The 57,671-nt window shown below is 50.7% G+C and carries 52 protein-coding genes and 1 other annotated feature (1 of these 53 running past the window's edge); of the genes, 40 read left to right on the plus strand and 12 right to left on the minus strand.

All coding sequences use genetic code 11. The annotated features are described in order from the left end of the window. Window positions 1-355: 355 nt before the first annotated feature. The gene (locus ACX93W_RS25365) at window positions 356-700 is read right to left on the minus strand and encodes a hypothetical protein (protein WP_459395165.1); all 345 of its coding nucleotides are present in this window, start codon (window positions 698-700) and stop codon (window positions 356-358) included. A gap of 53 nt (window positions 701-753) precedes the next feature. On the opposite strand from ACX93W_RS25365, the gene ACX93W_RS25370 reads away from it, so the two are divergent. The 4 genes from ACX93W_RS25370 to ACX93W_RS25385 all read left to right on the plus strand — a co-directional run bounded on the left by ACX93W_RS25370 (window position 754) and on the right by ACX93W_RS25385 (window position 4,887). Beyond that, window positions 754-1,128: a GntR family transcriptional regulator gene (locus ACX93W_RS25370; protein WP_459395166.1), complete on the plus strand. Its 375-nt coding sequence runs from the start codon at window positions 754-756 to the stop codon at window positions 1,126-1,128. Further along, window positions 1,118-1,999 carry an ATP-binding cassette domain-containing protein gene (locus tag ACX93W_RS25375; RefSeq protein WP_459395167.1) on the plus strand — a complete coding sequence of 294 codons (882 nt, stop codon included), beginning with the start codon at window positions 1,118-1,120 and terminating at the stop codon, window positions 1,997-1,999. The genes ACX93W_RS25370 and ACX93W_RS25375 overlap by 11 nt, the downstream gene beginning before the upstream one ends. Beyond that, complete coding sequence (locus tag ACX93W_RS25380) at window positions 1,996-2,724, plus strand: hypothetical protein (protein ID WP_459395168.1); 729 nt, start codon at window positions 1,996-1,998, stop codon at window positions 2,722-2,724. The genes ACX93W_RS25375 and ACX93W_RS25380 overlap by 4 nt, the downstream gene beginning before the upstream one ends. Window positions 2,725-2,973: 249 nt before the next feature. Next, window positions 2,974-4,887: an ATP-binding protein gene (locus tag ACX93W_RS25385; RefSeq protein WP_459395169.1), complete on the plus strand. Its 1,914-nt coding sequence runs from the start codon at window positions 2,974-2,976 to the stop codon at window positions 4,885-4,887. Between the two features lie 135 nt (window positions 4,888-5,022). On the opposite strand, the gene ACX93W_RS25390 is transcribed toward ACX93W_RS25385, so the two are convergent. Together ACX93W_RS25390 and ACX93W_RS25395 are read right to left on the minus strand one after the other, a co-directional pair. After that, entirely contained in the window at window positions 5,023-5,259 is a 237-nt protein-coding gene (locus ACX93W_RS25390; RefSeq protein WP_459395170.1) for an NHLP leader peptide family RiPP precursor, read from the minus strand. Window positions 5,260-5,366: 107 nt separating this feature from the next. Continuing rightward, on the minus strand, window positions 5,367-6,353 hold the full coding sequence (locus tag ACX93W_RS25395) for a hypothetical protein (RefSeq protein WP_459395171.1): 987 nt from the start codon (window positions 6,351-6,353) through the stop codon (window positions 5,367-5,369). A gap of 346 nt (window positions 6,354-6,699) precedes the next feature. Here ACX93W_RS25395 and ACX93W_RS25400 point away from each other — a divergent pair, with 346 nt between their 5' ends. From ACX93W_RS25400 to ACX93W_RS25415, 4 genes are all read left to right on the plus strand, one after another. After that, on the plus strand, window positions 6,700-7,269 hold the full coding sequence (locus ACX93W_RS25400) for a hypothetical protein (protein WP_459395172.1): 570 nt from the start codon (window positions 6,700-6,702) through the stop codon (window positions 7,267-7,269). A gap of 133 nt (window positions 7,270-7,402) precedes the next feature. Next, window positions 7,403-7,780 carry a LapA family protein gene (locus tag ACX93W_RS25405; protein WP_459395173.1) on the plus strand — a complete coding sequence of 126 codons (378 nt, stop codon included), beginning with the start codon at window positions 7,403-7,405 and terminating at the stop codon, window positions 7,778-7,780. Window positions 7,781-7,791: 11 nt separating this feature from the next. Next, the gene (locus ACX93W_RS25410; protein WP_459395174.1) at window positions 7,792-8,751 is read left to right on the plus strand and encodes a TRM11 family SAM-dependent methyltransferase; all 960 of its coding nucleotides are present in this window, start codon (window positions 7,792-7,794) and stop codon (window positions 8,749-8,751) included. A gap of 14 nt (window positions 8,752-8,765) precedes the next feature. After that, entirely contained in the window at window positions 8,766-8,981 is a 216-nt protein-coding gene (locus tag ACX93W_RS25415) for a hypothetical protein (RefSeq protein ID WP_459395175.1), read from the plus strand. Between the two features lie 66 nt (window positions 8,982-9,047). Here ACX93W_RS25415 and ACX93W_RS25420 read toward each other — a convergent pair whose 3' ends face one another. Next, window positions 9,048-9,362, minus strand: a complete 315-nt coding sequence (locus tag ACX93W_RS25420) for an ArsR/SmtB family transcription factor (RefSeq protein ID WP_459395176.1) — start codon at window positions 9,360-9,362, stop codon at window positions 9,048-9,050. A gap of 202 nt (window positions 9,363-9,564) precedes the next feature. Between ACX93W_RS25420 and ACX93W_RS25425 the strand changes: the two genes are divergently transcribed. From ACX93W_RS25425 to ACX93W_RS25465, 9 genes are all read left to right on the plus strand, one after another. Continuing rightward, window positions 9,565-10,968, plus strand: a complete 1,404-nt coding sequence (locus ACX93W_RS25425) for an MFS transporter (RefSeq protein ID WP_459395177.1) — start codon at window positions 9,565-9,567, stop codon at window positions 10,966-10,968. 166 nt (window positions 10,969-11,134) lie between these two features. Further along, window positions 11,135-11,827 carry a hypothetical protein gene (locus tag ACX93W_RS25430; protein WP_459395178.1) on the plus strand — a complete coding sequence of 231 codons (693 nt, stop codon included), beginning with the start codon at window positions 11,135-11,137 and terminating at the stop codon, window positions 11,825-11,827. Window positions 11,828-11,925: 98 nt separating this feature from the next. Further along, a complete protein-coding gene (gene trhA, locus ACX93W_RS25435) occupies window positions 11,926-12,570 on the plus strand; it encodes a PAQR family membrane homeostasis protein TrhA (RefSeq protein ID WP_459395179.1) in 645 nt (214 codons plus the stop codon). A gap of 206 nt (window positions 12,571-12,776) precedes the next feature. Then, window positions 12,777-13,739 (plus strand): ABC transporter permease, encoded by a 963-nt coding sequence (locus tag ACX93W_RS25440; RefSeq protein ID WP_459395180.1) that lies wholly within the window; start codon window positions 12,777-12,779, stop codon window positions 13,737-13,739. Window positions 13,740-13,757: 18 nt separating this feature from the next. Beyond that, window positions 13,758-14,648, plus strand: a complete 891-nt coding sequence (locus tag ACX93W_RS25445; RefSeq protein WP_459395181.1) for a carbohydrate ABC transporter permease — start codon at window positions 13,758-13,760, stop codon at window positions 14,646-14,648. 163 nt (window positions 14,649-14,811) lie between these two features. Beyond that, a complete protein-coding gene (locus ACX93W_RS25450; protein ID WP_459395182.1) occupies window positions 14,812-16,587 on the plus strand; it encodes an extracellular solute-binding protein in 1,776 nt (591 codons plus the stop codon). 120 nt (window positions 16,588-16,707) lie between these two features. After that, window positions 16,708-18,492: a sensor histidine kinase gene (locus tag ACX93W_RS25455; protein ID WP_459395183.1), complete on the plus strand. Its 1,785-nt coding sequence runs from the start codon at window positions 16,708-16,710 to the stop codon at window positions 18,490-18,492. A 7-nt stretch (window positions 18,493-18,499) separates the two neighbouring features. Further along, window positions 18,500-20,053 (plus strand): response regulator, encoded by a 1,554-nt coding sequence (locus tag ACX93W_RS25460; RefSeq protein ID WP_459395184.1) that lies wholly within the window; start codon window positions 18,500-18,502, stop codon window positions 20,051-20,053. Between the two features lie 12 nt (window positions 20,054-20,065). Continuing rightward, entirely contained in the window at window positions 20,066-21,820 is a 1,755-nt protein-coding gene (locus tag ACX93W_RS25465) for a type 2 periplasmic-binding domain-containing protein (protein ID WP_459395185.1), read from the plus strand. Window positions 21,821-21,969: 149 nt separating this feature from the next. On the opposite strand, the gene ACX93W_RS25470 is transcribed toward ACX93W_RS25465, so the two are convergent. Next, window positions 21,970-22,788: a lipase family protein gene (locus tag ACX93W_RS25470; RefSeq protein WP_459395186.1), complete on the minus strand. Its 819-nt coding sequence runs from the start codon at window positions 22,786-22,788 to the stop codon at window positions 21,970-21,972. A gap of 87 nt (window positions 22,789-22,875) precedes the next feature. Between ACX93W_RS25470 and ACX93W_RS25475 the strand changes: the two genes are divergently transcribed. Next, a complete protein-coding gene (locus ACX93W_RS25475; protein WP_459395187.1) occupies window positions 22,876-23,940 on the plus strand; it encodes a Gfo/Idh/MocA family protein in 1,065 nt (354 codons plus the stop codon). 38 nt (window positions 23,941-23,978) lie between these two features. On the opposite strand, the gene ACX93W_RS25480 is transcribed toward ACX93W_RS25475, so the two are convergent. Then, on the minus strand, window positions 23,979-25,265 hold the full coding sequence (locus ACX93W_RS25480; protein ID WP_459395188.1) for a magnesium transporter CorA family protein: 1,287 nt from the start codon (window positions 25,263-25,265) through the stop codon (window positions 23,979-23,981). A 200-nt stretch (window positions 25,266-25,465) separates the two neighbouring features. On the opposite strand from ACX93W_RS25480, the gene ACX93W_RS25485 reads away from it, so the two are divergent. Then, window positions 25,466-26,026, plus strand: a complete 561-nt coding sequence (locus ACX93W_RS25485; RefSeq protein ID WP_459395189.1) for a hypothetical protein — start codon at window positions 25,466-25,468, stop codon at window positions 26,024-26,026. 71 nt (window positions 26,027-26,097) lie between these two features. Here ACX93W_RS25485 and ACX93W_RS25490 read toward each other — a convergent pair whose 3' ends face one another. From ACX93W_RS25490 to ACX93W_RS25505, 4 genes are all read right to left on the minus strand, one after another. Continuing rightward, window positions 26,098-26,373: a hypothetical protein gene (locus ACX93W_RS25490; RefSeq protein ID WP_459395190.1), complete on the minus strand. Its 276-nt coding sequence runs from the start codon at window positions 26,371-26,373 to the stop codon at window positions 26,098-26,100. Window positions 26,374-26,472: 99 nt separating this feature from the next. Next, window positions 26,473-28,806, minus strand: coding sequence for a CARDB domain-containing protein (locus ACX93W_RS25495; RefSeq protein WP_459395191.1), 2,334 nt, complete (start codon window positions 28,804-28,806; stop codon window positions 26,473-26,475). Between the two features lie 220 nt (window positions 28,807-29,026). Next, complete coding sequence (locus ACX93W_RS25500) at window positions 29,027-30,241, minus strand: NAD(P)/FAD-dependent oxidoreductase (protein WP_459395192.1); 1,215 nt, start codon at window positions 30,239-30,241, stop codon at window positions 29,027-29,029. A 68-nt stretch (window positions 30,242-30,309) separates the two neighbouring features. Then, window positions 30,310-31,176, minus strand: a complete 867-nt coding sequence (locus ACX93W_RS25505) for an AraC family ligand binding domain-containing protein (RefSeq protein ID WP_459395193.1) — start codon at window positions 31,174-31,176, stop codon at window positions 30,310-30,312. Window positions 31,177-31,481: 305 nt separating this feature from the next. On the opposite strand from ACX93W_RS25505, the gene ACX93W_RS25510 reads away from it, so the two are divergent. The 4 genes from ACX93W_RS25510 (at window position 31,482) to ACX93W_RS25525 (ending at window position 36,424) form a co-directional block, all read left to right on the plus strand. Further along, window positions 31,482-32,654, plus strand: a complete 1,173-nt coding sequence (locus tag ACX93W_RS25510; protein ID WP_459395194.1) for a galactokinase — start codon at window positions 31,482-31,484, stop codon at window positions 32,652-32,654. Between the two features lie 472 nt (window positions 32,655-33,126). Further along, window positions 33,127-34,116 carry a UDP-glucose 4-epimerase GalE gene (gene galE / locus ACX93W_RS25515; protein WP_459395195.1) on the plus strand — a complete coding sequence of 330 codons (990 nt, stop codon included), beginning with the start codon at window positions 33,127-33,129 and terminating at the stop codon, window positions 34,114-34,116. 24 nt (window positions 34,117-34,140) lie between these two features. Beyond that, entirely contained in the window at window positions 34,141-35,733 is a 1,593-nt protein-coding gene (locus tag ACX93W_RS25520; protein WP_459395196.1) for a UDP-glucose--hexose-1-phosphate uridylyltransferase, read from the plus strand. 235 nt (window positions 35,734-35,968) lie between these two features. Then, window positions 35,969-36,424 carry a hypothetical protein gene (locus ACX93W_RS25525; protein WP_459395197.1) on the plus strand — a complete coding sequence of 152 codons (456 nt, stop codon included), beginning with the start codon at window positions 35,969-35,971 and terminating at the stop codon, window positions 36,422-36,424. A gap of 212 nt (window positions 36,425-36,636) precedes the next feature. On the opposite strand, the gene ACX93W_RS25530 is transcribed toward ACX93W_RS25525, so the two are convergent. Further along, window positions 36,637-36,864 (minus strand): DUF1128 domain-containing protein, encoded by a 228-nt coding sequence (locus tag ACX93W_RS25530; protein WP_459395198.1) that lies wholly within the window; start codon window positions 36,862-36,864, stop codon window positions 36,637-36,639. Window positions 36,865-37,005: 141 nt separating this feature from the next. Here ACX93W_RS25530 and yyaC point away from each other — a divergent pair, with 141 nt between their 5' ends. The 17 genes from yyaC to ACX93W_RS25615 all read left to right on the plus strand — a co-directional run bounded on the left by yyaC (window position 37,006) and on the right by ACX93W_RS25615 (window position 56,188). Further along, window positions 37,006-37,611 (plus strand): spore protease YyaC, encoded by a 606-nt coding sequence (yyaC, locus tag ACX93W_RS25535; RefSeq protein WP_459395199.1) that lies wholly within the window; start codon window positions 37,006-37,008, stop codon window positions 37,609-37,611. A 76-nt stretch (window positions 37,612-37,687) separates the two neighbouring features. Then, window positions 37,688-38,605, plus strand: coding sequence for an alpha/beta fold hydrolase (locus ACX93W_RS25540; protein ID WP_459395200.1), 918 nt, complete (start codon window positions 37,688-37,690; stop codon window positions 38,603-38,605). Window positions 38,606-38,639: 34 nt separating this feature from the next. Further along, complete coding sequence (locus ACX93W_RS25545) at window positions 38,640-39,311, plus strand: DUF6483 family protein (RefSeq protein WP_459395201.1); 672 nt, start codon at window positions 38,640-38,642, stop codon at window positions 39,309-39,311. After that, a complete protein-coding gene (locus ACX93W_RS25550; RefSeq protein WP_459395202.1) occupies window positions 39,304-40,686 on the plus strand; it encodes a class I SAM-dependent methyltransferase in 1,383 nt (460 codons plus the stop codon). The genes ACX93W_RS25545 and ACX93W_RS25550 overlap by 8 nt, the downstream gene beginning before the upstream one ends. 141 nt (window positions 40,687-40,827) lie before the next feature. Next, window positions 40,828-42,486: a histidine kinase N-terminal 7TM domain-containing diguanylate cyclase gene (locus ACX93W_RS25555; RefSeq protein ID WP_459395227.1), complete on the plus strand. Its 1,659-nt coding sequence runs from the start codon at window positions 40,828-40,830 to the stop codon at window positions 42,484-42,486. A gap of 149 nt (window positions 42,487-42,635) precedes the next feature. Continuing rightward, the gene (locus ACX93W_RS25560) at window positions 42,636-43,718 is read left to right on the plus strand and encodes an HD-GYP domain-containing protein (protein WP_459395203.1); all 1,083 of its coding nucleotides are present in this window, start codon (window positions 42,636-42,638) and stop codon (window positions 43,716-43,718) included. Window positions 43,719-43,905: 187 nt separating this feature from the next. Continuing rightward, window positions 43,906-45,000, plus strand: coding sequence for a thiamine-phosphate kinase (thiL, locus tag ACX93W_RS25565; protein ID WP_459395204.1), 1,095 nt, complete (start codon window positions 43,906-43,908; stop codon window positions 44,998-45,000). Between the two features lie 15 nt (window positions 45,001-45,015). Then, window positions 45,016-45,522 carry a tRNA (adenosine(37)-N6)-threonylcarbamoyltransferase complex ATPase subunit type 1 TsaE gene (tsaE, locus tag ACX93W_RS25570; protein WP_459395205.1) on the plus strand — a complete coding sequence of 169 codons (507 nt, stop codon included), beginning with the start codon at window positions 45,016-45,018 and terminating at the stop codon, window positions 45,520-45,522. Beyond that, the gene (gene tsaB / locus ACX93W_RS25575; protein WP_459395206.1) at window positions 45,503-46,492 is read left to right on the plus strand and encodes a tRNA (adenosine(37)-N6)-threonylcarbamoyltransferase complex dimerization subunit type 1 TsaB; all 990 of its coding nucleotides are present in this window, start codon (window positions 45,503-45,505) and stop codon (window positions 46,490-46,492) included. The genes tsaE and tsaB overlap by 20 nt, the downstream gene beginning before the upstream one ends. Then, window positions 46,489-46,989 carry a ribosomal protein S18-alanine N-acetyltransferase gene (gene rimI / locus ACX93W_RS25580; RefSeq protein WP_459395207.1) on the plus strand — a complete coding sequence of 167 codons (501 nt, stop codon included), beginning with the start codon at window positions 46,489-46,491 and terminating at the stop codon, window positions 46,987-46,989. The genes tsaB and rimI overlap by 4 nt, the downstream gene beginning before the upstream one ends. Before the next feature lie 25 nt (window positions 46,990-47,014). Then, the gene (tsaD, locus tag ACX93W_RS25585) at window positions 47,015-48,073 is read left to right on the plus strand and encodes a tRNA (adenosine(37)-N6)-threonylcarbamoyltransferase complex transferase subunit TsaD (protein WP_459395208.1); all 1,059 of its coding nucleotides are present in this window, start codon (window positions 47,015-47,017) and stop codon (window positions 48,071-48,073) included. Window positions 48,074-48,168: 95 nt separating this feature from the next. Next, window positions 48,169-48,492: a binding site (T-box leader), on the plus strand. Window positions 48,493-48,985: 493 nt separating this feature from the next. Further along, window positions 48,986-50,551, plus strand: coding sequence for a 2-isopropylmalate synthase (locus ACX93W_RS25590; protein ID WP_459395209.1), 1,566 nt, complete (start codon window positions 48,986-48,988; stop codon window positions 50,549-50,551). A 414-nt stretch (window positions 50,552-50,965) separates the two neighbouring features. Next, window positions 50,966-51,709, plus strand: coding sequence for an ABC transporter ATP-binding protein (locus ACX93W_RS25595; protein ID WP_459395210.1), 744 nt, complete (start codon window positions 50,966-50,968; stop codon window positions 51,707-51,709). A 196-nt stretch (window positions 51,710-51,905) separates the two neighbouring features. Beyond that, on the plus strand, window positions 51,906-52,823 hold the full coding sequence (locus ACX93W_RS25600) for a polyprenyl synthetase family protein (RefSeq protein ID WP_459395211.1): 918 nt from the start codon (window positions 51,906-51,908) through the stop codon (window positions 52,821-52,823). A 131-nt stretch (window positions 52,824-52,954) separates the two neighbouring features. After that, window positions 52,955-53,128 (plus strand): hypothetical protein, encoded by a 174-nt coding sequence (locus ACX93W_RS25605; RefSeq protein ID WP_459395212.1) that lies wholly within the window; start codon window positions 52,955-52,957, stop codon window positions 53,126-53,128. Window positions 53,129-53,165: 37 nt separating this feature from the next. Then, the gene (locus ACX93W_RS25610; protein ID WP_459395213.1) at window positions 53,166-55,541 is read left to right on the plus strand and encodes an ATP-binding protein; all 2,376 of its coding nucleotides are present in this window, start codon (window positions 53,166-53,168) and stop codon (window positions 55,539-55,541) included. Continuing rightward, entirely contained in the window at window positions 55,538-56,188 is a 651-nt protein-coding gene (locus ACX93W_RS25615; RefSeq protein WP_459395214.1) for a response regulator transcription factor, read from the plus strand. The genes ACX93W_RS25610 and ACX93W_RS25615 overlap by 4 nt, the downstream gene beginning before the upstream one ends. Window positions 56,189-56,332: 144 nt before the next feature. Here ACX93W_RS25615 and abc-f read toward each other — a convergent pair whose 3' ends face one another. Then, window positions 56,333-57,671, minus strand: partial view of a ribosomal protection-like ABC-F family protein gene (gene abc-f / locus ACX93W_RS25620; protein ID WP_459395215.1) — the 3' portion only. The gene runs 599 nt beyond the window's last position; only the last 1,339 of its 1,938 coding nucleotides appear in the window; its start codon lies off the right edge, out of view; its stop codon occupies window positions 56,333-56,335.

A 57,671-nucleotide genomic window follows, 5' to 3' on the forward strand; every position in this document is an offset into this window, starting at 1 on the left:
CATTCTTCTTTTTGAATCTAAGCCACAAAACGGACTGTAAATATATTGAACAAATGATTAAAAAAGCAATCTCGTAATATTTGTTGCTGGTAACGTCAGGTTATTTGCATGGCTAGTGCTTTTTGGTGATTTTTCTTTTGTAACGGACAGATTTGTCCGTTAAAGCATGGATTAACGTGAAATTTTGGGGTTTTAGGCATGTAACGGACAATTATGTCCGTTACATGGATAGATTTCCGTTTTTTGGTCTGTAACGGACAATTATGTCCGTTACCAGATCATCCTTACCAGATTCAGAAGGCATACAGCTATTGACAAAGCAGAATAGAAGTTATATGGTTAGTTACATAAGTAATTAACCAGTTAACGCAACTAAAAGCAGCAAGCCCAGCAAGCCCAGCAAGCCCAGCAAGCCCAGCAAGCCCAGCAAGCCCAGCAAGCCCAGCAAGCCCAGCAAGCCCAGCAAGCCCAGCAAGCCCAGCAAGCCCAGCAAGCCCAGCAAGCCCGGCAAGCCCAGCAAGCCCAGCAAGCCCGGCAAGCCCAGCAAGCCCAGCAAGCCCAGCAAGCCCAGCAAGCCCAGCAAGCCCAGCAAGCCCAGCAAGCCCAGCAAGCCCAGCAAGCCCGGCAAGCCCAGCAAGCCCGGCAAGCCCAGCAAGCCCGGCAAGCTCAGCAATCCCGGCAAGCCCGGCAAGACCAACAAAACCAGTCAATAGCCGCTTGCGGCAGAGGATATATAAGGAGTGAGGTGATGAGGTGTTCGATGACAAAAGTCCAATCTATTTGCAAATTGCAGACGGAATCAAAAATGACATCGTAAGCGGCGCGCTTAAGGAAGAGGAGCAAGTCATGTCGACGAATCAATATGCTTCCTTTTACCGCATCAATCCCGCAACAGCAGCCAAAGGGTTTCAGTTACTGACCGAGGAAGGAATTATTTACAAGAAAAGAGGGATAGGCATGTTTGTAAGTCCAAACGCGCGGGGGATTTTGCTAAAGCAGCGCAGGGAAGCCTTTTTCGAACAGGTAGTGGATCACATGCTGCGGGAGGCCGAGGTTATCAATATTTCACTCAACGATATCATCGCTTATATGGAACGCAGGAAAGGGGGAGAAGGCCATGATGCTTGATATTGAAGTGAAGGATTTGAGTGTCAAATACGGCTCCTTTACGGCGGTCGACAAGATGTCCTTTACATTGGAAGGAGGGAAGATATATGGCCTGCTGGGACGGAACGGCTCCGGCAAAACCAGCCTGTTATCCGTTTTGGCGTCGTATCGCAAGCAATCATCTGGAAAGCTTGCGATTGGAGGCAAAGATCCGTTTGAAAATGCCGAGATCATGTCGCAAGTGTGTTTTATTCAGGAAAACGGCCATATGTCGGAGACCTACAAGGTAAAGGATGCCTTGAAAATTGCAGCCGATTGCTGGCCGAATTGGGATTCCGAAATCGCGAATCGATTAGTAGAGACCTATGAGATTCCCTTGAACAAGCAGCTCCAGACCTTTTCGCGAGGAATGAAATCGATGTTTGGCGTAACGCTGGGTTTGGCGAGTAGAGCGCCAATAACCATTTTTGACGAATCCTACTTGGGCATGGACGCCCCGTCCCGGTATATCTTTTATGATGAGCTTTTGGCCAGTTATATGGCTTCTCCGCGCAGCATTATTTTATCCACGCACTTGATCGAGGAGGTTGCATCCTTGTTTGAGGAGTTGCTGATCGTGGATGGAGGCAAGTTGCTCCTCCATGAAAACGCCGAAACGTTCAAGTCCAGAGGCATGCTTGTGACGGGACCGGCAATGCTGGTAGAGGAATTTGCGAGCGGGCAGAAGGTGCTTGGCGAACGCAATCTCGGTACCCTTAAATCGGTAACGGTGTATGGTTCGGTTAGCGAGGAACGTTGCCGCAAGGCCATTGCAGACGGCTTGGAGCTTGGTCCGGTGGACATTCAGGATTTATTTGTCCACATGACGCAGAAAGGGGGAGTGAAGTCATGAAGGCGAACAGGAAACATCCTGCGCTCATTGTATTTAAACATACCGTTAATAGCTATCACCTCGTTCTTTTTGGCTATGCATCCATTATTACATTGATGTTGGCGGCCGTGCTTCTTCTTCATGTTACGAAATGGCTGAATATTGATGCTGTGCTGCTAAGCGACATCTGGGATGGCATATTGGGCTCTCCTCCCACCTTTTTTCTGGTCATCGGGATCATCTCCACTCCTTTTATGTTATCTAACTATGTTGCGAATGGCATTACCCGAAAGCATTTTGCGGCAGGAATGATGATGTGTTATCTCCTTTTGACCGTCTCGTGCGGGCTCCTGCTCTGGTGCGGGCAGCTTGTTGGCAAGTTTGTGGCTACCGCCGCAGGCGAACCTTGGTTGTCTGAAATTCCCGTCGGGGGAAGCAGACTGCTTGTTAATATCGGCATATTTTTGCTGTTTTCCACTGCAGGATGGTTAATTGGCACGATGTATTATCGTTCCAAATGGCAAATTGCCACTCTCTTTTCAGTTGTAGCCTATATCCTTGCGACGATGGGGCAGGCGGTTCTTGAGCAGCGTTTTTCGAAAGGCGGTTTTGTCCAAGGCGTTATGGGATGGTTTCAGGAGTCAATACTTGCACAAGTCATTCTGGTTATTCTGATTTATGGGTTACTTGCCGGGCTTAATTACAACTTAGTCAAAAATGTGCCAATAAAGCGCAAGGCGCAATAAGTGGCAAATCGAATATCTCGGAAACGTCCATCAAACCTTTATCGATCAAGTTCGATAGAGGTTTTTTTGTGGTTAATTGTTCGGTTAAGCGAACAAATTCAAAAAATAGTTTTATTTGCTAGTTGATATTCTGCCCTGCATCCCCCAAAATAGAAATAGGGAATATTTGCCGAACCGCGTCGAAAAAAGTCAAGCGCTGTCAGCTGCAAATCCATGAATATTGCATATGTTTTGCTTAGAGGTGTTGGGATGACCATAGTACAGAAAACGCTGATGGCTGTTTTGACTTTAGGCATATCTTTGATATTAATCTTGGCGCCCGGAGCCCAACTGACCTTTGCAGCGAACGCAACGAACGAAACGACCATAACGGAATGGCAGATGATATGGGAAGTTCCAGGCATGGAGCTGGGAATTGAAGAGATTATCGAGCTTGGTGATGCCGGGGAATGGTTTATGGTGTCGGCAGACGGAGATTATCCCGTCGTACCGCCCAACATAACCTCCGCATGGATACGCTTTAATCTGCCGGAATTGTCTCAAATGCGTCCGTCAATGGAATTAAAAAATATGTTAGCCCAGGACGTCGTAATCTTTATCGATTCTGCAAAAGTATACGAGGTCCATCGGAACTATGTTTATGACCGTAACACGATTATGGTCCCGCTCTTTAGCGCCGAAGAAGGAGAAAGCGTTTATATACAGCTGAAAAGCCAAACCATGCGTATCGGTATGCAATCTCCGGTTGTAATCGACAACCACGACGATATGATTAAATCAGGTATGCGGGGCGATATTACCGACGTCGTCATTGGCTCTTCGCTTGTCATTATTTCTTCTTTTATGCTTTTGAGCGTTATTTTTCTGAATCGTGCTTTTTTGCCGGGGTGGGTATCTCTGTTTTTGGTCATGCTGTCTATTGGCGTGATGATTCTGAGTTATTCTACTTTTTTTGACAAGTATTACCCCGAGCTTGGAAATTTTATGTATTACGCTTTTGATGTAGCATCAGCAATTCTGATCCCTTCGCTGCTCATTTTTTTTGAGAAGATTTTCGGTAAGGGACCTTACTCCTTATTGTCAAAATTCAATCGATATTTATTGATCATGATGTTTGCTTCCTTGTTTTTGATGCTTGTCAGCATAGCATGGGAGCCGTTCAGAGATATCTATACGTCCATCAGCATGCTTTTTCTGGGTTTCGAGGTCATTGTCGGGAATGTCATTCTGATTGGTTCTTTAATCTATTATTGCAAAAAGAATTATAAAGAAGCTTATATTATGGCCATTGGTCTGGGAAGCTTTACGCTTATTACGTTGGTTGAGATGTTATGGTATTTTATATCCGATGAATTGTATGCCATGATGTTTTGGAAATACGGCATTATCTTTTTCCTTGCTTCCCTCATTATTATGCTGGTTCGACGGATAATGAGAAACTACGAAACAGCGCTTCAATACTCCAAGCAGCTGGAAGTATTCAACAACGAGCTGCAGCGTTCGGAAAAAATTGAGATGATTTCACACTTGGCGGCATCGATTGCCCATGAGGTTCGAAATCCTCTGCAGGTAACCCGAGGTTTTCTTCAAATATTAAGAGACAAATCAACGGAAGAGAAATCGAAGAATTACACTAAGCTGGCCATTGACGAGCTGGATCGCGCAGCAGAAATTATTACGGACTTTCTGACATTTGCCAAACCGGATCTTGGCGAAGTCACCAGACTGAATTTGGCTCAGGAGCTTCAGCAAATCGAAGCTATCCTGATGCCGTTTGCAACGATGCAAGGCGGCGTCATCCAGCTTTCCGTCGAAGAGGACTTGTTTGTAAAAGGAAATACGTCGAAGTTCAAGCAGGCGCTTATTAATATTATTAAAAATAGTATAGAGGCGCTTCGAGAGGATGGATTTGTCCTCATTAAGGCTAACAGGGCTCAAGAACCGAACTACTTGATGATTACCATTAAGGATAACGGAGAAGGAATCGACGAGCAGGATCTTAAACGTCTTGGCGAGCCTTATTATTCCAAGAAGTCAAAAGGAACAGGCTTGGGACTGATGGTAACGTATCGGATAATCGAGGCGATGCAAGGAGACATTGTCATTAGCAGCAAAAAGGGAGTTGGGACCGAGGTAAGCTTGCGGCTTCCCATCAGTAGCTAGGGACAGTATATGGATATAAAAAATAACCTTCGAAACCACTAGATTAAAAGGTGGGATTGATAGGTTATTTTTATATCTGTATGTTGTTATTCATGATGGGGCATATCTGATTATTTGGAAAATAAAACAGCGCGATTAAAGCCAACGAGGGCCCATAACTTGGTTTTTGCTAGCCGAAGGGCTTTGCGGGAGCACCAAATAATAGGTATCTGCAGTTTCCTCAAGAACTTCAACGTTGATATCCGCGGGAATATCCAAATCGAATGCTTCTTTAAGCGCGGCTTTTGGATCAGCAATGAGTTTTTTCTTGAATTCCTCATCTGCCCATGCTTTTTCAATAATTTGATTCTGAAGTTCTTGTTGGCTGGCCATCACCATCACCCTTTCAGATATGTATGAGATTACCAGACAAGTGTAGCATGTTTACTATACAATTTCTACTACTTTTTTACTATAAAGGGCAAATGATAGATCATATGTCAGGGTTGTTCGGGTCCCTTATTTAAGGCGTAAAGCCTATTAATGCCCCCGCTCAAAGCTATTTGTTTCCGGGACCAGAGATCCTTCGCGACAGCTCTTAGCGTATCGCACATATATAAGTGAAAAGAGATCAACTCGCAAGGCGGCCGTTTAATGCCCAGTAAGAGGGCATGGTTTCGTTCCCCGTAATCTGCAAAGGCGCTCATGCAGTCCTTGATGTATATGGCGGTTTCGGCTTCCTTCAAAGTGGGAGGATGCCAGACTGCGGAGGTTTCCCGGGCTCGGGCAGTTTCCGATGATAGGGGATGCCGGGACGCGATCAGAGCAAGGAGCCCGTTATAATTGCCGTCGTGCAGATCCTCCCGCCAATCGTTCCAGTCATCCAGCATTTGCAGCGTCGTCAGCGCAAGGTCTACGGCTTGCTCCAGAGCGGAAATACGCTCGGGGCATCCCCCTAGCAGGCAGGCGCCAACCACCGTTATTTTGAGCGGGGCCGCTTTGCCGGATGTTCGTATGATGTCGGTAACGAAGTAATTGTCGCGAGCTTCATTCACAACGCTGTCTGCCCATTGTTCCGCATATTTGTCGTGAAAATCCCAAAACATGCTTTCGGAGTGAAACAAACGCCGAAAACAACGCAGCATGCCAAGGTAGAGCAGATTGCCCAAAGCAAATTGCTCCTTTTGCCCCTCTTCTGCAACTTTGCCGTCCATTAGATCGTCTTGAATAAAGTAGTACAACATGCCATAAATATTGGCAAGCGCCAGCTCTGCACATTGCGTCTCCGTAATGCTCGTATCCTCCTTGAGCCAGAATGGCAGCAAGGTACAGATGTAGTCTCTGCCTTCCTCGTGGGCGACGGGATTGAACAACTCGGCATAACGAAGACCATAGCTGTCCAGCGGAGCGGGAAAATCCGAAATGTGGCGTTTGGCCGTTTCATAGATTTCCGCCAGCTTCGGCTTGTGCATGGTATACCACAACATGGCGTTGCCTCCTGTCGACGCGGCTAAGCGTCTGTGTCAGGACTGCGTCTGCAGCCCTATCTTTTACTATAGCATGTAAAAAGTCGCATGTCGCAAAAAATGTAAAAAGATGCAATATATTAGTGAAAATCTTTTGTGCGCCTATATTGAGTAAATGTTAAAAATCCAGTAAAATGGTTGTGACTACTGCCAACATGCGGATAACCGTGGCGCCCGTAAACAGCCAATACAGAGAAACTGGACCAAGGTCGGGGAATCATCTATTACCTCAGCAGGTTATTCAATTGCTTCTCCTGCATTAAAGTAAATATAACAAGAGAGTCCTTTAATGTGGAGGTAATCAGGAATGAGTAATGATAAAGAGGTCTATATTTTGTTGACCGATACCGGTACTGTCTTGACCAAAATAATTAGAAGATTTACTAAAGATCCGCTGAACCACGCCTCCATAGCGTTTGATAGCGATTTGAACGAAGTATACAGCTTCGGCCGAAAAAATCCCAGCAATCCCTTTTTCGCAGGTTTTGTAAGAGAAGATGTGCGAGGTTCGTTTTTTGATGATTCCATGTGTGCGCTGTATCGCATTAAGGTCGACCAGAACGTTTACGGAAGTTTGAAAGCCCAAGTCAGGCATTTTGAACAAAATCAGGAGTTATATAAATACAACTTGATCGGCATGTTAGGCGTTGTGTTTAACATCGAATGGGAGCGCAAATACGCTTACTTCTGCTCTCAATTTGTAGCTACGTTGTTTAAGCGCAGCGGCATGGAGCTGGTGGACAAATCGCCGTTGCTTGTTACTCCGGGAGATTTGCAGCAAACCTGCCGTCTGGAGCTGGTTTATGCCGGAAGACTGCACGCTTATACCGGATTTGACCAGTTGCCGGCTACAGCAAGCTCGTACCGAACTGCCTGAATGAGAAGACCCCATTAGACGGTCTTCTTTTTTTTCTTTATGGCGCTCTTTGTGGCAGGATTTAGCTGGACGAGATGGGCATTTTGTGAGAATCTTAGGATATATGGCCTATAACTACTTGGAGGGATTACAGATGAAAAGTCAAGGCGTGCTGATATCCGCATTTGCGTTTGCTCTGGTTATTGCGATATTTGCGGTCATTAATGTAAGTTCGGTTGAGGTTAACTTTTTATTTGCCAAAACGAATACGCCGCTTATTTTAGTTATATTGGTTTCGACGCTGCTTGGCGGATTGACTGTAGGATCGTTTGGTATGGTCAAAATTTTTCGACTGCAGCGGACAGTCAAGACGCTGGAAAAACGGACAGCCGAGCTGGAAGCGGCATCCGAGCCATTTCAAGCGGATTTTGGAAAGTCCGCATTTGCAAGCGGCAAATCTACTTTGTCCGATAGCGAAGCTGATGCTGAAGACGCGGCACATGCAAGCCATGCAACCGACGAAGTCAAATAGCGGATGGAGACATGATGGAAAAGATATCCCATGTCTATACGTATGCCAGGCATGAAGACGAAGCGGAGCTTTGCGCGCTTGAGCTCGAGACGTTGTTCGGAGGCTGGCGCGAAGTGCCGGGCGGCCCGCAGGTTGTAGCGGTTAATGGACAAACCGCGCGTGGAATAGACCCCGGAAGAAGTCCATTTTTAAAGCGAAAAATAGAAGTTGCAGTCCAAGCGGAGTCCATGGAGGAACTGGCGGGCCGAATCAGGGATTATCATTTGAGCGGCGCTACGTTCAAAGTTCATTATACGGAGGGCGACGGGCTTTACGGCTACGAGGAGCGAAGAGAGCTGGAAAGGCTGGCTGGCGGGGCGGTGCAAGGCAAGGCGGATATGCGTTCCCCCGAAGTAACTCTTGGGCTCATGCGCTGGCAGGGACAATGGTTGTTTGGCCCCTGTCTTGATAATGAAGCTGTATGGCTTACGCACGCCAGCAAGCCGCAAAATTATTCCACGGCGCTGCCAACCCGAATGGCCCGAGCGCTTGTGAACATCGCCGCAGGAGAAGCTCCGGCCGATGCGACGTTCCTGGATCCTTGCTGCGGTATGGGCACGGTGCTGATCGAAGCGTTGTCTATGGGGATAAAAGCAGCCGGATTTGATCTTAATCCTCTGGCTGTTCGCGGCGCGCGCGTTAATCTGCGCCATTTTGGTTATGACGAGGACCTTGTCCGTATTGGGGACTTGAGGCAGCTTGAAGGAAGGTATCATGCGGCAATTGTAGATATGCCCTATAATCTGTGTTCCGTGCTGGCTTCGGAAGATCAGCTGGACATGCTGAGGGCTGTCAAACGACTTGCAGACAGAGCGGTTATCGTCACAACGACAGATATCGGCCAAGCGTTGGAAAAAAGCGGGCTTAAGCTGATTAACCGAGGCTGTATGAGGAAAGGCTCTTTTATACGTTATGCAAGTGTAGTAGAATAAAGGAGATTCAATGCATGAAGGAAGGTGATTCCATGTCCGAAAAAGAACAAAACGAAGTTGCCGAGCCTAAGAAGCTGACTCAAGCGGAACGGGCCAAGCAATTGCTTGCGCAAAAAAAGCAGGGGAACGGCGGCAAGCAGGGCCAGCAGCATTTTTCGACCGGTACTCAGGAATTAAAAAGCCAGAACACCAAAAAGGTCAACAATCAGCGCAAAAAAATGGGTGTATAATAACTGCTCCGAAGACAGAAGCGGGTCAGTAACAATAAGGCGCGTGCCGATTATACGGCACGCGCCTTATTTTTCCTCCTCCACATACGCTTTCAGGATGGAGTCCAGCAAGCCGGGAAACCGCTCCTGCAAATCTTGCGACCGCAATGAAATCAGACGCATGGTGCCTTGAGGCCGCGTGCGGACGATGCCGGCTTCGCGAAGAATGCGTATATGATGCGACAAAGTGGACTTTGCTACGGAAGTATGAAAACAACCGCAAGACTGTTCACCGTTATTGTGAATTTCAACGGCAATTTTTAAGCGAACGGGATCGCTTAATGCATATAAGACAGAGGCCAGTTGGATGGCTTCGCGTTCGGGATGATGCAGCATAACCATAAAGCCTCTCCTTTCTTTCCGGAGGAATATTCATCGGGTTAGAGCGTGTCTGAGGGCTTGCATGGAACAAAAATTCGGCAATGTCTGCTCCCTGCGGAGTTTTCAGACACGCCCTAATTGAATAGTAAACGAAAAGATGGTATATTTCAATTGTTCTATAATCATCGAAATATCGAACCAACAGAAAGAAGGATGAAGCAAGATGGCTGGACAACAACGCCAAAGTAACACCTTAGAATCAGAAAGCCTTCTCCAGCGGGAAGGCATCATCATTTTGCTGCTGGGCATTTCCGTTGTTCTTGTCATTATGAATACGGCCATGTTTAATCTGGCGCTTAATGATCTGGGCCATTATTTCAATTTGCCCCCATCCACGGTAGCTCTTACGGTCACGGGTTATTCCATTGTATTTGCCATTTCTTCGATTACCTTTAGCCGCTTGTCGGATTTTGTTCCTCTTCGCAGGTTATTTGCCATTAGCCTGGTTTCTGCGGGAGCGGCTTCCCTTGTAGCCATGCTCAGCACGCAGTTTTGGCTGCTTCTTGCGGCGCGCATCGTGCAGGCGATGGGAGCGGGAGCGGCTATTTCGTTGTCGATTGTCCTATTGACCCGCTATGTGCCCCTGGCCAGGAGAGGGAAAACGATGTCGGTCATCATGTCCTCGGTATCGCTTGGACTAGGCCTGGGACCGGTTGTTGGCGGGTTTGTCGTGCAGTATATGGGATGGAAATATTTATTTGCCATCACGGCATTATTGCTATGCATTGCCCCCATCCTGGTGCGACAAATTCCCAAGGAAAAATTCGAGAAACGTCCCTTCGACGTGCCGGGCGCCATTACTCTCAGCGCGGGTACGGCGGGTCTGCTGTTGTTTCTAACCAGCTTTAATCCGCTGCCGCTTCTCATAGGTATTGCGGGTTTGGCGGCTTTTGTGCTGCGTATTCGAAAAACGGCTCATCCTTTTGTGCTGCCTTCGCTGCTTGCAGATAAAACCTATCTTGCGTTGTCCTTTGTAGGCGTATTGTCGTATTTGTGCAGCTTCGCTACCTTGTTTTTACTGCCGCAAATGCTGTTGAAGCATTTTGGGCTTAGTGCAAGCCAGGCAGGATTTATCATCTTTCCGGGCGCGATTTTGTCCATGCTTCTCTCCAGGGTAATTGGTTCCATTATCGACAAATACGGCAATGGCGGAATTCTGCGGCTGGCTCCCGTCATGATTCTGGCTTCCGTTGTTTTATTTGCCTTACTGGGCACCCGGTTCTGGGTTGCCGATATTCTTGTGTATATGATGATGAATCTTGCATTCGCCATGATTGGCAGCAGCGTGTCTAATGAAATTTCACGTATTTTGCCCAAAAGCCAAATTGGCTCTGGAACCGGCTTGTTCCAGCTGATGCAATTTTTTGCCGGAGCTTTCAGCATTGCCATCGTTTCCAGCGCGCTGGAATGGCAGCATAACATTCCGCTTGGGCAGGCATTTGCCAATTTGTTCTGGGGACTTGCGGGAGTGGCGATTTTAGCTAACTTATGCGCTTTTTTGTACAGCGCCCGAAAAAATAAAATTGGCCTGGCTGCAACAATGGCAAACGCCGGTCAATCTGAATAGGATATAACCTGAATAAGCCCGGATGTCCTTGTAAAGAAACTTGTCTCTCCGCAAAAACGCAAATTTTTTTGTGGCGGGATCTGACATCCTGATCGGGGAATGATTTGCATGACTTTCCCGCATAATGAAGGTACACCATTATGAATGGCTTTGGGAGGGGTTCTCCATGACGGTCAAACCGAGCACTATCAATGTTTATTTGCTGGCTGGCGTCAAAACGGCCAACAGCTGTTTTACCGCATGCAAAAAAATGCTGGAGGACCAGCTAGAGCAGGATGGCCGGCAGGGCAAAGTCCAGGTTTTGTTTCCCTATGGCGATTACAGCCGAAATCTGGTTAAGCAAGTGCTTGAGGTCAGAAGCGACTTGTACGGGGGTTCAAAGGGCGAACGGGTCGGCGGGCGCCAGGCGGCAAGGGAAATCAAGCAAACGCTGGGAGGCAGCGAGCAGGTGCTGCTGATCGGTCACAGCGGAGGCGGAGCCGCCGCTTATCAGGCAGCAAGGCTGCTGGAGCAGGAAGGCTTGAATAATTTTCGCGTCGTGCAGATCGGTTCTCCTAAAACGCCGATTGAGCCGCGTTTGCAAAATAAAGTAAGCTACTTCCATTCGGTTGACGGCAGCGGAAAAACCAGTGATCCCATTAGCTTTATCGGTACTTGGGGCGGCTGGATTCTTAGCCGGGGCGTAGTGCCGGTATGGAATTCCTTCAAATACGCGCCGGGGTATATGGAGGGCATTCCTACAATCGGCGGGCATGCGGATTACTTCCGCCATACGGAGCCTTTTCTGGATACGGAATCACGCTGCAATCTTGACAAAACGATGGAGCGTGTGCAGGGGTGGTTGAAAGGATGGCTATAATGCTTTAGACTATAAGAGGTTGTTCAAAAAGTCCGCTTTCCATTACGGGGCATGACTAGCGTCATGGCCAGCGTCGAATATCTCGGGAGATGATTGTTATGGCCAATACGCACACGTACTCCAAAGGCGAAGAAATCGCCAATGCTATTACCCATGGCATCGGGGTGCTGCTCAGTATTGCTGGGCTTGTTCTGCTTGTTGTTTTTTCTGCTATGAAAGGTACGGCATGGCATGTCGTCAGCTTTTCCATTTACGGAACGGCAATGCTGCTGCTCTATGTCGCTTCGACGCTGGTTCACAGCTTTCCGCCGGGGAAAGCCAAGCGGGTTTTTGAGTCGCTGGACCATTCCTTTATATACGTGTTCATCGCGGGTACGTATACCCCGATCTTGTTCCATCTTGTGCAGGGTGCGCTAGGATGGGTTCTATTCGGAATCGTATGGGGCTGCGCGGTAGCGGGGGTTATTTTCAAATCCTTCTTTGCATCGCGTTTTCTGTTTACCTCCACTATCGTGTACATAGCGATGGGCTGGATTATCGTATTCGCCTGGGGACCGCTTACTGAGCAGCTTGCGCCGGGAGGATTGAGGCTTCTGGTCGGAGGCGGATTAATCTATACGGTCGGAACCGTCTTTTACATGTGGCGAAGCTTCCCGTATCATCATGCCGTATGGCATATGTTTGTACTTGGCGGCTCCATCGTCCACTTTTTTGCGATATTGCTGTACATTTTACCGGCTTGAGGAGAACAGTCGTTACCGTTTTCTGCAAACTTAATAACCAATTTTGTAATAGAGCGCAAGCAGCCCTTCAGAGATGAGAAGGGCTGCTTTTTTGTTCTCTGGCCATAAATTCCGTTGATTTTTGATATCGGAATGGTTATTTAATATTTCGGAACCCCTGTTCCATTTCTATAATAAAGTTGTCGATGTTACAAAGGGGGACCAAGATGAACAACATTGCAACAAAACAAACGGCCCGCCACGGAGCTCCGTTGGGCAAAGCATCATGGATAAGAAACAAGTACAAGCTGTTTTTGATGGCGCTTCCATTTTTGGCGTTGGCCTTCGTTTTTTCATACTTGCCGCTTTATGGATGGATTTATTCTTTCTATGATTATCGGCCTGGCATACCGCTCAAGGATAGCGAATTCATGGGATTTCATTGGTTTACATCCATGTTTTCAAGCGCTGTTCGCCGCCAGGAAATTATTCGCGTCATGACCAACACCTTTGCTATGAGCGGACTAAGCCTGTTGACTTCGGTGCTTCCGGTGGCGTTTGCGATTTTTCTGACGGAGATAAGGAGCACTTTTTTCAAGCGAATGGTGCAAACGCTCACAACGCTGCCAAACTTTATTAGCTGGGTACTGGTATATTCGTTTGCTTTTATGCTGTTTTCGGTGGATAACGGTTTCCTGAACAATTTGCTGATGGGCTTGGGGTGGATTGAGAGACCGCTTAACATACTCGCCTCGGATAGCAATACATGGCTTGCAATGACGTTATGGAGCATCTGGAAGACGTTGGGCTGGAGCGCCATTATGTATATCGCCGCAATTGCCGGAATTGATCAGGAGCTGTATGAGGCGGCGCGCGTCGATGGCGCGGGGCGTTTCCGGCTGATGTGGCACGTAACCGTACCGGGCATTATGCCAACCTTCTTTGTGCTGCTGCTCCTGTCGATCGCCAATTTCATCAACAACGGCTTTGAGCAGTTTTATGTGTTCCAGAATGCGATCAATTTGTCGCGGATTGAAGTGCTGGACTTGTACGTTTACAACATTGGCATGATGAATTCCAATTTTTCGTTTTCTACCGCAGTCAGCTTATTGAAATCGGTTGTCAGCATCGTTCTTCTCTTTGTTGCCAATAGCTTGTCCAGACTATTCCGCGGAGAAAGCATCATCTAAATAGAGGGGAGAAGCTTTATGGAGAAGAGAGAACGGCTAAACGCTTTTCAAGTGCTTAATTACGCTTGGTTTGTGCTGTTTACGCTGATTTGCGTGTTTCCGTTTTATTATTTGTTTATTAATACGATCAGCAATAATGATTTGAGCAGCCGCGGGCTTGTCCTGTTTTATCCGCTTGATATTCATCTCACGAACTATGCCAATGTGTTCAAGCTGCCGGGTCTTGGGCTGGCCGCGGTGGTTTCGCTGTCAAGAACAGTCATCGGGACGGCTCTGACCGTATTTTCATCAGCGTTTCTTGGCTATTTGTTCACCAAAAACGAAATGTGGGGACGAAAGTTTTGGTATCGCTTTCTCATCATTACGATGTATTTCAACGCCGGACTTATTCCCTGGTATTTGACCATGCTTAATCTGGGATTGGTCAACAACTTTCTGGTCTATATTTTGCCCGCTATCGTATCGCCGTTTTTCATTATTCTTGTCAAAACCTTTATTGAGTCGACGCCTGTTGCTCTGCAGGAATCGGCCCAGATTGACGGGGCCGGCTATTGGGTCATCTTTACCAAAATCATTTTGCCGCTCAGTATGCCGATTTTGGCGACAATTTCGATATTTGCCGCGGTTGGTCAATGGAATTCGTTTACGGACACCTTGTTTTTGGTTACGAATCAAAAATTATTTTCTCTGCAATTTATTTTGTACCGCTATATGAATGAAGCAACGTCGCTTGCGCAGCTTATGCGGCAAACAAGCGGTGCGGTCAATATCGATTTGACCAATATGGCTACGCCAACATCTATACGAACAACGGTTTCCATGGTTGTTGTAACGCCGATTCTTCTTGTGTATCCATTTTTCCAGCGCTTCTTTGTAAAAGGCATTATGATTGGCGCGGTCAAGGGGTAAGCGCCGAATTTATAGCAATCTGCCCGCCGCGATGTGAAACTGTTACGGGAGGTGAAGCAGCAAACACAGGCCAGTTTAACGCAACTCGACGCTGGTCTGGACACCCGGTTTATTTTGCACAAGGATTGTACTCAGCAACAACATTCAGAAAGGGGTACTTACCATGATAGTAGGAAAAAAGTGGTCTGCGCTTGCTTTGGTGATTTGCTTTGCGCTTGTCATTACGGCTTGCAGCGGCAACGCTAACGGAAATTCAAAACCAACGGGCACGGCAACATCCACATCCGAAGGCGACGGCACTTCTCCGACCGACGCGCCGAAAGAGGAACTGACGATCACCGTATTTTCTATGCTTGCCAATTATGCCGGCGAGCAGCCGGGCTGGTTCGCGAAGATGATCAAGGACAAATTCAATATCAAGCTGAATATTATCGCTTCCAATCTGGCCGGCGGCCAGCAGAAAATCGCCACGATGATGGCATCCGGCGATATGGGCGACCTGGTCGTATTCGGAAGCAACGGCGAGGACTATCAGGACGCCATTAAAGCCGGTCTTTTACTGGACTGGAATCAGAATGATTTGCTGAATACGTACGGCCCTGATATTTTGAAAAATGCGAATCAGGCGATTGAAGCAAACAAGGAGCAGTTTGGCGGAGGAACCGCGGTATACGGCATCGGGCATGATATCGGCATCGGCGATGGTCCTTCCGAAGGCGCGGATATGACGTTTGGACCAAACTTGCGCTGGGATCTGTATCAGCGGCTGGGCAGCCCGGAAATCAACACGCTTGACGACTACCTGGATATTTTGAAGCAAATGAAGGAGCTTGAGCCAAAAAGCGACTCCGGTCGCCCGACGTACGGCTTGTCGCTCTGGTCCGACTGGGATGGCAACTATATGACGCTGGCCAAGGTTATCGGCCAATTGTACGGCTACCAGGAGGGAGACGGCTTTAACCCTGCGGGTCTGATTCTGACTTCGGTCAACTCCGACGAGTGGCAAGGCATTTTGGATGAAAACGGCTATTATTTTAAAGGATTGAAGTTTTATTTTGACGCAAATCAGGCGGGATTGATGGATCCGGATTCTCTGACGCAGAAGTTTTCCGATGTATCCAACAAATTTCAGGACGGCCAGGTTTTCTTCTCGCATTTCCCTTGGCTTAGCAATGTGTACAATACGCCGGAAAATACGGCGGCGGGCAAAGGCTTTATGCTGGTGCCGTTCAAGGAAGAAAAGATTATGTCCTACGGCTTGAATCCGTACGGAGGCAATCGCGTGTGGGCAATCGGCTCCAAAGCGAAAGATCCGGGGCGCATCCTGGAATTTATAAATTGGCTGTTTACCCCGCAAGGCATAATGGAATCCAGCTACGGCCCGCAAGGCCTGGCATGGGATATCGACGCAAACGGCAAGCCGTTTGTCACTGAATATGGCTACAAGGCGCTTCCGGCCAATACCGAGCCGGTGCCGGCGGAATATGGCGGCGGAACATTTAAAGACGGTATTAACCAAATTAATAATACGACCTTAAGAAACTCGCTTACGAACCCTGAAACCGGGGAGCCTTACGATTACAATCTATGGGAGTCCGTATTGAACCATGATCCCGATCCGGTAACGAAGAGCTGGCGCGAAGCAATGGGCGCTTCCACGGCGAAGGATTATATGGTCAATAATGATTTGATCGCAGTGCAGAAGGTTGTCTTTACCGGCTCGGCGCCTGCCACTCCTCCGGCTGATATTCAGCAAAATATTAGCGAGATCGGAAAAGTGGTCAAGGAGTATTCATGGAAAATGATTTTTGCCAAAAATGAGGATGAGTACAATAAGTTAAAGGATCAGCTGATTCAAAAGGCCAATGGACTGGGCTACGAGGATGTTGTCAACTATGAAGTCGATCTGGCAACAAAAACGGTTTTTGCTAATAATTGATGCATAACGTCTTTCCCGTTCCGGCAATTGTCGGGACGGGATTTTGCAGTTGTCAAGCGATGTAGAATCCATGCTAAAATAAGGGAAGGTACGACATGCAAACAGATGGGGTGTTACCGCGTGCGTCTGCCAATAAACTGGAATTTGAGCGTCACCTCCAAGTTTGTGTTGACCTTTCTGGTCATACTTACGGCTTCGATGTCGGTCATGGGCCTTATTCTCTATCAGCAGGCTTCACGGGCGGCGATCGGGCAAGGAAAAATATTAATGAATCAAAATGTCCTTCAAATGAAAAACAACATCCTGCAAAAGGCCGTTATGGTGCAGAACCTGTCAGAAATCATTGCTTTTGATCCAAAGGTACAGAATTTTCTTGAAAATACGTTTCTCCAGGTCCCGTACCAATTGGAGGAATACCGGGATACAATCTCGCCCATCCTGGCCAATTTGATGCGCCAAAATACATATATTCATTCCATACGCATCTATATGGCTAACAGCACCATACCGGAGATGTACGACGGCTTCTACCATATGACCCGATTGTCTGCCAATTTGCGCTATGCGCCGTTTATTAACGATCCCCGGGCGGTCTCCAGCTGGCAAGGGCTGCATAAAGAGCAGACTCTAATTGAAATGCCGGGTTCAGACTACCAGGCCCAGGTGTTTTCCTTCAACCGGAAAATTTTCTCAAGCAACTACACGGATGTTGTGGGAATGATCGAAATCGAGGTGGAACGGAACGTTTTTTTTGAAGCGATCCGTAATCCCGAGGCGCCTTATTCAGGCAATATCTACATTGTTGATGTAGAAGGGCGAGTCGTATCGGAGATGGGGAGCGAGACATGGAACAAGACGGAATCGCTGCGGGCGATGGGGCTTGCCAATTTGCCGGAGGGCGAATTCAACGGGGTGATGGATGTAGGGGATACACGATCTATTATCATTGTGATGCCGCTTGGAAGCCCGGAGCTGCGCATGGTTGGCGTATTCCCGATTATGCCTTTTATATCCGGCATGAAGGAGTCCCAGCAACGGTTTTTTGGCGTGCTGCTGATCGCGATGCTGCTAATAGGCGTAATCGTTTATCTGATTACAAGGGCGCTGCTGCGAAGAATGAAGGTGCTGCTCAGTGCCATGAAAGCTGTTCGTGAAGGCAATTTGAATGTATCGGTTCCGGTGGTGTCCCGCGATGAATTTGCGCAAATGTCGCTGAATTTCAATCTGATGACGAGCCGTATTCACGATTTGGTTGAAACCGTTTACAAAACCCGTGTTTTGGAAAAGGAAGCCGAGCTTCGGGCGCTGGAGTCCCAGGTTAATCCCCACTTTCTGTACAATACGCTTGCGACGCTCGCCTGGGTAGGCCGCAAAGCCAATTCCAAAGAGGTCGTTTACTTATCCAACTCGCTTGCCAAGTTTTACCGTCTGGTGCTGAACAAGGGGAAATCGTCCATTTTAGTACAGGACGAGCTGGAGATGGTGCGGGCGTATGCCGATATTCAAAAGTTTCGGTTTGAAGGTCTCTTTGATATTCACTTTCAGATTGACGAACATGCTCTTCGATTTTGGATTCCCAAAAATATATTGCAGCCGCTTGTGGAAAATGCGTTGACGCATGGGATAGAGCCCAAGAGGGTTCCCGGCGTTATTACAGTTACCGCTGCCTTGGACGGCCAAGGGGACTCCGTGATCCTGAAAGTAGCGGATGACGGAATCGGCATGGAAACGGAACGCATTGAGGCGATTATGAATGGCCAGGTTCAGCAAACGAGCGGGAGCGGCTATGCGATTAAAAATATTATGGAACGCTTAAATGGCTACTACGGAGATCGGGCCTCATTCGAGGTCTCAAGCACATCCGGCTCCGGAACGGTGATAACCATTACGCTGCCAAGGGAGTGAAGGCAATATGTTATCCATGCTGATAGTGGAAGATGAGCGCTGGGAGAGAGAGGGACTGGTCGAGCTTTGGGACTGGAGCGAGCTTGGCATTGTAATTGCCGGGACGGCGGTTGATGGCGTGGACGGTTACGAAAAAGCGCTGCAGCTCCAGCCCGATATTATCATTACGGATATTCGCATGCCTGGCTCAAACGGATTGGAGATGTCCAAGCGAATCAGGGAAACGCTGCCGGACGCGGGCATCATTGTTTTGACCGGCTACAGCGATTTTCATTATACGCGAGAAGCCATTACGCTAAACGCAAACGACTATGTGCTGAAGCCGCTTGAGGAAGACAGTCTACGCGTTTCTGTCCTTCGTGTTGCGGACGATTGCCGCCAATTAAAGAATCAGCGCGCAAGAGAGCGGCGTTTGCAGGCCGGAGGCAGATTAGCGGCGGAGAAGCTGCTTCTCGACCTGCTGGAAGAAAGGGGGGATCGGGATAATGTTTTAGCCGAGCTTCTGGCGCTAGACCCCTTGTTCGCCGCTCCACGCTATGTCGTTTCGATAGCCGTTCCAAGCGAACATGAGGATCTGGCCAAGTTGAAGTCGCGCCTTCCGGCATCCTGTTATGTCGTTCCTTGCGGTAAAAATCCTGTCCGCTGGGCCTTGGTGCTGCCCTTGCAGGTGAACGCGGACCTATGGGATCCCGCATCCCTGCTCTCCGGCAGCGGGAATCCGCCACGCGTGATTGTTGTCAGCGGAGAGCCGGCAGCTGGTCTTGAACGGCTTGGCGAAGCCTACCGCGAGGCGCTGGAGACGGCTGAGCACAGCATTTTGTACGGGCAATGGGGCATTGTGAAGCCAAGCAGCTTTATGGAGGAGACTTTGCGCTGGCGAGACGCCATATCTCAATTTCGCACGGAATGGGGAGAATTGTGCCAAAAGCTCCGGCAGCATATTCTCAGCCTTCGGGAGCGGGAAGCGCATGATACAGTGGAAATGATGTTTGGGCTGCTAAGGCGACATTCCGGCGCTGACAAAGCCTATATTACGATGGTTTTTAACGGGCTGCTTAATGAACTCGCCTTGCTGGAGGATGGCCGGCTGCGTGAGGAGGGGGTGGCGGCGACCGGGAGGATGGATGGCAAATCTCTTTACGAGATAGAGAGCCTGGATGAGCTGCACAGCCTGTTGACCAAATATATTAGTGCATTAATTCAGAGACTGGATCGGAAACGAAACCGCAAGGATGATTACATTGTAGAAAGAGCCGTGAAGCTGATTGAAGAAACGTACGGCTCCGCTAAACTTTCCTTAAGCATGCTGTCCGGCGAGCTGTTCCTCTCATCCAATCATTTGGGCGTTGTGTTCAAAAAAGCGACAGGCATTACGGTTCATCAATATATTATGGATGTCCGCATGCGCAAGGCAGAGGAGCTGCTTCGCCAAACGAAGCGAAAGGTTTCGGATATCGCCGGACATATCGGGATGTCCAATCAGTCTTATTTTTGCACTCTATTCAAGCAAAAGCACGGTATGACGCCTGGCGAATATCAAGAGCTGATGCAGCGTCGGTAAGGGGAGCGGCGGATGAGCGGAAAGGGATTAACGGGATATGCAGCGCTGTTGATGCTGATCGCAATGATGCTTTTTTCAGGCTGTGACAGGTTGTCTTCTGATGCGGTAAAACAGCGGAATGCCAATCAGGAGACAGGGCAGGATGACCGCGACATGTCAACAAATGATTCAAGCGGTATGAAATATCCCATGATGGAAACGGGCTGGGCCCCTCCGGAAAATGTGAGCCCGGCCTGGATGGAGGATACTTCTCCCTTTCAATTTACCCAATACGTCTATGGCAATTGGGCTAATCATTACTTCTGGAACGGGCAATACGCAATGAAGCGAATCGAGGAAAAGACTGGGGTGCGAATCAACCGAAAGCTGGCTGTAGGCAACGACGAGGACTATTTGAACATTAACGGCGAGCTGCCGGACACCATTATGCTGGATTGGAGCAGTCCGGCTGCCGCCAAGCTGATCGACGGAGGTCTGGTTTATTCCATAGACGAGTTGATCAATGCCTACGCGCCCAAGCTATGGCAGATGCTTGACCCGGAAATGGTTCAATATCACAGCGTAAACGGAAAGCTCTGGTATTTGCCGAATTTGTATGAACGCGAAAGCCGCTTGACAGATGGAAAACCGCTTGTCCCGATTCGACCCTGGTTTATTCGGCGTGATCTGTACGAGGAGCTTGGCAAGCCCAAGATAGAAACGGTCCAGGATTTGAAAAATGTGCTTGCCGAGATCAAGCAACAGGACTTTGTCCGCTATCCGCTTGCGCTTGATTATTTCGACGTTGCTCAAAACGGCTTTGCCGGAAGCAACTCGCTAGATTATTTGATCTATTCGTTTGCTCCTTATTTGTCGGAGGAACGCATTTCAGATGACCGGCAGGAGTTGCTTTACCCGATGCGCATTGAAGGTTTTATCGAGGCGTTCCGTTATTTGAATGGCTTGTACCGGGAGGGGCTGTTGGATCCCAAATTCCTTATAGCCAAGCAGACGCAATACGAGGCAGGGATGTACCTTGCCGAATATGGCGTGGCATCGCAAATCATGACGGGCATGTACACCCAGTTTAACCCCATAATCGCAAGCTCGCTCGGACAAGAGAAGACCTATCTAGTGCTTGATGGAGTGTCGGCCGGAGAACAGAAACCTCGTTATCCGGCATCGCGCCTTCTTGGCGGGCAAGGCTTTTTTATTACGAAACAGGCGGAGGACCCCAAACGGATTATTTCATTTGTAGAATATGCCTTGTCGGATGAAGGACAGCTTGATTTTCTCTATGGAGCGGAAGGCGAAACGTATGAGATGGTAAACGGACTGCCGCAGTATGTACCGGAAGTCCGCGATTTAATGAATAGCGATTATATGGCCTGGCTGAGCCAATACGGCTTTGGCGCTTCTACTTTGCTTTGGAATGGAAGCCCGATGTTTTTTAAAGCGGAGCTCAGGGAGATGATTTTGTCTCGTCCCGATGAATACAATGCCTCCATGAAGCTGTCTCGTTTCACGTATGACGATTACGCATTGGGGATGGGAAATCTGGAGCCGTCCGTTTCGTCGCCGGAAGGTGTCATTAACGCGAATATCAAGGACTTGTGGAACAAGTCGATCATTCATTTGATTATGGCGTCATCGGATGAAGAGTTTGATAAAGTGTACGGGGCATTTATCGAAATGATGGATTCGGCGGGCGCGCGAAAGGTGGAGCGAGCCATGTACCTCAATCATTTGCTTGACCTCGAGAAAAAAGGGTTTATTGATGGGCAGTAGTATTATAAGCTCAACTAAGAAACCGGCAGTAGCAGGACAAATTGAGGATGGTTCCGGAGAAAAAATCTGGAAACAACTGCAATGTGAAGAAGCTTCCTCAAGGCGGCCTAGCCCCCCCCCAGCTAGAAGTGGACTTTTTGAACAACTTCTTAGGTTTCTGGCAAGGGGCACCATCCCGGCGGATCGCTGCAAATCGCTTCTGCTGTGGCGGGCTCTTCCGAAATGAGGTTGGCAAAATAATTGGGTAAAATATGATTGCCTGCAACCGTCCCCATCCGGAAGGAGCGCATGACCTCTCCTTTTACATGCATGTAGTAATACGTCCGTTTGGTTTGCGGCGAGGTATACAGAATGGGCGGGAGATGGGGGACCATATCGAATTCGTTTTGAAAGCGGAAGTGAGTCGGAACGACATAATTGTAAGCTTTTACAAAGGCGGGATCGCCGACGCGGGGAGCGGCAAAGGTATACACGACAGGGGATTTCCACGCCGTATTGACGGCGATATCCAACGCCGACAAGGTGGCTAACGCGCCGCCAAGGCTGTGTCCGGTAATAAACAAGGCTTTGTCGGGCGACAAGCCGGACAGAAGGCCCATGATTTCGTCGCGGGCGGACATATAAATATCGGTGAAGCCTTTATGAGTTTGTCCTGAACCTTTGACGGGGCGGTAAGGCGTTTGCTGGGCGATAAAATCCGAGATCCAGTCTACGGCCGAGCCCGTGCCGCGAAATGCAAGCACGATGCAGCAATCCGACTCGATAACAAACCCGAACAGCTCCGGGCGGCTCTCGTAAGAGCTGGCGGTAAAGCTCCCCACCAGCCGATAGGTTCGCGGCACAAGGAACAAACCCTCTTCCCCTTTGTTGGAATATTGCAAATAGGTTTGTCCACAAACAGCAGCCAGAAAAATAGCCGTTCCGTAATCCGGTTTTTCTTGCCTTGCTTGAAGTCTGCTTGTATTCATCAGGGCATCCCTCCGTCCGCAGCGTCCAAAAAGGGACGGCGATTATTGCTGTATCATATGCGGGGAACAGATGCGGAGTGTCGGCAAATGCGGGGAGCTTGGCCGATTTGGCGTTTTTCATGGACAAGCGCAACCGCTTTCTTTTATAATGATCCAAAACGAAAGGCGGTTGTTACGTTGACTTTAAAAATCGGAATAGCGGGAACAGGCTGGTTTGGCATGATGCATGCTGAGAAGCTGTCCAAGCTGGAAGGCGTGGAGGTTGCGGCTTTTACGGCTACCAGTCTTCAAAAAGCGGAAGCGGCTGCGTCTAAATTTAATGGGGCGCGCGGTTTTGCTTCCCTGACGGATATGCTGGATTCTGTTAAGTTGGATGCCGTATATATCTGTGTCCCGCCGTTTGCCCATGGAAGCATGGAGCTGTCATTGGCGGAAAGGGGCATTCCCTTCCTGGTAGAGAAACCAATCGGCGTTGATCTTGATACGCCATCGACTATATTGGAAGCCGTGTCCGGGAGCGGATTGATCACTTCCGTAGGGTATCATTTCCGTTATATGGACGGAACGCGGCGGGCCAAGGAATTGCTTGGCGACCGCCAGCTCGCCATGGCGCTGGGATATTGGATGGGCGGCATGCCTGGCGTAAGCTGGTGGCGGTCCATGGCAGGGTCGGGCGGACAATTCGTGGAGCAAACAACACATATCGTCGATTTGCTGCGGTATGTGGCTGGAGAAGTAAAAGAGGTATACGCCGCCTATGGCAGCCGTGTCATGGCTGAGAAGGAAAACGATGTTACGGTGCCAGATGTAGGCAGCGTTGTTCTGAAGCTGGAATCCGGCGTTATTGCGACGATCAGCAATACGTGCGCAATTTCGGCCGGCGATCGCAGCGGGCTTCACTTATACACCGATAAAGGCGTGCTTGAGCTGGGACATGGCGGCTTGACGGATATTGCGTCGGGCGTGCGCACGGAATACGCCAATGCCACCAACCCGTACGACGCTGAAAATGCGGCTTTTCTTCATGCCGTCAGAACAGGAGATCCATCGCTGATCGCTTCCACCTACAGTGATGCATGGAAGACCCATCAGGTAACGATGGCGGCGAATCAGTCGGCATTAACCGGCAAGCCGGTAGTGCTGCTGGGATAGCCATAGACAAAAAAATAGCCTGCGCCATCAAGCGCAGGCTATTTTTTGCGGCTGCGGGACAACCCCGACGCCGTCTCTGATTTTGACAAGGTAACGGCCCCGTCCTTTTTACCGCTGCCGTACCGATTGGTTGCAAGTCTCGAGGACTCCTGAATGACGCTCCAGGTGTTCATTTCGCCTGATCGTGATACCGAGGCGCCTCTGTTTTTTTTGCTTTGCAGCATTGCGCTTCTTCGTCTGGATGGAGTTTTGTCCGAATCACCTAAAAAAATGTCCCCGCCGGAATTCCTGCTTTTATTGAGCAGGTCGCCAGTCCAGCCTTTTCGCCAAAGCCAGATATAAATGCCGATTGTGATAACGGCGATGCCCGACATCATAACCGTGAAGCCCCAATCCCGTTCTTTCCAGGGCAGCCATTCAAAATTGACGCCCCATAACGCGCCCGCAATGGTTGCAGGCAGGAACAGGACAGTAAAAATGGTCAAGGTTTTCATAATATCGTTGCCTCTGAAGCTGGAGATGGCATCGTCCATCGATATCAGCGTATCGATTTCCAGAGCATAATGCTTCAGCAGCGATTCGATTCGCTCCAGCTTGTGGTTCATGCGTTGAAAGGCTTCCCGCTCCAGAAGATGCTCCATAAACGCTTCCTTGGCCGCTCCGTGCACCTCCCTGATGGGAATGAACAAATGGCTCCAATGAAGAAGGTCGAACCTGCGCTCGAAGATGGTATCCAGCAAGCCCGTCCGGTTGCTCCGCCGCATGGTAGACTCCAACTCGCCCAGCCGACGTTCGAAGCCGTCCAGGCCTGCATGGAACGTTTCCAATATAACGCCGATCATAATGAAAAAAGCTTCGGGGGCGCTGCCACATTCTTCAAGCTTCGCTCCATGCGAACCGCTTTGCAAACGCAATGGCAGACGCAGCTCGGTATGAAGCGTGATGAGGGTTGTGCGCGAAATCCAGAAGTGGAACGGCAGCAAATCATGCTCATCCTCCGAAATCTGAATCATCAAAGTGCCGCATAATACGGCGCCGATTCCCTCCGTATGCTCCACTGATATATGATTGGTCACCCTGCTCCGGCATTCGTCGACCCAGGCGCTGCACGATGGGAGGCCCATTTTCAACTCCAGCAATTGCTCTTCCAGCCCTGAAGTTTCCTCTTGCGCTTTGCCCGCAAAACCGGCTGCAGGATAACGTTCTCTGGACGGCTGCCCCGTCTTCCGGCTGGGAAGAGGTTGTCCGGCGGCGTTTTGTCCCGAAGAAAGCTGCAGGACGCGCCACTCCCATCCCGCGTTGTAACGAAGCAACCGATGAATCATCGTCCGTCTCCTTTATCCAAAATTCCGCTTATTCTCCATCATACATTGAACCCTATGAAGCGCACAACCTTTTGAACCGCGTTCGTCAGCATTTGCCAAAGTATTCCCTATCTCGACAAAACGAGTTGCGGGGCGCGCAATGGGGTATACCTAAGCAATATAAGTTCAACTAAAACAAATACTGAAGCGGAGGACGGACTATGGCCAGAAAAATAGGCATCTTTCAAAGGGAGCGGGATGTGGTCAATGCCATCAAGCAGTTGGAGCAGTTTGGCCTGAAGCCGGGAGAAATCATGGTGCTTGCAAAAGACTCCTTGCATACCAGAGCCCTGCAGGCGGAATGCGATGTGCACGCGGATGGCATTATGGAGCTGGAGGCAACGCTGGATGATGATGACCATAACGAGGGGGCTTACGGCACCACGATGAGGAACGGCTTGCCGGGAACGGCTTTTGCCCCTATTTACGGGTTTAACGCGATGGGAGGATCTACCTCGGCGGGTCTTCCGTTTTTATCGCCGTTTATTGCCGGAAGCGGCGGAGACAGCCACCAGAGAACGTTTATGCGGCTTGGATTGGACGAAAAGGAAGCGGAGGTTTGTTCAGGGGAAGTGATGGGCGGAGCTTGGGCCGTTATTGTTGAAACATCCGAAAGCAAGTCGCTTCTGGACAAAGACGGCGGTCCCGATATGTCAAGCCTTGGCATTGCGGAAGGCGTATTTCGGGGATGCGGCGCTGTACGGATCGTCAACGGAAGTTAAGCTAGCTTCCGCGAGAAGAAAGGGGAGAACAGGCTATTCCTTGAAGCAGCCATGCTCCCCTTGTTTGCTTGTTATGGCGTTAATACCGCGACATCGTCGAATGATCCCGCAGCATTGTACGTACGCAGCCCGAACCCGCCGGATGAAAGGCTGCTGTCCACCAGGGAGAAACGCTGCTGCCCGTCAAAGTAGGCAGTTATTGTAGAGCCCTGGAACCTCAGGGAAAAACGATGCCACTCCCCGTTTGCGATGATTTGATCGACGCTTCGCAAAATGGTGTTTTGTCCGCCTACAATTTTGACCAGCTGAAGTTTCTCTTCGTTAATGTTGTAACGTAAATAATACATGTTGCTGGCATTCTGGTATCGCCCGAGCAAACCGATAGAAGGCGCCGGTCCGCTGCCGACTCCGTCAACCCGAAGGGAGGACGATACATAATAATCGCTCTAGCCGCTGCCGGAGTAGCTTGCAAGCTGAACGCCGCTGAGCGCTGCGGTGCTGTAAATTCCTTCCGCTCCCCCGGCCAGCCAGGCTCCGCCGGAAGTTGTCCAGCCGCTTGCCGCGCCGGTCGTAAAGGAATCGGAGAATGCTTCGCTCCACAGGTTGAGCTTTTTGGTCCGGCTGTTGTTATGCTCCTGACTTTCGGCTATGAGGGAGCCGGAATCAGCAACGGCGGAAATGGTATACGTGCCGCCAACTGTCGGAGACCAGCTCTGCGCGTTGCCGGCGTAAAGCGTTGCTTTTTCCCCCGGCTGAAGCGCTGGCAGCGGCAAGGATGCTACGTGAACGCCGTTTGCGCTGAAGTCAACGGTTGAGCCGCTAGCGGCTGGAATTGCCAATGTTCCGATATTTTGCACCTCCGCCCGGAATTCCACACTGTTCCCCAGCGCGGGTTCGGAGGGCGACCATCCGATCTCGTTTACGACCAGATCCGCCGCAGCTATGCCGTTGTAGGGGCACGTCGTAGTCCACGCAGCGAAATCATAACTGCATGTCCCGCTGCCGGTTTGGATGGTCAGGCTGCCTTGCCTCTGCTGTTGCATCCACGGATTATCAATCAGCGGCCAATTGTTGTAGTCATAAGCGACGCCGTCAACGCTTCGGGCGCCTCCATAGACGATGTTCATTACTTTTCCATCCAGATTGGTGAAGGTCAGACTTGGATTACTGGACGACACGCCGGAGTCATCAATTGGAAGCGCCTTAACTGCATCGGCAAAAGACTGTAGATCGGCAAAATCCTCAGCTGGAGCGGTTTCAACAATAATGCCGTTGCGCGGCTCCGTATTTTTAAACCAGCGGAATCTGCCGTCATCTTCAAAGAAGGAATAGGAACCCGCCGTCATTTTGGCCCCGATATAGACCGGACCTGCATCCATAAAAATCCATCCCGCTTGCTCCAGCACCTCATGCAGAGCCGTTTTGGAGACCAGTCCGCGAAGATAGGGGTAGGTGTCTGAAGCTGCCATTTTGATCACCGATACCTGAGTGCCTTTATATTGAAGCGTCTGCATATTGCCCGTTGCTCCATCCAGTCTCAACTGGCCTTGTACGTTGGCATTGGAGGTATCCTTAAACGGCTGGTTGATAAAAAATGTGCTGTTGGCCTGGACTGATACCCACTTGACCTGGCCTTCATGGACCTGATCCCGGTAGAGGGGACCTCCTCCATAGCCATTGTAGGTGCTTGTGACGCCATATTCCTTATTGATATAGGTGTAGCGCTTGAAGCCGTTGGCATTGTCTCCGCCGACATCAGACGTTTCCCGATGGACATAATCCGTTGTACGGTCATGTGCCGCTTCCAGAATAGACGCTGGCGGACGGTAAGCGGAGATGGCTGCCGAAATTGAAAAAATGCCATCGGGGTACCATTCATTATTGGAGGTCAAAAAGCGCATAAACGTGGCAGGGTCCTCGCCGCCAAAATAAAGCCAGCCCAAAATCAGGCTTTCTGAAGGATGCTTGGGCTCAAATTCCGGCGTAACCATGCGGAAGCTGGAGGTTGCGTGGTAACCTTTGAGCCATTCCGGAGCCCATTGGGCGAGCAGCCAATCATAGGTGAGTCTGGCTTTATTGCGCATTTCGTTATCGGTTGCAAGGTCGATCAGCGACAGGAGGGCGCTTGTATAGGTCGGCATGTAGGTGGAGGAGTCTTGTTCCATAATGCCTTCGCGCGGCACCCGGTCAAAAAAGGCGAGCAACCAGTCCCGTCCTTTGTTGGAGCCGACATGCTGGGCAACCTCGGGCCATTCCTGCCCCGCCAAATAGCGGGCGACCGAATGCATCAGATGATGGTTTTCCGTTGAGCCCCCGTCATACGCTCCGGAGGGATGTCCGCCAATGACCGTTTTAGCAAGCTCTCTCATCTCCGGCGTATAATAATCCTTGTATCGCAAGTAGCTGTCCATCGCGGAGTAATAATGAAACATATCATATGCGCGCAGCAGAGATTCCTCTGCCATTTCCCTTGCTCTGTCGAGATTCCCCAACTCAAAGCTGGCTTCGGCGATCCAGGTATGGTATTTGAAATAATTGCTGTAACGATTATCGACTCCGTTTTGGATCGGTGCTTCAACAGGCGAATGAGTGTTGAAATAGTTCAGCAGCAGGCTTGCTCGCGACTCAAAGGTAGAGACGGAAGCATTGGACGGAACGGCGGCAGCAGCGGAATGAGCATCCTTCTCCGTTTGAGGCAATCCAGTCGAAGATAGAGCTGCAATCAGCAGGCACACCGTCCATTTTGCGATAGTGCTTCTCCACTTGCGATGTTTAGACAAAATGGTAACCTCCCATATTCTTTGTTAACGCTTACAAAATAACCGTAACAAATGAAGTCGAAACGTAGAAGCAACGCATTTGTGTTGTTGCGATAATTTTTTTGGATGATGCCCGCAAGGTGTCGCAGCGCCGCACATCCATTACAGACTCAAAAGCGGCCAGCCCGCGGGCGACTAACGGCCGGCAGGCTGGATTCCAGAACCGAACGGCAGGCAGCCGTTATCGAATGCCGAGATAGGGAAAGGGGTGTTGACGCTGTGTCCCGCTTTGAATCAGATCCAACAGCAGCTTGGCGCCAAGCATGCTGTACACCGTACCGTTGCCTCCGTACCCCAGACAATAAAACACATTGGTTCTTTCGGGATCTTCGCCGATAAAGGGAAGGTCGTCCAATGATTCGCCAAATGTCCCGTTCCATTCGTATTCAACGGTATTATCCGCTTCGGGAAAAAGACTGCGGAGCAGTGACGAAAGCTGCTGACTTTTGCGATTCAGCCGATTGGCGTTCGTAACGGGCTGTTCTTTTTCTTCGTCCAAGCCGCCGACGATAATTCTCCCGTCCGCCGTCGTTCGCAAATAAAGATAAGGGCGGGCAGATTCCCAGAGCAGCCAGCTGCCGTGCCATGCTTTGACCGGCTCCTGAACCGGCGTAACGATTACATAGGAGCGATTCAAATCGGCTTTGGACAGTCTTGGCCGCAGCTCTTCCGGCTCGTACCCTACCGAATAAACAATATAGTCTGCTTCAATAATATGGCCTGCGGCGTCTTCCAGTACATGCTTTCCGGCACCAGTCTTCCCGCTGGAGATGATATCGGTATGCTCATAAATGCGAAGGCCATCGACCGCAGCCGCTTTGGCCATTGCATGCACGAATCGATAGGGATTTACTTCGGCATCGCCATGGGTCACCATTGCTCCAGGCTTGCTGAAGCCAAATGACGTCTCGATCATTTCGGGTGTCCAGAATTCCACTGGAAAGCCGGCATTGTTCAAAGCCTCGTATTCCGCACGGAGCTTGGGCAGATCCTGCTCCGTGGACGCATAATAAAGACTGCTTCTACTGATAAAGCTGACATCGTCGGGAAGTTCGGCAGCGATGGCAGCCAGGTTGTTGACCGCCTCCAGACATGCTTTGTAGAACGTCTCGGCATTTCGTGCTCCGATCTTGCCTCCGAGTTCGGTCATCATAATATCGTTGCAAAATTGCAGCAGGCCCGTATTTGCGGAGGTGCTGCCTCCCGCCACCTCGTTGCGCTCGACGAGCACAGTGTCGTAGCCATTTTTGACAAACCAGTAACCGCAGGTTATGCCCGACATGCCTCCCCCTACAATGACCACTTGGGCCTGCTCCCTCCGGTCAAGAGCGGGATAACGTTCCGGCTCTCCCATGGTGTCTGGCCAATAAAGCTTTCCCGCGTGAAGCTTCTTCATACAGGTTTCACCCTTCGCAATGTGTTCTGATGTGTTCTGTCACTGCGATAGTGTGTCACCAAATAGGTTCAACTATCACCAAGCACCTGCTTGCGGTATGCGGTGGGCGATGCGCCATGCTGCTTGCGGAACTGCTTGGAGAAATAAAGAGCATCTTGCAGGCCTACAGACGCGGCTACCTGCTCCACGGTCAGCTCCGGGCGTTCACGGAGCATCAGCTTGGCTTTGTCCAGACGAAGCTTGAGCAGGAATGAGACGGGCGACAGGCCTGTATGGCGCTTGAATAGCCGCGATAAATAAGCGCGATTGTAGCCAAGCGATTCCGACATTCGCTCAATAGAAACGGGATAGGCGTATTGGGTGGACATATAATGCACAATCTGCTTATATAGCCTTTCGCTCTCGGCTTCTCGCAGGGGCGTTACGCCTTCGCCAGTCACATTGGTTTCACCGTAAAGCGCCAGAAGCAATAGCAGCGTTGCGGAAGCCTCAAGCGCTACGGAAGGTCTTGATTTGCGGAAGGCTGCATATATGCGGCGGTAGAGCACCGAGGCTTTGCGAATGTCCGCCATATGGAGAAGCTGGCTGTTGGTTTGAAAGCCGGCATCGGCGGCAAGCTGCGGAGCGGAATTTCCCTTAAAGGCAATCCATCGGTATTTCCATGGATCGGAGGGATGCGACTCATAGCTGATCAGCTGCTCCGGCGCGATAAGAAAAGTGTGGCCTGCGGACAGCTCATGGCTTTCCCCGTTCACAGTAAACACGCCTTTGCCGGACAACACGAGATGCATCAAATAAAAGTCGTAGACTTTGGGGCCAAGCCGATGCCCAGGTTTGGTCTGGCTTTCACCCGAGAACAGCACATGGGGCAAGCCCGGTTCTTTTTGTTCCATTGCCGGATTGGATGCCACCATATAGAAATCTTCGATTGTCATAAATTCCAGAACCTCCTTGCCATCCCCCCGTTTAAGCGTTGCGGAAGTAGAGCCGAAAGCTTTTCCGAAGAGGGCTGTGCATTCATCATATCATGCCCTCCCAGGCGAGTGAAGTCACATAAATCCATATGATTGACACTTCACGCCATTTTGTTCGACAGGGTTCATCCTATATACTGTAACTATAAAAGGCTGTTCAAAAAAGTTCGACTGAAAAGCGAACTTTCTGAACACGCATTGTAGTAAACCGGCTTCAGTCCATGAGGGTTGCGGCCGCTAATCCAAGCAAAGGATCGTGATAACAAATGGCTAACATCGAAGCGCTTAAGAAAACTTTTATCGAACGGTTTGGCGGTGAAGAAGAGGGCATTTCCGTATTCCACGCCCCGGGCCGCGTCAACTTGATTGGTGAACATACAGACTACAACGGCGGTTATGTTTTTCCTGCCGCATTAACTTTTGGCACAACCCTGATCATCCGTCCGCGCAGCGACAAAGGGCTTGGGCTGGCGACAACAAACTTTACGACCTCCAACACGCTGAATATCGATTCCGTTGTTTATGATGAGAAGGATGACTGGATGAACTATCCAAAAGGCATCGTAAACGAGCTTCACAACCAAGGAGTTGCGTTTCAACGCGGATACGATCTTCTCTACCATGGCGAAATTCCGAACGGCTCCGGCCTGTCTTCCTCCGCTTCCATCGAAGTGGTAACGGCTTACGCGCTGCTGTCGCTGGAGAACCAGCCGCTTGATACCGTCAAAATCGCGCTGCTGTCCCAGAAATCCGAAAATGAATTCAATGGCGTAAAAAGCGGCATCATGGACCAGTTTGCGGTTGCCAACGGCAAAAAAGACCATGCGATTCTGCTGATGTGCGATACGCTTGAATATGAACTGGTGCCATTCCAGCCGCAAGGCTACACCCTTGTAATTGGCAATACGAACAAACGCAGAGGTCTGGTTGATTCCAAATACAACGAGCGCCGCGCCGAGTGTGATGCTGCCGTGGAAGCTCTCCGCGTCGCACATCCCGAGCTTGAACTGCTCGGCCAACTGAACGTGGAGCAATTCAATGCTTCCAAAAATTTGATTGAAAACGAGGTTGTCCGCAACCGCGCAACTCACGTAATCGAAGAAATTGACCGCGTGCTTCAATCCATCACCGCGCTTAAAGGCAATGATTTGAAGCAATTTGGACAATTGATGAACCAATCCCACGATTCCTTGCGCGATCTGTACGAAGTAACGGGAGCGGAGCTTGACGCTATGGTTGAAGCAGCGCGCAAAGTTCCAGGCGTATTGGGTTCCCGCATGACGGGCGCGGGCTTTGGCGGCTGTACGGTATCGCTTGTCCATGAGGACAGCGTGGAGCAGTTTAAAGAGCAGGTTGGCCGCGAATACAAGGAAGCTACTGGTCTTGAGGCGTCTTTCTATGTATGCAGCATCGGCAACGGAGTCGAAAAACTCTCCTAAGAGGAAGTCAAAAAGTTCGCTTTCCATTGCGTAGCATGCCTGGCGGCATGACCAACGTCGAATATGGCATTCAGCCGAAACAAGAGGGTGCTTACGAAGTATGTTTCCTCCGGAAACATTGTAGGTCCTCACGTAGCTACCACTACGCTCCGGTCCTCTGTTTCTAGCTTCACGCCATCTTCTTGGCACTGAAAACCGAACTTTTTGACACTTATTTTGGGGAAGTCAAAAAGTTCGCTTTCCATTGCGGGACATGACTAGCGTCATGACCGGCTTCGAATTTGGCATTCAGCCGAAACAAGAGGGTGCTTACGAAGTATGTTTCCTCCGGAAACATTGTAGGTCCTCACGTAGCTACCACTACGCTCCGGTCCTCTGTTTCTAGCTTCTTGCCATCTTCTTGGCACTGAAAACCGAACTTTTTGAACACCGATTTTATGAAGTCAAAAACAAAACGAGAGGGGATAGAACAATGGCGGTACTGGTAACTGGAGGAGCGGGTTATATCGGCTCTCATACTGTAGCGGCTTTGCAGGAACGCGGCGAGGAAATCGTTATCGTTGACAATTTGCAACAAGGACACAAGGAGGCGCTGCTTGGCGGCAAGCTGTATGTGGGCGACCTGCGCGACTCCGATTTTCTGGACACGGTATTCAAAGAAAACAGCATTGACGCGGTAATTCATTTTGCGGCAAACTCGCTGGTTGGCGAAAGCATGAAGCTGCCGGGCAAATATTACCACAACAACGTCTACGGCACATTGTGCCTGCTGGAGAAAATGAACGAATACGGCGTGGGCAAAATCGTATTTTCCTCGACGGCCGCAACCTACGGCGAGCCGGAAAACGTGCCAATCGACGAATACGACCGCACTTTGCCGACGAACGCATACGGCGAAACCAAGCTGGCTATGGAAAAAATGATGAAGTGGTTTGACGTTGCTCACGGCATCAAATACATTTCGCTGCGCTACTTCAATGCGGCTGGCGCCCATGACAGCGGCAAAATCGGCGAAGACCACAATCCCGAAACGCATCTGGTGCCAATCGTGCTGGAAGCCGCCTTGGGCAAACGTCCCCATATCTCGGTATTCGGCGACGATTACGCCACTGAAGACGGAACCTGCATTCGCGACTACATCCATGTAAGCGACCTGGCGGACGCCCATGTGCTCGCGGTGCAGAAGCTGCGCGGCGGCTCCGAAAGCTCGGTTTACAACCTTGGCAACGGACACGGCTTTTCTGTCAAGGAAGTGATCGAAATCGCCCGCAAGGTAACGGAACGCGAAATCAAGGCTGTTATCGAGCCGCGCCGCGCAGGCGACCCTGCCGTGTTGGTCGCTTCTTCGGACCGTGCCCGCAAGGAGCTCGGCTGGAATCCGTCCCGCAGCGCGCTGGAGAACATTATTCAAAGCGCTTGGAACTGGCATGTAAGCCGTCCTGACGGCTATGGCGACAAATAAGACTGGCGGAAGGAGCAAGCTGAAATGACAACTAGTGAAGCCGGCAAAACGCCAACGCCGCAGGAGGCGCTGGCGCTGATCGAAAGACTGCTGCAATTCGGGCTGCAGATGGAAATGCTGGAGCGGAGCGACCTTTCCTTTACGCGCAACGCGCTGCTGGACCTGTTCCGCTTTACGGAGCCGGCGGCAGAGGCTGCGCCGCAGGAAGAGCTTGAGAGCGCAGGCGAGCTGCTGGAGGGGCTGTTGGATTACGGCAACTCCATCGGGCTGACACCGGATAACACAACGACATCCCGCGATTTGCTGGATGCGCGCATTATGGGTTATTTGATGGCGCGTCCGTCGCAGGTTACTGCCGAGTTTAAGGCACTGGCCCAGTCGAGGGGCATTGCGGCCGCAACGGACAAATTTTATGCGCTGAACATCAACAGCAACTATATACGCATGGACCGGATTCGCAAAAATCAATATTGGCTGCATCCGACGCCATACGGCAAGCTGGAAATGACGATCAACTTGTCCAAGCCGGAGAAGGACCCCAAAGAAATCGCGATGCTCAAAAGTCTGCCGCAGGCGCATTACCCTAAATGTCTGCTTTGCGAAAACAATGTCGGGTACGCGGGCAGGGCGGATCATCCCGCCCGGCAAAATTTGCGGGTTATCCCGATGGAGCTTCGAAGCGAGCCTTGGTTTTTCCAATACTCGCCTTACGTATATTACAACGAGCACAGCATCGTGTTTAAAGGCGCCCATGAGCCGATGGTGGTGTCCCATGCTTCCTTCGGAAGGCTGCTCGACTTTATCGAGCAGTTCCCGCATTACTTTATCGGCTCCAACGCGGACTTGCCGATTGTCGGCGGGTCCATTCTGAGCCATGATCATTTTCAGGCGGGCCGTCATGTGTTTCCGATGGAAACGGCTCCTGTGGAAGCGGAATTCAGCGATGCTTCCCGACCAGGCGTTTCTTACGGCATCGTAGCGTGGCCAATGTCCGTGCTGAGACTGCGCGGCTCCTCCAAGGCCGATGTGCATGAAGCGGCTTGCCGCGTGCTGGATGCATGGAGAGAATATAGCGACGCCGATTCCGACGTTCTGGCGTTCAGCGAAGGAAAGGATGGCGGCAAGACGCCGCATAATACGGTGACGCCGATTGCCAGACTGCGCGACAATGGAGAATACGAGCTGGATCTCGTGCTTCGCAACAACCGTACCAGCGACGAACATCCGGACGGCATTTTCCATCCGCATAGCCATCTGCATCATATCAAAAAAGAAAATATCGGCTTGATCGAGGTTATGGGCCTTGCTGTATTGCCGGGCAGGCTGAAATCGGAGCTGGAGCAAATCGCGGCTTATTTGACCGCAAACGCGCCGGGACCGGTATCTGCTCTTGCGGCTGAAGGCCATCCGCTACGGAACCATGCTTCATGGGCAGCGGAGCTGGTGGAACGCCATGGAACCAATCATAGCCTTGAAGAGGCGCTTACCGTCGTGCAGGAAGGAACGGGCGACAAGTTCCTTGAGGTTCTGAAAGACGCCGGCGTCTACAAGCGCACGGAACAAGGCGCCGCCGGTTTTGCCCGCTTCCTGGGCTCCATTGGCCTGCAACGCGTGTAAAAGGCGCATAAAACACGCCAAAATCGACTTAAACCGGTACTGACCGCTTAGCATTTAGGTGTATCCAAAGGCGTTCTGAACGCCGCTTCAATCAACCCTATGATGCATCTTTTGAGATGCGTCGTAGGGTTGATTGTGTTTTGTGAAAAATTATGGTATTTTTTATATGATTAATATTATTTATTCGATAATATTATTTGAAACAAGATGATAACGATAAACGGAGGGGTTGCTCATGCCGGAAAAAATGCTGCCGCTTGATGAATTTCTTAAGTTGGAAACGGATGAACAGGTTGAGAAGCTGAAGCGCTGGAAGATGGATTACACATTGAAGGATATTCGCGAGGCTTGGAATTTCAAGCATTCCGCGCAATATTACATGCTGCTGAAAAAGCTTCGTATTTACGAAAGAGTGGTTAACAAATCGGATAAGTTTTACCCGGCACAGGAAGCGGTGCAGCAGCGCCCCGGCTCCCTCGATGAAAGAGGCTGGAGAGGCGGCTACGCTTCCAGGCTTCCTTCCGATAGCTTTGACTACCACCTCAACACAACTCTGACAGGCGCGGAGCTGGCTGACAAGCTGGAGCGCCTGGCCCATTTCCTTAAGGGTGAGCGCAAAGATATTGCCATCAAACTGTCCATTGAAGCCATCGAACCTCGCGAAGATGAAGAGGGACAGTCCGAGGACTAAAAGCAAGCTGAAAAAGGGACCGGAATTCATTGATTCCGGTCCCTTGGAATTTAATTTGTTATTTTTCGACGAAATGTTTCCCTGAAATGCACAGAATGTCTAATTATGAAAAATTATGGTTTTAATTTCAAGGAAATTCGACAAAAGGCGGTGATGGATGGCCTTGAGCGAGTTTCCAGACACGCCTAAACAAACGACAACGCTTAATGCGTTCAAGCTCTGCGAAGTTTTCCCAACTCGGAAACGAGCGCTTCTACCTCGCTGATGCTGAATTTGTCCTTGCTCTCTACAATGTCATACAATTCCTTGATATCCTCGTATTTGGCCAGATCAAAGCTGGATGATTGCATGGCTGCGGCCGTTGCCATTTTTAGCTTTGTTTTGATGGCGTCTATCATAAATTCCACATTTTCCGATGTTGGTTGTTGCAGGTCCGGCATCACTATTCACTCCCGCTTAAAATTCTTGTCACGTTATTGTAACACGGCATCCCTTGATGCCACAAATTGAACGAGACCGGCAAATCCGATACAATAATGCAGTAGAACATATCGGTCAAAACCAGTGAAAGGAGGCAAGGGATGAGTCAAGACGCCATCAACAAATATACAGCGGTCGGCATGGACGGAGGGCTGGAGCTGTTCCTCAGGAAAGCGGCGATGGCGGAGCCGGATCGGCAACGAGTCTGCTTTCTCTGTATCGGAAGCGACCGTTCGACCGGAGATTCCTTTGGCCCGCTGGTTGGCACTCTGCTTAAGGCTAATGGATGGCCCAGGGTCATAGGGACGCTGGAGCAGCCATGCGATGCAAATGCCGTTGAGGAGGCATGCCGGGAAACGGCCTTATTCCAGGCTCAGGGACAAGGGATCGTGATCGCGATTGACGCCTGTCTTGGAAAGCCGCTATCCGTAGGCAAATATCTGGTAGCGGAAGGGCCGCTTCAGCCGGGAGCCGCTACAAGGATGAAGCTGCCTCACGTTGGCGATTACAGTATTGCTGGCGTCGTTAATCTTAATGGCCCAAAAGCCTATGCAGTGCTGCAATCCACTTCGCTTGCCAGTGTGCTGGGCATGGCGGGATCGCTGGCGACTTTCATCAATAATGCTTGGAACGTCGGGTCAAGCCGTGCAGAAAGCGGCGATACAAATACCAATACCGAAACCATCGCGGCTATGCTGTGTCAATGATCACAATGTCAGCTGAAACAATAGGAATTCCATTAATGGCTCGGCCTGATAATCAATTTGAAAGCGAGGAATACGGATGAGCCACGAACTCACAAACAGAAATCGTGCAAGCGACAATCTTACGGAGAAAATGCCCGCAATGGACACTCCGGCTGCCGGAGGTGTAGTTCCTTATTCAATCGCCAACGCGCAATATCGGCTTCCAAGCGGCGAACTGATTTCTTATTTTGATTCTGGTCAAAAGGGGAACGGAGAAGGCGGCAAGCCGGCGCTGGTTCTGCTCCATGGCTATTGCGGGAGCTCGGCTTATTGGGAGAAGGTGGCGGAGTCACTTGCGGAAGAAGTCCGCGTGATTGCGCCCGATGCGCGAGGACATGGAGCAAGCTCAGCCCCGGCGGAGGATGTATACGAGATGGAAGCCTTTGCCGAGGATCTGGAGGCGCTGCTTGGCCACCTTGGCGTGCAATCCGCCATCCTGTTAGGGCATTCGCTGGGCGGCTATATTACGCTGGCTTTTGCGGAGCGATACGAGTCCCGCCTTGCCGGCTTTGGGCTGATTCATTCCACGCCGCTGCCTGACAGCGGTGCGGCGCGCCAAAACCGCGACAAGGCGGCTGGCGCCTTGAGACAGGACGGTATAGAGCCCTTTGTGGACGGGCTTATACCCAAGCTGTTTGCGGCTGACCATCTGATCAGCCATGCCGAAGACATTCAGCGCTGCAAAGACATCGGTTTCGCAACGGACAGCGGAGCGGCTGCGGCGACGGCTTTGGGCATGAAAGCAAGACCGGATCGCAGCGGTACGATTACAAGCGCCAAGGTGCCTGTATTGCTGCTGGCAGGACTAAAGGACGGCGTTGTTCCGCCGGAGAGCACCTTTTCGGCGACGGGAGATCACGTCGTCAAGGCGGAGGTTGCGGAAGCTGGCCATATGAGCATGATGGAGAAGCCGGATATTTTTGTTGCGGAGGTTAAAGCCTTTTTGACCACATAAAAACTTTTAAGCTTTCAGGTTGGGGGGAATAAGGTTGTTTCAGCGCGACTACTTTATGCGCATGATCCAGCAAATGACGGAAGCGATCGGGCAGATCATGCAGCTGCGCAAGGAACAAAAGCAGGAGGAAGGGCTGCTATTGCTCGACGAGCTGCTGGAAAAGCATTTTCATTTGAGCCGCAAGCTGATTTCTTCATTGTCGGACGAAGACCTGGTTAAGGTTGTATCCCGCAACGGAGTGGCGGACGCAGAGCAGCTTCAGGCGATTGCGCTGCTGCTGAAGCAGGAGGCGCTCCTTCAGAACGACTTGGGCAAAGAGAGGGAGAGCTTTGGCTCCTCTGTTCGTTCGCTGCGCCTTTTTCTGCGATTGGCCATCATGAAGGCAGAACCGATAACGGTAGAGATTAACAATCAAATTGCAGAGCTGTTGAGCCTGCTGAAGCCTTACGAGCTGCCCATATCGGCAAAGCGCTTGATGCTGGACTGGCATGAGGCGGAAGGACGTTACGATCAGGTTGAAAATATAATGCACGAATTGCTGGAGGATTCCGCTATGCCGGGAGCCGATGCGGCAGCCATTTACAGGAGGCTGCTGAAGCTGGATGACGAGCAGCTGGAGCTTGGCGGTTTGCCGAGGGAAGAAGCGCTTCAAGGGCTGAAAGAGCTTAATGTAACAGAAGAGGAGACACAGGCGGAGCATGAATGAGCGCAAAGATACGATAATACCGGACCCTGAGGTTTCCGAGGGAAGAAAAGGATCGCAACCCGACACCGCGAAAGGGAACGGCACAAGTGAAGCACCGCCACCCCGCACCGCGAAAGAGAACGGCACAAGTGAAGCACCGCCACCCCGCACCGCGAATGGAAACGGCGCATTGGAAGCGCTGAAACCCCGCACCGCGAATGATGGCGAGGACAATTGGCGCGATGACGTCGCGGAGTGGGTGAGAAACGGAACGCTGCTTGGCGCGACCCTTAGCCAGCTGCGCCGCAAGGACGGGGAGGCGCCTCCCAAAACGGTCGTCCGCCCGGTTAATTTGAAGGATGGGCTTCACTATCAGTTTGAGGCTCATACCCCCGGAAAGGTGCTGCACCGCAACTTACAGGGCGATGCTGCGTCTAAGCATCTGTTAGAACTAATGGACAGTGAATACCGGCAGGCGCTGCTCAAGACGCCGGAGGCTGACGTGCAGCTCCTGTTCAATAAAAAAGGCAAAGCCGCTGTGCGGAAAACAGCCGCAACGGGCAAAAAGCCGGTGGGACCTCTGTCGCATAATCGGCAAAAGAGGCGCGTGCTGGAGGAAGGCAAGCCGGTGCCGTTTCTGGTGGAGCTTGGCATTATGACGCTGGATGGCCGCGTTCATGCCAAAAAGACCGATAAATTCAGACAGATCAACCGTTTTCTTGAGATGGTGGAAGATGTACTGGAGAATCTGCCGCAAGAGCGGGAGATTACCATTGTCGATTTTGGCTGCGGCAAATCGTATCTGACCTTCGCTCTTTATCATTATTTGACGGTGCAGGAGGGACGGTCCATTTCCGTAGTGGGTCTCGATCTGAAGGCCGACGTCATCGCTTTCTGCTCCAAGCTTGCGGAGCGGTTAGGCTATGACAAGCTTACCTTCCTTGTAGGCGATATTGCGGATTACGAGGGCGTGCAGTCCGCCGACATGGTCGTGACGCTGCATGCTTGCGATACCGCTACCGATGCCGCTCTTGCAAAAGCGGTTGATTGGGGAGCATCCGTCATTTTGTCCGTTCCTTGCTGTCAGCATGAGCTGTTTCGCCAGGTTAAGAGCGATGTGCTTGCTCCGATCCTTTCGCAAGGCTTGTTGAAGGAGCGATTCGCGGCGCTGGCTACGGATGCCGTCAGAGGTCAACTGCTTGAAGCGCTTGGCTACAAGGTGCAGATGCTGGAGTTTGTAGACCCCGAGCATACGCCCAAAAACCTGCTGATTCGGGCCGTTGCAGGCAGGAACAAGGAACTATCGCGCCAGAAATGGGAGCAGTACCAAAGCTTCAAGGCATTTCTGGATATATCGCCGGAGCTGGAACGCGCTCTGGGCCATCGTTTTGCTTAAATTATTTCAAAATCCGCTCCTTGCGGAGTTTTAAGACACTCCCTAATTGTCGAGGTCTTGGACATTTGATACAATGGAAGAAGATGGCTATTAAATGAATGGGTGAACCCTTTGGAATGGATGATATGGCTCGATTTTTGTATGTTTCTTGTGCTGATGAGCTTGTTTTTATATGTCTTTTCTTATAGCACAGTGACGCTTTTGCACAGGATTTATCTTTTCCTGCATGTCGTCTTCATGCTGTGGCCACTATTTCAATTTGCTTCCCAGACGACATCGCTCCTGATGTATAGGCTATTTTACCTATCGCTTTCTTATGTGGGCTTGTCACTGCTCGGCATTGGCTGGTTTGTCTTTACGATGCATTTGATCGGCCAGTCCTATGTTGTACGGAAAAGCAGACTGTTTCTGCTGGCTTTGCCGGCTCTTGCATCCATGGCTGCCGTGATTTGGAATCCGCACGGCGCTTTTTTGTCCGTGGATACTTCCAATGAGCCCTTAAAGCAGCTTCAGCACGGCAATTTATATTGGGTATTGATCGTCCAGCTTATTTTCTATATGCTGCTGTCCCTGATTGTTCTCCTGGGCAAGCTGAAGCCGAGCGAGCATTCCCCGCGTCAGCGCAAAATGGTGAAGACCGCGCTGAACGGATTTATGATATTGGCCGCGTTTGCTCTTGCCGACTTGCTGTTCAACATCTTTTTTATAGATTGGCTGACTCGTTACATCCCGCTTATCTCCATGGGCATGACGTTGACGGCCGTCTATATCGTACACGCGATTAGCCGGAACCGGGTATTCGATATCATTCAAATTGTACAACGCGACGTTATGAACACGATGTCGATGGGCATTATCGTAATGGACGAAAATGATATGGTCATAGAAGTCAACACGGTGGTCAAGCCTATCATCCGGCTGCGCGTCGGCGACTTTTTTCACTCCGCTTCGTTTGCGAGCCAATTTAGCGAAGAAACCGCCAAGCAATTTATGGCGTTTTTTGAAGAACAGCGGAAAAGGCCGATGGAACGGCTTGAAACGGAGCTATGTCTGGAATCGGCGGTTAACCGCCATGTGGTGGTGCAGTCGGCGCCTATCCTCAATCACAAAAAAAAGGTGATCGGACGCGTGCTGACGTTCCATGACGTGACAGAGATGCGATTGCTGCTGGAGGAAACCAACATCCAGAACGAGCTGCTGCATGAACGCAACCGGGAATTGCTTATTGTGCAGGACGAATTGTTTCAGGCCAACCGGAAGCTGGAGCATATGGCGATTACGGACGGCTTGACGGGCTGCTATAACCGCCGATATCTGCTGCAGCAGATGGAAGGCGAGATCGCCGCCAACTTCCGGCATGGCGTTCCTTTTTCCATTTTTATTTTTGATCTGGACCATTTCAAAAAGATCAATGACCGCTTTGGCCATTTGTGCGGCGACGAGGTGTTGTGCAGCACGGTGCATGCGGTGCGAAGCGCCTTGCGTCCAACCGACGTGCTGGCGCGTTTCGGCGGCGAGGAATTTACGGTTTATTTGCCCCATACCAATCGGGAGCAGGCCGATATTATCGCCGAAAGCATCAAAAATGCCGTCGAGCACAGCAAAACGTTTACAGGGCTGGAGGACAGCACGATATCCGTCACAATCAGCATGGGCGTGGTTACTGTCGATAATATTGCGCCGTCCCGCTTGGACGATCCCAAATCGTTTTTGAGAGAAATTATGGCGCAGGCCGACGCTGCCTTGTATGAGGCCAAGTACAATGGCCGCAACCGGATTGTGAAGCGCAAGCTTGCTTGAAGAAATATTGAATGAAAAGATGCAGATTGAGAAGTTCCCTGCCGATAACATAGTCATACCAGATAGAGTTTGCTAAAATAGAATGCAAGTAGTGGGCACCTAACGTTTTGCGAAGCGGCTTGCTTCAAATTTAAGGCGGGAGCAATGTAATGAGAAGAGTGCAGCTTTCAATGGTTAAACCCGGCGACCGAGTGGCAAAGCCTATTTTTCAGGAAAACGGCAACGTGCTGCTTGGTCAAGGGGTTGAACTGAACGATCGTTATATCGACCGTTTGGAGAGACTGGGCATTGACATTTTATATATTGAAGACGGAAAAACAGACGATATTGAACCGGAGGACAGCATCCGTGAGGAGACGCGGAAGGAAGCTGTCACCATGATTTATAAAACGATGACCTCCCTTCAGGAGGAAAATTTGGCGAAGGGCCGGACCATTACGCCCGAAATCGGACGTAACTTTCGCAAAGTATTCGGCAGCATAATGCAGGACTTGGCGACGCGTCCCAGCATGCTTGTTAATTTGACCAGCATTCACTCCAGCGATGCCTATCTGTTTCAGCACTCCTTCAATGTGGCCGTTTTGGCGGGCATTATGGGGGTTGCAAAAGGCTTTAACCGGATTCAGCTGGAGGAGCTTGGGGTAGGGGCTCTCCTATTCGATATCGGCATGACAAAAATGCCGCAAAGCCTCCTTAATAACAACGGGCGTTATTCCGCGGACGAGCTCAAAATTTTGCATACCCACCCCAAAGAAGGGTTCGATATACTGAGAAAGCATCATGATATTTCCATCGTTTCGGCGCATTGCGCGCTGCAGCATCATGAGCGCTTTAACGGCACCGGCTATCCCCGCGGTCTGAAAAAGGATGAAATCCACCTGTACGGCCAAATTGTCGGTTTGGCGGATACCTATGATGCGCTTGTCTCGCCAAGGCCGCACCGCAAACGCTACACGACCAGCGAAGCCATCGAGTTTCTGTTTGCGGCGGGAGGCACGTTTTTTGATCATGAGCTGATCAAGCTGTTTTGCAGCCATATCTCCATCTATCCCGTTGCAACAACGCTGCTGCTAAGCACGGGACAAGAGGTTGTTGTTACGCAAAACAACGATCTGGCGGTCCACAGGCCGCGCGTTCGCGTCATTAAGGAAGCCGACGGCTCCGATCCGGCGTCTCCTTACGAAATCGAGCTTAAAGACGAATTGCATATTACGATTTTAAAAGAATTGTAAGAAAGCATGTGTGGCTTCCATCACAACTACAGGCCTCTGCGCCCTGCGACTCCAGCTTGGAATCGCCTCCGGGCGCAGAGGCTATTTGATGTTTGCGCCCATGAAAACTGCGCCGAAAGCTTTGATTATCGGCAGGGCTTCAGTTAGAATAAAAGGAAATAATCAGCCGTCTCGGAAAAGGAGATACGTGGCTTTGGACGAGTTTAAAGCAATTTCGTTGTGGACATCGGACAGGCAATCCTCCGCATGGCAGGGGAAACGGGGCGTCCGCCTTGGCCTTGGCGATGATTCCGCATCGATTAGCATAAGGAACGAGATCGACGGCATCAGCGGAGAAAAAAATATGCTTCTCGCGATGGATACCATGGTGGAAACCGTTCATTTTAACGACATCACGATGGCGGACGAGGACGTAGGCTATAAAGCGCTCGCGGCCAATGTCAGCGATATCGCCGCTATGGGCGGTGTTCCGCTTCATGCGCTTGTGTCGGTGAGCGTGCCGCCTGCATATGGACCGGAGCGAATGGGACGGGTATATGACGGTTTGTACGATTGCGCCGCACGTTATGGCATTGCCGTTGTGGGCGGCGATACGACCTCTTCCCCGGACAAGCTTGTTATATCGGTGAGCCTTACCGGGAGCGTGGAGGCGGGAGCTGAGCTTAGGAGAAGCGGAGCCAAACCTGGCGACAAGCTTTTCCTGACCGGACCGGTCGGCATGTCGGCGGCAGGCCTGCATCTTTTGCTGAAAGCCGGCAGCGGCAATCGTCCTGTTTTGAGCGAAGAATATAGAAATCTGGTTCAAGCCCATCGCCGTCCCTCTCCCTCTGTGCGGGCAGGCAGGCTGTTGATGGCATCGGGAGCTTGCACCAGCCTGAACGATGTAAGCGATGGATTGGCTAGCGAAGCCTGGGAGCTAGCGGAGTCTTCCGGACTGCGCTTGGTGCTGGAGGAAAACCGTCTGCCCAAAAGCGGCAGCATGGCCTCGTATGGAAGCCGTTGTGGTTATTCGCCGCTAGATTGGATGCTGTATGGGGGCGAGGACTATGTGCTGCTTGGCACGGTCGCGGAGTCTGCGGCAAATGAGGCGGCGTCCCTGTTTCGGAAGGAAGGGTTGCCCTTTTACCTGATCGGAACGGCGGAGCCTGGAGAACCAGGTGTTCAGTTGATTCCGGCCGAGCAGCGCGGAAGCGGCAATGCAGGCGTCTCCGCCGGTGGAGGCGGGCACCGCGAGTATCGTCGGGCGCTGCATAAAAAGGGATATAATCATTTTGAGAAATAATTGGCGGTGATGAAGATGGAACAGCAGACAAGCCGAATGGTCTGGACGGCCCGGAGCCTTGAGGATACGGCACAATTGGCGGGAAAGCTGGCTTCCTTCGCGGGGCCGGGAACGCTCATTGCGCTGGACGGCGATTTGGGCGCCGGAAAAACAACCTTTTCGCAGCATTTTGCCGCGGCGCTTGGCGTTCGGGGGATCGTGAACAGCCCTACTTTTACGATTATAAAAGAATACCAGGGAGAAACGCTCCCGTTTTATCATATGGATGTATACCGTCTTTCTCTGGAGGAAGCGGACGAGCTTGGCCTTGATGATTATTTTTACGGCAGCGGCGTTACCGTTGTGGAGTGGGCCAGTCTTATTCCCGAGCTGCTGCCGCCTGACCGGCTGGAGTTATGGATAGAGAATGATGGGGACGGATCAAGAAAAATGGCAATGACCGGACGCGGATACCCTTATTGCGATTGGGTTCGGGAATGGGACAGAATGGGAGCGGCAGAAAATGAACAGCAGCATGGATAAGGCGGCGGAACGGCCGGTTGAATCTGAGCAGGTCGTGCTTGCGCTGGATACGTCCACGGCGGCGCTTGCCGCGGCGGTGATGCGTGGCGGCGAAGTGCTCGCGGAAGTGCAATCGATGGCGGAACGGAATCATTCCGTACATGTTATTACGCATATCAAGGAAATGCTGGCTTCATCCGGAATTGCAGGGGAGCAACTGGATGCCCTTGTGGTTGGCAGCGGCCCCGGCTCCTATACGGGAATGCGGATTGCGGTTACGGCGGCCAAAACACTGGCCTGGGTCTGGAACAAATCCCTGGTTGGCATATCCAGCCTGGAGGCGGTTGCTCTTGGAGGCTGGACCAGCGGTATGCGTCAATTGTCAGCGCTGGAAGAGGAAGCGGGAGAAGCTTCACGCAAGGAAGCTGTTTTGGCGGCGTCCCACTGGGTGGTTCCCATTATGGATGCCAGGCGCGGCGGGGTCTACACTTCCTGTTTTGCCTGCGGAGGCAATGGCGAAGCATGGCGGAGGATGGATCAGGACGGCGTTCGTCTGATGGCGGACTGGATCGTGGAAATTGTACGGGCAGCGGCGTCAACGGCTGGCGATGACCATTTGGATCTAGGCAGCGGCGCAAGCCAGAGCACATTGCCGGATACCGCTGGCAAGTCAGCGAATAACGGCAGTCGCGCGCCAATTGTTTGGTTAACCGGAGATTTATCCCTGCATGGTGAAAGCGCCGACGAAATGGTGAGGCTAGGGAAGGCGGCGGGCGTCGAGGTGCGCCTTGTTCCCTATGTGTTGGAAGGCCGTTATCTTGGCATGCTGGGGGCTGAACGGCTGCAGCGCGGCGAGGTGGAGAATGTACATTCTTTTATTCCCAATTATACGCAGTTGACAGAAGCAGAGGTTAAGCTGAAGCAGCGGCGGCAGCAGGCCGAAGGAGAAAGCGGAGCGGAGCAGAAGCTGGCGGGAGTGGATGGGAAATGAGCATGGATGTGGATGTGCCCAACTATCGGGCAATGACGCTGGAGGATGTGCCGTCGGTTGTGGAAATCGAGCTGGAGGCCTTTACCAGTCCATGGACAAAGGGCGCTTTTATCAATGAGCTGACGAGCAATATGTTTGCCCGTTACCTGGTGGCGGAATATCAGGGTGAGCTGATCGGCTATGGCGGCATGTGGATCATAATGGACGAAGCTCATGTGACGAATATCGCTTTGCGCAAGGAATATCGGGGCAAAGGGCATGGAGCACTGCTGCTGTCGGAGCTTCAGCGGACGGCCATGCAACAAGGCGCCGAGCGGATGACGCTGGAGGTGCGCACCAGCAACGAGCAAGCCCAGAGGCTCTATCGCAAGCTTGGCTTCAAACCTTCCGGCATCAGGCCCAATTATTATTCCGATAATGGCGAAGATGCCATCATTATGTGGGCGGACCTGGATGCTGGAGCCCTGCAGTGCGCGTTGAAAAAGTCCGGTTATTAGTACCGAGAAGATGGGATGAAGTGAGATGGCGACGGATATAGCTGCAACAAACAATAGAAAGGTCGACGGAGCGTTGATTCTGGCGCTGGAAACCAGCTGCGACGAAACCTCCGCGGCTGTCATACGGGATGGCAAACATATTTTGTCCAATGTGGTGGCTAGTCAGATTGACGTACACGAAGCCTTTGGCGGGGTTGTGCCGGAGATTGCGTCGCGCAAGCATGTTGAGACAATCACGCTGATTATGGAGCAGGCCATTAAGGAATCGGGCCATTCTCTGCGCGATATGTCGGCGATTGCCGTTACGCAGGGACCCGGACTGGTGGGAGCGCTGCTCGTGGGCATTATCGCGGCCAAAAGCCTGGCGTTGGCGCTTGATATTCCGCTGATCGGCACGCATCATATCGCCGGCCATATCTACGCTAACGAGCTGGTTCACGAAATGGTCTATCCATCCATGGCGCTGGTTGTTTCCGGCGGACATACGGAGCTTGTCCGTATGGAGAGCGAGGGCCGATTCACGGTTATTGGCCGGACGAGAGACGATGCGGTAGGCGAAGCCTATGACAAGGTAGCGCGCGCGCTCAAGCTGCCGTATCCCGGCGGACCGCATATCGACCGGCTTGCCGCTGAAGCGGCGGAAAGCATCACTTTGCCGCGCGCATGGCTGGAAAGCGACAGCTACGATTTCAGCTTCAGCGGTTTGAAATCCGCCGTGCTGGCCGTCATTAATCAAGCCCGCATGAAGGGCGAACCCTTGGAGGAAGCTGCGTTGGCGCGCGGTTTTCAGGAGTCTGTCATCGAGGTGCTGGTCGAAAAGGCGATTCGCGCTGTCAAAGCCAGCGGAGCCCGATCCCTGCTGCTCTGCGGCGGAGTGGCGGCGAACCGCGGTTTGCGGTCCCAGCTGAGCGCGCGCTGTCAGACGGAAGGCGTACCGCTACTGGTGCCTCCGGGTTCTCTGTGCACGGATAATGCGGCTATGATTGGCGCTGCGGCTTACCTGAAGCTGAAGCGCGGGGAGTGGACGGAGCTGGACATGAAAGCCGACCCCGGCCTTTCGCTGGAGGAATGGTCTCTTTCCTGAGGACTGCCCTTTTGCTGAGCCCAAATTAACAATGGGAATTGACAAACCGATTTTGGGTGCCTATAATAAGCAGCAATACTTTAATTATATATGTCACAAACGCTATGAACAGGAATAGTAAAGCTTGTCCGGGTTGCCCTTTGCCGTATTGCGGCCAGAGGTGCCAGAGAGCTGCGGGTTGGTGCAACGCAGTCGAAGGATGGCTTGAAGCTCGCCTGGGAGCGGAATGTCGGAAAGGAAATTTGGCCTTCAATGATGGCTCGTTTTCTGGTACGGCGTTACGGTTAACCTCCGTGAAGAGGTTCATAAAGCCGGCATCCGGAGCCGGGTTTATGACTAAGGTGGGCAACTCGTCTGTTTTGCGGCGATTGTCAACAAGAGTGGTACCGCGCGGGTCATTACAGCCTGTCGTCTCTTGATTATTCAAGAGGCGACAGGCTTTTCTTGTTGTCTGACAGGTAAATAAGGTAAAACGCAATGAACAGGAGCAAGTAGAGCCATTGGCTGGCAAAGAAGGTGATCGGAGCCGCGTATTTTGCGCGTATCCCATAACTTCACCAGAGAGCTGCGGGAAGGTGCAACGCAGTCGAAGCCGGGTTTGAAACTCGCCTGGGAGCGGAATGCGGGAAGACGGCGCGCGTGGTTTCTAATGGAGCCATTACGATGCTGCTACTGTGTTACGGGCGCCTCCGTAATCGGGCTTAAAGCGGGCTGTCTGCCCGCAAATGCGTATCCTGGCTGCCATCAATGGCATCGGAAGGCGTTTGCGGAGTCATGCGGCCAAGCAGAGTGGTACCACGGCATAAGCCCCCAGGCTTGTCGTCTCTGATCAGAGACGTCAGGCTTTTTTTGTTTTCTCTAAAGTACGTGTTTCGGGTGAAATTCATAAACCAAATCAGGGAGGCATTTTCAATGGCAAACCAACCTAAAAAAATACAGATTTTTGACACGACACTGAGAGACGGTGAACAATCGCCAGGCGCATCGATTGCGCCAGAGCGCAAAATCATAATTGCCCGTCAGCTTGCAAAGCTTGGCATAGACGTTATCGAACCGGGTTTTGCCGTTTCCAGCCCCGGCGAGTTCGCGGCCGTACAACAAATTTCCCGCGAGCTTCAAGGCGTGGAGATTGCCGGATTTGCCAGAGCAGTGAGGGGAGACATCGACGCAGCGGTTCAGGCTACCAAGGACGCCGCCCGCAGAAGGCTGCATCTGTTTATCTCCTCTTCCGATATTCATCTGAATCATCAGCTTCGCAAATCACGACAGGATGTGGTGGCGATTGCGCGCGAGATGGTTGCTTACGGCAAGCAGTTCGTTGATGAGATCGAATTTTCCGCCATGGATGCTTCTCGTTCCGGGAGAGATTTCGTTATTCAGCTTGTGGAGGCGGTAATTGCGGAAGGCGCTACGATTATTAATTTGCCGGATACGCTGGGCTATGCGATGCCTCAAGAGATGACCGAGTTGTTCCGCTCGGTGCGGCGTGAGGCGCGTGGCGGCGAAACGGTCCGATACAGCGCTCATTGCCACAATGATCTGGGCATGGCGGTCGCCAACAGCTTGGCGGCAATACAAGGAGGAGCGACACAGATCGAGGTCACCGTCAATGGAATCGGAGAACGCGCCGGCAACTGCTCGCTGGAGGAGCTTGTTATGGCGATTTCGACACGCGGTGATATGTTAGGGGCAGAGACGGGTATCCAGATTTCCGAAATTTACGAAACGTCCCGTCTGGTCAGCCGCACGATGAATTTTCCAATCGCCTACAATAAACCGATCGTGGGCCGAAACGCCTTCCAGCACGAGTCAGGCATCCATCAGGACGGCTTGCTCAAAAACCGCAATACCTATGAAATTATGGACCCCGAAGCCATGGGTATTTCACGCAGCATGATCGTGTTGGGCAAACATTCCGGCAGCCACGCCATCAAGCATCGGCTGGAGGAGTTCGGCATTACACTTGGCGAAGAAGAGCTGGGAGCCGTCTACAAGCGTTTCAAGGAAAAGGCGGATCAGCAAAAGATGGTGTCCGACGAAGAGCTTGTCCAGATTGCGGGGGACAGCACCCATACCCGTCCCGATCCCTATGCGCTGACTGATCTGCTTGTCCACGCCGGCACCCACCGCTCAAGAAGCGCTACGGCAATGATCCGCGATAATGAAAGCGGTCAGGAAAAAGCCTTTATGGCGATAGGCGCGGGACCCGTAGAGGCTGTCATTCATGCGATTCAGCAAGCGATACCGGTTGCGGCTGAATTTGAAGATCTGGAGCTGCATTCCTTGTCCACCGGCGAGGATGCCCATGGGGAAGCGGTGGTCAGCATTATCCATAAAGGAAGAAGATACAGGGGAACCTCTTCCCATAACGATATTATTTTGGCTGCCGCCCAAGCTTATATCTCGGCTTGCAACGGAGCTATTATGACGGAGCGCGGGCGGCTGCTTTCGGAGGAACGCCAGCAATCAGGAAGTTAAGACTGTGTAAACGGCACTGTGAACAAAGTTATCCACATATACACCAAAAAATGTGAATAAGTCGTTGAAGGGGCGTACACTAAGGTGCTGCGCCCTTTATAATGGAATTGTAAAAGTGGATAGTTTTTTCACAGCTTGGTTGTGGATAGTGTGGATAATTCGGATAATTTCAAATTATTTGATCGGCATTTGCAAAGAGTGTCTTAAAAGTACAAGAAACGCCAGCTGCAGCGTGAAAAATGTCGACAGAATTAACTAACAATTTATTCAGGTCTGTGGATAGAACTGTTTATAACTTTTCTCCTTTTTTTCGAGAACGCAATTTTTTTGCGTGAATTACAAATCATGTTTTCGGTGAAAAGCATGGCCCAATACGCTATTGTACAGATATAGGTTTCCGATGGAGGTCATGCAATGGACAAGACAGCGGTTATTAAGGCGGTTGGGATCTGCAAACATTTTGGGAGCCATCACGCTGTCACCGATGTATCCATCACCGTGAAGCGCGGCGAACTGTTCGCTATTATCGGCAAAAACGGAGCGGGAAAATCGACGCTGCTGGATATGCTGGCAGGCGAGCTTCAACCCGATGCGGGCTATATTGTTGCGCCGGGATTGGATATTTCGGAAGAACCGGAAAAGCTGAGTAAGGTTCCAACTGCATATATGCCTAACATGTTGAACATGGAAGGGCTGACGGTAAGGGGAGCGCTGGCGGGTTATCGGCATTACCCCAAAGCTGACGAACGTATACAGGAGACGCTGGAGCAGTATGGATTAAACTCCTATTCCAATCTAAGCGTTGATTTGCTGCCGCCTGGATTCAGGCACAGGCTTGTGCTTGCAGGGGCAATGGCAGCCGATCCGGAGTTGGTGCTCCTGGACGAGCCAACGACGGGACTGGACGCGGAGTCCAAGAGACAATACTGGGACCTGTTGTCCCTCCTCCGAAGCGAAGGGAAAACGATTATAATCGCTTCACACGACATGACGGAGATTGCCAGGCATTGCGACAGGGTTGCGGTCATGAAGGCGGGGAAAGTGACGGCATGCGGGTGTCTTGCGGGATTAATCGGCAAGCTGCCCTACGGAGGCATGACGCTGGAAGCCGTCTATATGCATCATGCAGTCGGACCAGGGGGAGGCGTTGAAGTTTAAACCGAATAATATGGAAGTTAGCGCAGCCAAAAGAAGCACGCGAAGAAGCTTGATCAGGCAGCGGATGGAAATGGTAGCGGCAATTCTAAGCATAAAAGGAGGAATCAATAATAAGCGGCTTTTGCAAAAAGATGTTAGAAGCATGTAGTCGTCATTAATTGTAAACATGAATTAAGGTAACAATGGAGGACGGATTGTGGAAGAATTCAAGGCGAGAATTGCCGACAGTATGATGGAGCTTACCCGGCGATGGCTTTCTGATGGCCCGCTTCGCTCATACACGGAAGCTTTCATTCAGGAAAAAACCAAGGAACCGATGGTATTCGGCGAACTTGCCATACACCATTACTACATGTTCGGCGGCCGCGAAGGCAGCGAGGTAGAGACGGCTGCCGCAATCGAACTGGCGATATTGGCATGTGATATTCTGGATGACCTGGAGGACGGCGATGCTCCGTCCAAGCTCTGGATGAACACGCCCCCGCCTCACGCCCTGCATGTAGCGACTTCTCTTCTGGCCATGGCGCCTTCGGCATTGGCGGCAAGCGTCGAGGACGAATCCGCGGGAGCAAGGCTGGCCTCCATGATGAATCGGCAGCTTCTTCATTCCGCGGAAGGACAAATGGTTGATTTAGTGGATCATATTAATGATGAAGCCTCTTATCTGGATATGGTAAGCCGGAAATCGGCGCCTCTATTCATCATGTCCTGCATGGCAGGGGTTCTTGCGACAGGCAGGCAATGGGATGATGGCGTGGCGTTATACGCCCGGGAGCTGGGCATCGCCTCCCAAATCAAAAATGATGTGCGCGATTTGCTTCGCTGGGATGAAAAAAGCGATTTTTTACGGCGCAAAGGCAGCTTGCCTATGCTGTGGCTTTTGGAAAATGCGGGCGAGGAATATAGCTGGATCGCCGATTATTATGCAGGACGCGTATCTATGGATGCCGTATTGGATAAAAAAAGCCAGTTCGAGGAGGCCTGCGAAACATCCGGCGCCATCTTGTACGCGTCCGTCCTGGGACGATTGCACTACAACCGGTTTTATTCACTTGTGGAGAAGATAGACGCTGAGGAGTTATGGAAACATAAGCTTCTGCAGCGCTTTTCTTAACCACGCAAAAGAATTTCGGAAAATACTAATTACTTTTGCGTTCCTATGCGTTCTCTTTTTTTGCCTGTTTCTGATATAGTAGAATTGGACTATTCATTGAATAGGTAAAAAGTAGAGGCGGTGGGATTCGTATGTTGAAAGAAATGATTCGTCAGTTGGCTTGTGGCGTTAAGGACAGGGAGTTAACTCTTTTTAACGGTTCCGTGCAACTGGCAGGTATTTCGGTCGAAGAACAAAAAGCTCTGCTGGATGAACTGAATAGCACGGAAGGACAAACAGGCTTTTTCGGTTTTGGCTGGAATTAAGAGGTAAAGAAAGACTACGGTGAAAGGAAGAGGAGGCATGAAGCAAATCGTAAGGCATGCACTCGCTGTTCTCTTTCTGATGACATTGCTGTCGGTGCTTGTTTATGTGACTGCTGTAATCATTAAAGTGCCGGCGATCGGGGCTTACGTAACCCAACTGCCTGACGGCAGCTATTCGGTACAATCGCTTGCTCCGGCGGGACAAGCTGAAATAAGCGGAATCGTAGTTGGCGACATCATCGCCGAAGTAAACGGAGAACCAGCGGAACAATATAGAAATTTGCAGAAATACAATTCGTTGGAATATGCCAATGACGTATTGGTTATTCATAGAGATGAAACAAGTAAAATCATTTCATTTGCCAAAGCCTGGTCGGGAGAGCATTCTACACTGGAAATGCTGCTGCAGCTCTACATTCCGGGCTTTTCGCTGTTTGTTTTTTTTGCTTTTTCGGTATTCCTGTATGTTAAACGGCGAAACGATAATGCCGCGATTATGCTGATAATGTTTTTTATGTCGATCGGATTAAGCTACTATAGCTCTGCGGCCTCTGCGTTAAGGGATCCGGTGGGTTTATCTGTGATTTATGTTGTGCTGCCGCTTGTTTCGCTGTTTTATATGAAATTCATGAATATTTATTTGCGGCGGTTCGACGTCAGCTTTATCGGCAACCGGACATTGCAGCTATTATTTGCCGCCGTTTCAATTATCAGCATGGCCAGTTTGGTTTATATATGGACGGACTGGATCGAATTAAAGGTTTTTAACATGATTAAAGTGATCTACAGCGCTTCTCTTTTAATCGGAAATATCATTTGCCTTACCAAGCTGGTGAGCAAATTTCTTAAATATCGTTATACGAAGCTGCGATCGTTGTTTACGATTACGCTTATTTCGCATGCTGTTGCCTTTACGCCGTTTGCCATGCTTAATTTGCTGCCCCAAATGTTTGGGCAGGAGCAAATTTTGCCGGCGGGATTTACGGCATTGTTTCTGTTTGTGCTTCCCGTTGTCTATTTTTACTTGAGCACCTCCAACCAATTGTTTGACATTGATTTTATTTTGACCCGCTTCAAATATTACGCAGCTTTATCGCTTGTGCCATCCTTAATGATTGCTGCGGCGATTACGGTTTTTATGCTGGGGGAGCACGGGGGCGTCTGGTCGATGATGATCGGCACGTTTGTTTTGGTCTATGTCGGGATGACCTTGTTTCTTTATGGCAAGGAGCAGGTGGATCACCGCTTTCGGCCGCGATTGTTCAAGGCGATGTACAGCTACCAGGACAGCCTTGACCGTTTTTCGCGCAATGTGGCCCGCGTGATGAAGCAATCCGATCTGGAGGCGGTTCTGCGAAACGAAATCAATGCTTTGCTGCCGGTGAGCCGGATTACTTTTATGATCGTCGATCAAGCTGAACATGTTGTTTATCCCATCAGCGAACAGCACGAAGAAAAAGTAACGGGAAGTTTTTTGCTGGGGCTGGAGGGCAATTTAAAGCTTGGCGATTTAATTGATCTGCCTTTTGGCTTAGGCATGATTATCGGCAAGCAGAGAGCGCGTTACCACATTTTGTGGATTGGCATGAAAAGCAATCATACCCGCTTTAATTCCGATGAAATCAGATGGCTCAAAACAATGGCCAATTACTCCAGCCTGGTTTTTGAAAACCTGTATCTGATTGAGGGGTTAATCGAGGACCTGGAGATGGAGGTCGGGAAGGAGCATACAACATCGCCATGGGTGCTGCGCATGCTGTTTCTGCTGTCCGAAAATGAAAGACGCAAGCTGGCGGCGGATTTGCATGACTCCGCGCTTCAGGATCAGCTGTTATGGTATCGAAAACTGGAGGGTATCCTGATGGATCATCCTTTGACAAATAAGCTTGGCACGGAGCTGGAGGAAATTAAGGAAGGCCTGCTTGACGTCATTCATCAAATACGCGAGACCTGCAACGAGCTAAGGCCTCCTTTGTTGAAGGAGATGGGCGTTGTTGAAGCGGTTGAGTCTATTATCGAGCATACGCGGATGAGAGTGAATTTCGAGGTGTTGTTCCGCAGCAAGGGCATTAAGGTTGAACTGGAAGAGGAGCAAATTACGGCGATATACCGGATTGTTCAGGAGCTGCTGCGCAATGCGGACAAGCATGCTGGAGCCAGCCTTGTTGTACTGGAGCTTGAAATGCGCAAAGGGATGATTTATTTCCGCTATAAGGATGATGGCGTCGGGATGAAAGTGGATGCATTGACGGAATCCTTCGAGCACATGGGCTTGTCCGGCATCAAGGAAAGAGTTGCCAGCCTTGAGGGAGAGATCACCTTTTTGTCCGCTCCGGGAAAAGGCCTCGAGGCCGTTGTGCTGATGCCTGTTATTTTGGCAAACGGGAAGCTGGAAAGAGGGGATATTGCTTGATAAGCATTTTGTTGGTAGACGATCACCCTTCCGTAGGAGAAGGGACAAAAACGATGATCGAGCAGGACTCGGAAATACGAGTTACAGTCGCTTTGTCTGCCCTTGAGGCGCTGGACAAGGTGCAGAAGGAAAGCTACGACCTCATTTTATGCGATTTGAATATGCCGGGCATTAGCGGGCTGGAGCTATCGAAGCGGCTGATTCAGATCGACCCTGACCGGAAAATCATCATTTATTCCGGGTATGAAATCGGCTCGCATTTTAACTTGCTGATTGAATCCGGAGTATCGGGATTTATTTCGAAAACAGCATCGCGAGAACAGCTTCAGCAGTCTATACGAAGCGCCATGCGCGGAGAAGCCGTTATTCCTATTTCATTGCTGAAGCAGCTGCGCCGCCAAGAGGTGCCATTAACCAGATCCGACAAGTCCATTCAGGAGGTTTCCATTAATGAGAGGGAGATGGAGATACTGAACGAGGTGGCTGCAGGCGTCAGCAATAAAGAGCTTGCGGCTTTGCTGCATGTCAGCCAGCGCAATGTGGAATACCAGTTGACGCGCATTTTTGAAAAGCTGAATGTCCGTTCGCGGTCCGAAGCGATCAGGGAAGCCAAACGGCTTGGGTTAATCAGTATGGATATATATTAGAAGTGTAAAAGGGTGTCTTGGAGTCTTCAAACCTTTTTGTCCGCTTGACAAAAAACTCGTCCTCAAGACCCCCTTTTCGCATCCGGTTCTCACTGCCGAATATTTATTCGTTCCACTTGCCTTTTCGGACTGCTCCTTCCATCCTTACATAAGTTGCTCCCATTGCTCATAGGAGGCTGCAAGCTTAACTCGCAAGCTATCCGCTTCGGCTTGGATTTCCTGGATTTTGATATAATCGTTAAAAATAGCGGGGTCGGCCAGCTTTTCCTCCAATACAGCAATGTTTTCTTCCAGGGCGGCGATTTCGCCTTCCAATTGCTCCAGCTTGCGCTGTTTGTTTCGTTCATCGCGCCTTGCCTGTTTTTCGGCTTCATACGAAAGAGCGGCTGACGGCTCTTGGGCCTGCGCAACGGCGGCGCCTGATGCTTTTTGCTTGGCTTGGGCTTCCTGTGCGACTTCCTCCAGTTCCGCTTTTTTCTCGAGCATTTCGTCGTAATTTCCCAGGAAATGTTGAAATCCTTCAGGACCCAGTTCGACAATACGCTCGGCCATCTTGTTCAGGAAGTAACGGTCATGGGATATAAACAACAGTGTTCCTTCATAATCCAGCAAAGCGGCTTCAAGCACCTCTTTGCTAAAAATATCCAAATGGTTGGTTGGTTCGTCCAAAACAAGCAAATTAGCCCCGGCAAGCATCAGCTTTGCCAGCAAAACTCTTGCTTTTTCGCCGCCGCTTAAGGTTGAAATCCGTTTTTGCACCTCATCGCCGCTAAACAGAAAATTGCCCAAAACCGTGCGAATGCGAGCCTCTTCCATATGGGAGTAGGCGCTCCATACTTCTTCCAGGATGGTATTTTGGTCATTCAGGCGGGTGTGCTCCTGGTCGTAATAACCCACTTTAACATGAGAACCGAATTGAATGGTGCCGCTAGACGGCTCCGTCAAACCCATTACCGCTTTCAGCAGCGTTGATTTGCCAATGCCGTTTGGACCTACGAGCGCTACCATTTCGCCCCGTGTCAATTGAAGGTCAGCGCTGCGGAAAAGCGGCTTATTGCGACCGTCGAACGTAACGGACAAATCCCGGACATTAAGCACCTCTTTGCCCGACATGCGTTCGATCTCAAAGCTGAAATGGGCTTTTTTCAGATCGCCCATCGGCTTGTCCAACCGTTCCATTTTCTCCAAGCTTCTACGCCGGCTTTGGGCGCGTTTGGTCGTTGAAGCTCTGACGATATTTTTCTGGATGAATTGCTCCATCTTTGCAATTTCGTCCTGCTGTTTTTCGTAATGCTTCATATTAATCTCGTAATTGGCGGCTTTCAACTCCAGGTAACGGGAATAATTGCCGGTGTAGCGGGTAGCGGAATGGCGTTCGATTTCGACTATCGTATTGGCCATTGCGTCCAGAAAGTAACGGTCATGGGACACAACAACAATGGCTCCCGCATAACCGCGCAAATAATTTTCAAGCCACGTCAAC

Source organism: Paenibacillus sp. CAU 1782 (genome assembly GCF_054551715.1).

What these genes read in the sequence shown, in the direction of transcription:
- ACX93W_RS25375 (WP_459395167.1), top strand. Translation starts at nt 1,118, where the DNA reads ATGATGCTTGATATTGAAGTGAAGGATTTGAGTGTCAAATACGGCTCC.
- ACX93W_RS25380 (WP_459395168.1), top strand. Translation starts at nt 1,996, where the DNA reads ATGAAGGCGAACAGGAAACATCCTGCGCTCATTGTATTTAAACATACC.
- ACX93W_RS25385 (WP_459395169.1), top strand. Translation starts at nt 2,974, where the DNA reads ATGACCATAGTACAGAAAACGCTGATGGCTGTTTTGACTTTAGGCATA.
- ACX93W_RS25390 (WP_459395170.1), bottom strand. Translation starts at nt 5,259, where the DNA reads ATGGCCAGCCAACAAGAACTTCAGAATCAAATTATTGAAAAAGCATGG.
- ACX93W_RS25395 (WP_459395171.1), bottom strand. Translation starts at nt 6,353, where the DNA reads ATGTTGTGGTATACCATGCACAAGCCGAAGCTGGCGGAAATCTATGAA.
- ACX93W_RS25400 (WP_459395172.1), top strand. Translation starts at nt 6,700, where the DNA reads ATGAGTAATGATAAAGAGGTCTATATTTTGTTGACCGATACCGGTACT.
- ACX93W_RS25405 (WP_459395173.1), top strand. Translation starts at nt 7,403, where the DNA reads ATGAAAAGTCAAGGCGTGCTGATATCCGCATTTGCGTTTGCTCTGGTT.
- ACX93W_RS25410 (WP_459395174.1), top strand. Translation starts at nt 7,792, where the DNA reads ATGATGGAAAAGATATCCCATGTCTATACGTATGCCAGGCATGAAGAC.
- ACX93W_RS25415 (WP_459395175.1), top strand. Translation starts at nt 8,766, where the DNA reads ATGAAGGAAGGTGATTCCATGTCCGAAAAAGAACAAAACGAAGTTGCC.
- ACX93W_RS25420 (WP_459395176.1), bottom strand. Translation starts at nt 9,362, where the DNA reads ATGGTTATGCTGCATCATCCCGAACGCGAAGCCATCCAACTGGCCTCT.
- ACX93W_RS25425 (WP_459395177.1), top strand. Translation starts at nt 9,565, where the DNA reads ATGGCTGGACAACAACGCCAAAGTAACACCTTAGAATCAGAAAGCCTT.
- ACX93W_RS25430 (WP_459395178.1), top strand. Translation starts at nt 11,135, where the DNA reads ATGACGGTCAAACCGAGCACTATCAATGTTTATTTGCTGGCTGGCGTC.
- trhA (WP_459395179.1), top strand. Translation starts at nt 11,926, where the DNA reads ATGGCCAATACGCACACGTACTCCAAAGGCGAAGAAATCGCCAATGCT.
- ACX93W_RS25440 (WP_459395180.1), top strand. Translation starts at nt 12,777, where the DNA reads ATGAACAACATTGCAACAAAACAAACGGCCCGCCACGGAGCTCCGTTG.
- ACX93W_RS25445 (WP_459395181.1), top strand. Translation starts at nt 13,758, where the DNA reads ATGGAGAAGAGAGAACGGCTAAACGCTTTTCAAGTGCTTAATTACGCT.
- ACX93W_RS25450 (WP_459395182.1), top strand. Translation starts at nt 14,812, where the DNA reads ATGATAGTAGGAAAAAAGTGGTCTGCGCTTGCTTTGGTGATTTGCTTT.
- ACX93W_RS25460 (WP_459395184.1), top strand. Translation starts at nt 18,500, where the DNA reads ATGTTATCCATGCTGATAGTGGAAGATGAGCGCTGGGAGAGAGAGGGA.
- ACX93W_RS25465 (WP_459395185.1), top strand. Translation starts at nt 20,066, where the DNA reads ATGAGCGGAAAGGGATTAACGGGATATGCAGCGCTGTTGATGCTGATC.
- ACX93W_RS25470 (WP_459395186.1), bottom strand. Translation starts at nt 22,788, where the DNA reads ATGAATACAAGCAGACTTCAAGCAAGGCAAGAAAAACCGGATTACGGA.
- ACX93W_RS25475 (WP_459395187.1), top strand. Translation starts at nt 22,876, where the DNA reads ATGCGGGGAGCTTGGCCGATTTGGCGTTTTTCATGGACAAGCGCAACC.
- ACX93W_RS25480 (WP_459395188.1), bottom strand. Translation starts at nt 25,265, where the DNA reads ATGATTCATCGGTTGCTTCGTTACAACGCGGGATGGGAGTGGCGCGTC.
- ACX93W_RS25485 (WP_459395189.1), top strand. Translation starts at nt 25,466, where the DNA reads ATGGCCAGAAAAATAGGCATCTTTCAAAGGGAGCGGGATGTGGTCAAT.
- ACX93W_RS25490 (WP_459395190.1), bottom strand. Translation starts at nt 26,373, where the DNA reads ATGTATTATTTACGTTACAACATTAACGAAGAGAAACTTCAGCTGGTC.
- ACX93W_RS25500 (WP_459395192.1), bottom strand. Translation starts at nt 30,241, where the DNA reads ATGAAGAAGCTTCACGCGGGAAAGCTTTATTGGCCAGACACCATGGGA.
- ACX93W_RS25505 (WP_459395193.1), bottom strand. Translation starts at nt 31,176, where the DNA reads ATGACAATCGAAGATTTCTATATGGTGGCATCCAATCCGGCAATGGAA.
- ACX93W_RS25510 (WP_459395194.1), top strand. Translation starts at nt 31,482, where the DNA reads ATGGCTAACATCGAAGCGCTTAAGAAAACTTTTATCGAACGGTTTGGC.
- galE (WP_459395195.1), top strand. Translation starts at nt 33,127, where the DNA reads ATGGCGGTACTGGTAACTGGAGGAGCGGGTTATATCGGCTCTCATACT.
- ACX93W_RS25520 (WP_459395196.1), top strand. Translation starts at nt 34,141, where the DNA reads ATGACAACTAGTGAAGCCGGCAAAACGCCAACGCCGCAGGAGGCGCTG.
- ACX93W_RS25525 (WP_459395197.1), top strand. Translation starts at nt 35,969, where the DNA reads ATGCCGGAAAAAATGCTGCCGCTTGATGAATTTCTTAAGTTGGAAACG.
- ACX93W_RS25530 (WP_459395198.1), bottom strand. Translation starts at nt 36,864, where the DNA reads ATGCCGGACCTGCAACAACCAACATCGGAAAATGTGGAATTTATGATA.
- yyaC (WP_459395199.1), top strand. Translation starts at nt 37,006, where the DNA reads ATGAGTCAAGACGCCATCAACAAATATACAGCGGTCGGCATGGACGGA.
- ACX93W_RS25540 (WP_459395200.1), top strand. Translation starts at nt 37,688, where the DNA reads ATGAGCCACGAACTCACAAACAGAAATCGTGCAAGCGACAATCTTACG.
- ACX93W_RS25550 (WP_459395202.1), top strand. Translation starts at nt 39,304, where the DNA reads ATGAATGAGCGCAAAGATACGATAATACCGGACCCTGAGGTTTCCGAG.
- ACX93W_RS25555 (WP_459395227.1), top strand. Translation starts at nt 40,828, where the DNA reads ATGTTTCTTGTGCTGATGAGCTTGTTTTTATATGTCTTTTCTTATAGC.
- ACX93W_RS25560 (WP_459395203.1), top strand. Translation starts at nt 42,636, where the DNA reads ATGAGAAGAGTGCAGCTTTCAATGGTTAAACCCGGCGACCGAGTGGCA.
- tsaE (WP_459395205.1), top strand. Translation starts at nt 45,016, where the DNA reads ATGGAACAGCAGACAAGCCGAATGGTCTGGACGGCCCGGAGCCTTGAG.
- tsaB (WP_459395206.1), top strand. Translation starts at nt 45,503, where the DNA reads ATGAACAGCAGCATGGATAAGGCGGCGGAACGGCCGGTTGAATCTGAG.
- rimI (WP_459395207.1), top strand. Translation starts at nt 46,489, where the DNA reads ATGAGCATGGATGTGGATGTGCCCAACTATCGGGCAATGACGCTGGAG.
- tsaD (WP_459395208.1), top strand. Translation starts at nt 47,015, where the DNA reads ATGGCGACGGATATAGCTGCAACAAACAATAGAAAGGTCGACGGAGCG.
- ACX93W_RS25590 (WP_459395209.1), top strand. Translation starts at nt 48,986, where the DNA reads ATGGCAAACCAACCTAAAAAAATACAGATTTTTGACACGACACTGAGA.
- ACX93W_RS25595 (WP_459395210.1), top strand. Translation starts at nt 50,966, where the DNA reads ATGGACAAGACAGCGGTTATTAAGGCGGTTGGGATCTGCAAACATTTT.
- ACX93W_RS25605 (WP_459395212.1), top strand. Translation starts at nt 52,955, where the DNA reads ATGTTGAAAGAAATGATTCGTCAGTTGGCTTGTGGCGTTAAGGACAGG.
- ACX93W_RS25610 (WP_459395213.1), top strand. Translation starts at nt 53,166, where the DNA reads ATGAAGCAAATCGTAAGGCATGCACTCGCTGTTCTCTTTCTGATGACA.